This window comes from Halorhabdus amylolytica (assembly GCF_004944975.1).
GTDB lineage: Archaea > Halobacteriota > Halobacteria > Halobacteriales > Haloarculaceae > Halorhabdus > Halorhabdus amylolytica.
On sequence record NZ_SPQG01000001.1, the window covers coordinates 89763 to 144933 of the forward strand.

Here is a 55171-nt window from a genome sequence, read left to right on the forward strand (position 1 = left end):
TCCTCGGGAGACTGGACCGCACCCGTCGGATTCGCGGGGCTGTTGACGACGAACGCTGCCGTCTCGTCGGTGATCGCCTCCTCGACGGCCACGGGATCGAGTGTCAGGTCTTCCCGGAGGCCCACCGGCTTGGGCGTCCCGCCGGCGAGGTGGGTCAGCGCCTCGTAGGAGACGAATCCCGGATCGGGATAGATGACTTCCTCGCCCGCATCGACGTGTGCTTCCAGAGCGAGATGTAACGCTTCGCTGCCGCCCGACGTGGCGATAACGTTCGCCGGGTCAACGTCGAGATCGTTGTCGCGGGCGTGCTTTGTGGCGATGGCCTCGCGCAACCCGCGGGTGCCCTTGTTCGAGGTGTAGGCATCGGCATTGCCCGCCCTGATAGCCTCGACGGCAGCTTCACGCGCGTGTTCGGGCGCGGGAAAGTCCGGCTGGCCGAGTCCGAGGTTGATCGCGTCCTCGCTGGCAGCCTCGAAGACCTCGCGGATGCCAGAGATCGAAACCTGCTCGACACGGCTGGAGAATCTGGCCATACTGTGTGCCCGGGCCAGCGTCCCGATAACTCTTGAGGTTCATCCTAACCGGCAGCTCGATCAACCGGGGACACCCACGGAGCTCGAAAGCGCACGGTCCGACGACTTTGTCCGAGAAATCCCCGCGATTTCCGCCAATTACCTGGATTATTTATAAATATAATCAGTTCTCTCTTGATCGGGTAGGAGATATTTTTCTCAATTTCAATTAGAAACAAACATATACGCCAGAGAAAAGTAGAACGGAAGCAAAGACCATCACGGTCGGTAATGCTCCCAGAAGAACGCCGGCGACACATCGTAGAACTGGTCGAAGGAGGGGGTGGCTGTTCAGTCCGGGAACTCGCCGAGGAACTCGACGTCTCGAAGGCGACGATACGCCGTGATCTGGACCAGCTGGAATCGCTAGGTCACGTCAATAGATCCCACGGTGGAGCTGTCCCCGTTCCGTCGGTCGGTGCCGAAGAATCGTATACGAATCGGGAGATCCAGCACTTCGAGGCCAAGCGGGCTATCGGCGAGCGCGCGGTCGAGGAGATCCGCGACGAGGAGATCGTCTTCTTCGACGGCGGAACCACCACGCTACAGGCGGCGAAATGTGCCCCCGAGGATCGGGGGTTCGTCGCCGTCACAAACGCTCCGCCGTTGACTGAGGAGTTACTTTCGCGGGCGGAAGAAGTCAAGCTGACGGGTGGAACGCTTCGGCTCAAGACCCGAACGCTCGTCGGGCCAACCGCCGAGCACTTCATGGAGCAGAAGTACTTCGACCTGGCATTGCTGGGGACTAACGGGGTTCACAACTCCGTCGGATTGACCACGCCAAACGAGGTGACGGCGAAGATGAAGTCCCTCATGATCGAGCGCTCCCAGCGCGTCGTCATGCTCACCGATGCGTCGAAGTTCGGGGAGTGCAGTTTCTCCCAGTTCGCCCGGATCGACGAGATCGACACGCTGATCACCGACGAGTATCCGCCGGAGGCACTCGAACGGGTCTTCGACGATGCGGGTGTCTCGGTCGTCAAGGTCGATGTCGAATGATACTCACCGTCACGTACAACCCGGCCGTCGATCACACGATCAGCATCGAGACCGAACCCCGGCCGGGACGGGTCGAGCGCGCCACTGAACGTCGTTTCGACGCCGGTGGGAAGGGCATCAACGTTTCGCAATATCTCGCCGCCCTCGGCGTCGAAACAACCACGACGGGACTACTCGGCGGATTCACGGGCGAATACGTCAGGGATCTCCTTGCGGCGGAGCCGTTCGACGCCCCGTTCGTCGACGTTGAGGATGCCACGCGGCTGAACGGGACGGTCCACGCCGCCGACGGCGAGTACAAGTTCAACGAGCGCGGGCCGTCGGTGGATCCCGACGTCGTCGAGGATGTCCTGGCGGTCGTCACCCGCGAGTTGCCCGACCAGGTCGTCGTCGGCGGAAGTCTCCCGCCCGCACTCGGTCCTGACGCGATCGACCGGATCTCCCGAGCCGGCGACTGGGAGACAGCGGTCGACGTCGGCGGCGAATTACTGGCGCGACTCGAAGCGCACTACGCCTGCTGTAAACCCAACCGTGAGGAACTCGCGGCCGCAACCGGTCGGTCGGTCGATTCCGTCGCCGAGGCGATCGACGCCGCCGAGGAACTTCGCCGGATGGGATACGATCGCGTCGTCGTCTCCTTGGGCGCGGACGGAGCGGCGCTGGTCTCGGAAGACGAACGTCTGTACGCCCCTCCACTACAGACGACTGTCAGAGACACCGTGGGGGCTGGCGACGCGTTGTTGTCGGGCGTACTGGCGGGGTTCGAGCGGGGAGTGTCCCCAAAGCAAGCACTTGCACTGGGTGTCGCAGTCGCGTCCCGTGCCGTCGCCACGACCGGGTCCGGCGTCCCTGACCTCGATGACGTCGATACGTTACAGAACCGCGTGGACGTGTTGGATCGGTCCAGTGAGCCACCGTGACGTTTTCGACAAACAATTTATTTCGTACATAAACGTACAAAACAATCACGTTCGCGTATTTAATTGCAAAGTGCATCGTCTATTATCCCTGTACCATGTCAGCTGAAGATAGCACGGATTCGGAACTCAGGAAGAGCCTCGTGAGTCTAAAAGAGGACGTGATGACGGGCGTCTCGTACATGATCCCGTTCGTCACGATCGGCGGGATTTTCCTGGCGATCGGATTCATGTGGGCGGCGACGCCGTGGTCAGGGACGACCGTCGAGACCATGTTCAACGAGAGCGCCTACGGGACGGCCGCGTGGTTCCTCGGCCAGATGGGGACAAAGGGACTGTCGATCATGGTCCCGATACTCGGGGCGTACATCGCCTATTCGATCGCCGATCGACCCGGTCTCGCGCCCGGGTTCATGCTGTCGTATATCATCCAGGACGGGGTCGTGTTGGAACAGTCCGCGACCGTGATCGGGTTCCCGGCGGGCCAGGCAGCGGCGGGGTTCCTCGGCGCGCTCGTCGCCGGACTCCTCGCGGGGTACGTCGCCAACTGGTTCAAACAGCGAGACGTACCGAACGTGATCAAACCGATGATGCCGGTGTTGATCATTCCGGTGGCTACCGTCGCCGTGCTGTTACCGGTCATGCTGTTCCTCATCGGCGTACCTGTCGCGCTGGCCAACGCCGAGATGACTGGCTTCCTGAGCGGGTTGCGGGGTGGCGAGGCAGTCGTCATCGGGCTCGTCATCGGCGCGATGATGGCCTTCGACATGGGCGGCCCAGTCAACAAGGTCGCGTATCTCTTCGGCGTTGGCCTCATCTCCGAGCAGGTGTACGGGCCGATGGCGGCGGTGATGATCGCCGGCATGACGCCGCCGTTGGGCATGGCGCTGTCGAACTTCCTGGCGCCACACAAGTACCCCGACGAGATGTACGAGCAGGGCAAAAGCGCGGTCGTGCTCGGCCTCTCGTTCATTACGGAGGGCGCGATTCCGTACGCGGCGGCCGACCCGTTCAGGGTGATCCCGAGTCTGATGGCAGGCAGCGCTGCGGCAGCCGCGACAGCCATGACGATCGGCGTCGAGATGCCCGCACCACACGGCGGTATCTTTGTCCTGCCGCTGGCAGATCCCATCTGGGGCTTCATCGCAAGTCTGGTCGTCGGCACCGTCGTGACAGGCGTGGTCGTCACGCTGTTGAAGCCCGATCACGTTCCCGAATCAGAAACCACAGAGGCAGCCGATTGAGACCGACTTCCAATTCATGGACGAAGCTACTATCGACCAGGTCATCACTGAGGATCTCATCGTCCTCGAGGAACCGCCAGCGAACAAGGAAGACGCCATCGAGTACATGCTCGACATTGCCGTCGAGGCGGGCCGGGTCACCGACCGCGAGGCGGCCCTCGAAGCGGTGCTCGAACGCGAAAGACAATCGACGACGGGTGTCGGCAAGGGGATCGGTATCCCCCACGCTAAAACCGACGCCATGACCGAACCGACGGTCGTGTTTACCCGCTCGACGGAAGGAATCGACTTCGATTCGATGGACGATCGGCCCGCGAAGTTGCTGTTCCTGTTGCTCGTCCCCGCCGAGGGCGGCGAGGAACACCTCGGAATTTTGAGTTCGCTCTCGCGAGCGCTGATGCACGACGAGGTACGGGAGAACCTGCTGACCGCCGATTCGAGTGCGACCGTCAAGTCCATCATCGTCGACGCACTAACATGAACGAGGTACACGATAGCATACCACAGATGATCCAGCGTACAGTCACCGTCGTCCCGGAAGAAGGGTTGCACGCGCGGCCGGCGTCGGCGTTCGTCGAGGCCGCAAACGAGTACGAGGCCGATCTGCAGGTCGGGCCGCACGAGGAGGATCCGGTCGACGCCCGGAGCATGCTCGGCGTGACGAGCCTGGGCGCGAAGGGCGGCGATGAACTCGTCATCTACGCCGACGGCGAGGACGCAGAAGCGGCCCTGGACGCACTGGAGGACGTACTCTCGACTCCGGAGGACGAGTTCGACGATGAGTGAACGCAGGTTCGAGGGTACGGGTGTCACGCCGCTGTCGGGCGTCGGGACGGTCCGGTGGTACGACCAGTCAGTCGAGTTGCCCGATCCGCCGGCCCCCGAGTCAGTCGACACCGACGCCGAACGCGATCGCTTCGAGGACGCCCGCGCGGAGGCGCGCGATCAACTCCAGGCCGAGCGCGAGCGGGCCGCCGAGGCCGTCGGGGAGTCCGAGGCGGAGATTCTCGACGCGCACGTGCAGTTCCTCGAAGACCCCCAGATCGTCAGCGGCGTGGAGGACGCCATCGACGGCGGGTTGCCCGCCGAACACGCTGTCGAGGAGGGCTTTGCGGACGCGATCGAGACGCTCGCCGCGGCCGGCGGGAAGATGGCCGAGCGGACTGACGATCTGCGGGACATCCGTGACCGACTGTTCCGTATCCTCTCGGACACCGAAACCGTCGACCTCGCTGACGTCCCCGAGGGAACGGTCGTGCTCGCGGAGATGGTCACCCCGAGTGACACGGCGAAACTCGACCCCGAGCGAGTTGCGGGCTTCGCAACCGCGAAGGGCGGGCGGACCTCCCACGCTGCGATCTTCGCGCGCTCGATCGGCATCCCCGCGGTCGTCGGCGTCGGGGAGTCGCTGTTCGAGATCGAGGACGGGGCCGAGGTCGTCGTCGACGGGATCGAAGGGATAGTCATTCTCGATCCCGACGAGGAAACCCGCGAGCGCGCGAGCGGCGGTCGGGACGTCGAGATCCGGACCGAACCAGTGGCGACTGAGGACGGGACGGAGATCGAAGTCGCGGCCAACCTCGGGACGCTGGCGGAACTGGACGGCGCGGCCGCCCAGGGCGCGGACGGGATCGGGCTGTTCCGTTCCGAATTCCTCTTCCTCGACCGGGAGTCCCCGCCCGAGGAGGACGAGCAGTTCGAGACCTACGTCGAGGCCCTGGATGCGTTCCCCGATGGGCGGGTCGTCGTCCGGACGCTCGACGTCGGCGGCGACAAGCCGATCCCCTACCTCGAACAGCCCGAGGAAGACAATCCCTTCCTGGGAGTTCGTGGGATCCGCCGGTCGCTTTCCTTCGACGACGAACTCTTCCGGACGCAGTTACGTGCGCTACTGCGGGCCGCGGGCGTGGGCGAGGGGACGCTCAGCGTCATGTTCCCGCTGGTCTCGACCGTCGAGGAAGTCGAGTCGGCGCTGGCGACTGTCGAGGAGGTGAGTGACGTCCTCGATGACGAAGACGTCACCCACGGACGCCCAGAGCTAGGTGTGATGATCGAGACGCCCGCCGCCGTGCTGATGGGGCCGGAACTGGCCGAGTGCCTCGATTTCTTCTCGATCGGGACCAACGACCTCACGCAGTACGTGATGGCCGCCGACCGGGAGAACGACGACGTCGCCGACCTTCACGACCCGCGCCACCCGGCCGTCCTGCGGGCGATCGACCGGAGCGTCCAGGCCGCCCACGCGGGCGATGCCTGGATCGGGATGTGCGGCGAGATGGCCGGTAATCCCGAGGTGACGGAACTACTCGTTGGACTCGGACTCGACGAGTTGAGCATGAGTGCTGTCACGATCCCCGACGTGAAGGCCAACGTCGAAGCGACCGACGACGAGACGGCTCGCCGGGTAGCACAGCGGGCGCTCGCCGCGACCACGAAGTCAGAAGTGATCGAGACACTGAGTGATACACAATGAAACTCGTCGCAGTCACGTCATGTCCGACAGGTATCGCACACAGCCAGATGGCCGCCGAGGGACTCGAGCAGGCCGCCGAGAACCTCGGCCACGAGATCAAGGTCGAGATCCAGGGCGCGATGGGCGCTGAGAACGAACTCACCGGGGAAGACGTCGCCGAGGCCGACGCGGTCATCATCGCGGCCGACACCTCGGTCAGCCGGGACCGCTTCGAGGGAAAACCGCTCGTCAAAGCGCCCGTCAAGGATGGGATCAACGACGCGGAAGACCTGATTCGGACGGCCGTCGAGAAGGCCGGCGGTAACGTCGAATCCCCCGCCGGGGACGAGCAGCCAGACACCGAAGGGGCTGGCGGGGAACCGGACGCCGAGACCGGGCAGTCACCGGACGCAGGGACGGGTTCGACCTCGAAAAGCGAGGAGTCGGACCGCAAAGAGGACGACGGCGGGATCGTCGCCAAGATCAAGTCGCTGTTCAAGGGCGCGGCCGAACCCTGACTGTATCGCCCCGTCCGATTCGGGCCTGACGACGCCGAGTTGCCTACAGTTTTACCCTCCGGGCCAGTAGGCCCGTGCGATGACCGACGACGAGGTGCACGAGGGGCTGGCGGACGTGACAGTCACGGAGACAAGACTGAGCGATATCGACGGCGAGGCTGGACAGCTGTGGATCGCGGGCTATCCCGTCGCCGAACTGGCAGCGAACGCGACGTATCCCGAGACGGTCTTCCTGTTGTTGTACGACCGCTTGCCGGACGCCGCGGAACTCGAATCGTTCGAGGATCGACTGTGCTCGTATCGCACGCTCCCTGAACCCTGCCACGACGCCGTCGTCGCGGCCGCCCAGCGTGGGGCCGGGCCGATGGCCGCTCTCCGAATGGGTGCGGCGACGGCGACAGCCGTCGAGCCGAACGATCCCGAGGCCGACGCTCTTCGGTTGATCGCTCGGTTGCCGACGATCACGGCGACATATTGGCGGGTGCTATCCGGTGAAGAACCGATCGAACCGCGCCTCGATCTCGGCCACGCCGCGAACTACCTGTATATGCTGACCGGCGAGGAACCGACCGACGCTCAGGTCGCGGGCCTGGAGACGTATCTCACTGCTGTCGTCGATCACGGACTCAACGCCTCGACGTTCACCGCCCGGACGATCGTTTCGACGGAGTCGGAACTCGTCTCGGCGATCACGGGTGCGATCGGCGCGCTCCGTGGGGACCTCCACGGTGGCGCGCCGGATCTGGTCCTTCAGATGCTCGAAGACCTCGAAGCCACTGACGACGTCCGAGCGGAACTCGAGACACGTCTCGACCGTGGCGAGCGGCTGATGGGTTTCGGCCACCGGGTGTACGACGCACGCGATCCGCGGGCGACTGTTCTCGAAGACGCCACAGCTACGTTCTACGAGGGAGAGAACGATTTCTTCGCGATGGCAAAAGACGTCGAAGCCCAAGCGAGGGACCTCCTGGCCGAGCGCAAGCCTGAATGGGATCTGGAGACGAACGTCGAGTTCTATACCGCCGTGTTGTTACACGGCGTCGGGATCCCATCGGAACTGTTCACGCCGACGTTCGCAATCTCGCGGGTCGCCGGCTGGAGCGCCCACTGTCTCGAACAACTGGAAGACAACCGCTTGATACGTCCGCGCAGCACGTTCGTCGGAGAGCACGGCCAGGAGTGGGTCCCGGTCGAGGAGCGATAGGTTCTCGAGGGAGGGACCACTCCACAACCGGCCGAACCTGCTCCCTTCCGACTGGTTTTACTCGTCGTCCCCGAGGGAAAGATATGAGTGTCGACACCGACAGCGGGGAAACCGAGATCGAAACGGTCGACCGACTCGCCAGTGAACTCGGCGCGGCGATCGCCGACCTGCCCGAACACGAGGCGTTCGTCGAGGCCAAAGCCGCCGTCGAGGGCGATGAAGTGGCACAGGAACACATCGCGACCTTCGAGCGCAAACGCGAGGAGTTCCGCCGGGCACAGCAGCGCGGCGAGGCCAGCGAACTCGATCGGCGCGAGTTAGAAAAAGCCCACCGAGAACTGCAGTCGCTTCCGGTTATGGAAGAATACCTGCAGGCCCAGAGCGCCCTCGAACGACGCCTTGGAAGAGTAAACACCGCGATCTCGACGGAACTCGTGGTCGACTTCGGCGAGAAGGCCGGCGGCTGCTGTCAGGACTGATTCGGGATTTCCATCTCGACCCCGTAACGTTTAGCTTATAGCCGATCGCCAGTAGAAGCATGGTCAGTTCTGACTGGGGCGAATGGCTCCCGGAAGCGATAGCGAACACGACGCCCGAGGGGGTCGCGATCTGGTATCTCGGCTGTAACGGCTTCGTACTCAAAGACCGCGCGGGGACGACGCTGTTTATCGATCCGTATCTCGGGACGGGCAACCCGCCCCGGACAGTCCGGATGCTCCCGGTGCCGTTCGACCCCCGGGATGTCCGTGCGGCCGACGCAATCCTCGCGACACACGAACACGTCGATCACGTCCACGGACCGAGCCAAGCCCCGATCCTGGCGGAGACAGGCGCAGGGTTCCACGCGCCACCCGCGAGTATAGCCGTCACAGACGAGGAAGCCTGGACCGACGAGTGGAACGTCAGTGAAGACCAGCTCTCGACCGTCGACGTCGGTGATACCTTCGAAGTCGGTGGGTTCACAGTCAACGTCGAAGCGGCGAACGACCCGGATGCCGAGGATCCCGTTTCGTACGTCATCGAACACGAGGCAGGGGTGTTCTTTCACGGTGGCGACGCGAGGCCGGGCGCGTTCGAGTCCGTCGGCGAGGCCTACGACATCGACCTGGGTGTCCTCGCGTTCGGTAGCGTCGGCATGATCCCTGACGGGATCGGCGAGGAGCCGACGCGGACGCGGTGGTACAGCGACGAGAACGAGATCGTCGAGGCCGCCAACGAACTCCGGCTGGACGCCCTATTGCCGAGTCACTGGGACATGTGGAAGGGGATGAATGCGGACCCGACGGCGCTGTACGAACACGTCCGCTCGTTCCCCTATCCCAAGCGACTCGACATCGTCGAGATCGGCGATCGGGTCGACCTCTGAGTCAATTCTGTTGACTGCATATCAACTCCCGGCAGAAGTAACTTTAATACGATTGCTCGACCGACGTATGTTCATGAGCAACACGCAGACCTACGAGTCAGTGAAGGTTTCCTCGGACGGGGTGACGGTGGTCAAACGGTTCGAGGCCGACGAGTTCCCGGTGCCGGCGATCGCGTTCAACATCCAGTCGGCCCGGACCGAACCGGTGACGGTCACGCTGACTGACAGCGTCCCGACGGACGTGGCTGTCGAAGACCTGGGTTTTCATCCGGAATACGGAAGCGAGTACTGGACCATCGACGAAGACACGATCTCGTTCGAGCGCGAGATCGACGAAGACTCGGAGTACACCACGGTCTATGGGATTCGCGCCACCGGGACCGACGATGTCGAGAAGTTCCTGACCGAACCGACGATCGAGTCGGTCGACCCGCCTCTGGAAGACGAAGGGGATCTCGTCGAGGACGCCGGTAGCGATGTCGTTCGGGACGTAATCGCCGGTGAGAGCGACAGCGTCCCCGGTCTCGAGGAAACCGACGACGAGGAGATCGAGACGCTCGATCTCGCCGACCCCAACGAACCCGACGAGAGCCCGGCGTCGGGTGGCGGGGATGGCGACGAACCGACCGTCGGGGGGGTCCAGCCTGGTGCCGTGGCGAAGACCCTCGCCGCGGAGATCCGACAGGATCACGTCGACGAGGCGACCCTCGAGGTCCTGGAGGAGGAACTCGATCTCGGATCGAGTACGGATGAGGGTGCCGTCGACGCCAGGATCCAGCACCTCCAGAACGAAGTCGCCGATCTCTCCGCGTACACAACCGCCCTCGAGGAGTTCCTCGACGAGAACGGCCAGGGCGAAGAACTCATCGAGGAGTTCCGCGACAGACTGGAGGACTTCGACAGCGAGCTGGAGACCGTTCACAACGAACTCGAGAACGTACAGGGCGAGATAAGCTCCGTCCGATCGACCGTCGAGGACAACGAGGAGACTGTCGAGGACGTCGAGGCCACGGTCTCGGATCTGGAGAGCGAAGTCGAGGAGGTCAAAGAGCAGGTCGGCGACGCCAGCGAAATCGACGAGATCCGGGAGGACATCGAGGATCTGGAGGCGTGGCGCGAGCAACTCTCCTCGGTTATCGGCGGCGCCGAGTAGGGATCCGGTTACAACTCAGGGGAAAACCCCGTCTTTCACGGCGGAGAGGATGTCGATTCTGCGTGTTCCACTCGAAATCGGTCTCGTTTTACGCGCGCCCCCGAACTCACTTCTAATGACGACCGTGCGGATCGCCGTCCCGCGGAAGGGCAGACCCCTCGAAGCCGTGCTGGAACGGATCTCGTCGAGAACGGGGGAGACCGCCCTCGCCGACGACATCGTTTCGACCCTGCGCTATGAGAAAGCCATCGCCAAGGGAGAGCAGACCGCCGAGACGACAGTCTACGAACGACTGGCCGAGTACAGCGATCCGTCGGACCCGACCGCCCCGGAGTTCTCCCTGTTGCGCGACGATCGGGAGTCGATGCCGCGGCGGATCGTCTTCGACAGCGTAACCCTCCCCACTGACACCGTCGACCTCCAGTTGATCGGCCGAGAGGAACCGTTTCGCGCCCTGCGAAAACACGAGTTCGCCCTTGGCTTCGACAGCGCTGACCTCGTCCTCGAGGAGGTCGTTCGGCTGGATCCTGAACCGCTCGCGACAGTCACGGCACTCAACGAGCGGATCGATCCCCGCGACACCGACGTCCGAGTCTCCACGGGACTGGGTGATACTGTCTATCACACGCTACTGGCGACGCCGCCCGTCGCGCGCTCGCTGGCAGGGGAACTCGATCGGGATTCGGTCGCAGCCTACGAGGGCGGACTCTGTCTCTCGCCGCGGTACGAACGACTGGTCGAAGCCGTCCTGGGCACACGTGCTATCGATGGGATCGAGTTCCGTCATCCCGACCGCGAGCAGTCAGAGGAAGCTGCCATCGCTGAAACTGGGTTGGGAGTGTACCTGACAGTCAGTGGCTCGACCGCCCGCGATCACGGTCTGGTCGTCGGTGAGCGGCTGTTCCCGAGCGAGACCGTCCTGCTGGAGAACGGTGCCGAGTCGCGACCGGGCGTCGAACAGGTCACCGAGCTGCTCGAAGGATCAGTCGTCGACACTGCCCTGACTGTGCAGTGATCTAGCAATCGCTACCGCCGCCGGATTCGGCGGACCACTATCGCTGGACCGCGAATCCACCGATCCGCACCGTCCGTTCGACGGTCGGACTGTTTACACCGTCAGCCCGTACAACCACGTCGAGTGCCCGGGGCGTTTCACCCGATGGGAGTGACCACTGCGCGACGACGGAATCAGTGGTGTTCGGTGACAGCCGATCGCTCGTCACCGTCTCCTTCCGGGTCGTTCCCCCGCCGGTCGTCACTGGGCCAAACGTGACGACGCTCGTATCGGAGCCGTGATTGGTGACGGCGATCTGTAGCGTGAACAGCCAGCCGTCAGCTGTCGTCTGGATCGATCCGGACTCGATCGTCGCAGTCACGTTCGCTTCATCGACGCCTGCGAGGAGGTTGTCACCGACACTGAGTGCGTCCGGCGTCGGGGTTGTCGCGTCCTCAGCGCCGCCGAAGTGCTGGCCGAACAGGCCGAAGAACGTCACCCCTTCGATGACGACCGGAATGGCTATCGCGACGACGAGCAATACTTTCGCGAGTGTCGTTCGATCCATCGATAGTGAGCGAACACGCGGGTATCAGACCGGGAATCCCGGAGTGCCGGGCGCAAAGATGCCGTCGCCGAGCATGCCGGCCAGCGGCGGGCCATAGGCGATCAGGATGAGCACGATCGCGATCGCCGCCCACAGCTTGAGGTTGTCCAGGACGCGCGGCGAACTCTCGGGACCCGACAGCGCCGGCGGGAGATGACTGTTGACCGAGAGCGTTCCGCGGCCCCGTTCGGCGAGCCACGTCCCGATCATGACGGTCATGAACATGCTGAGAGCGACGAAGAGGATCGTGCCGCCGAGCACAATCTGGAGTTGCATCTCGCCCATCCCGCCGACTACGTTCGGGAACGTCGCATCGACGACGTTGTACTCGGGTTCAGCCGTCCGGCGGGGGACGCCTGCAAGCCCCGCCCGGTGCATGGCATTGGACATCAGCGTCATCCCGATGAACCAGACGTACGGCTGGACGGTCGCCAGGGTGCGATGCTGGAGACGTTTCCCCGTGATCTGTGGCACCAGCCAGTAGGAGACAGCCATGAACGTCAGCGCCGCAGCAGTGCCGACGGTGAGGTGGAAGTGCCCCGGTACCCACAGGGTATTGTGAATGAGATAGTTGATGTTCATCCCGGCGTTGATCATCCCGGAGAAGCCCCCGGCGGCGAACATGATCCCCGCCAGCGCACAGCCCGAGAAGGCGGGATTGTCCCACGGGAGCTTCCACAGCCAGCTGAGGTAGCCTTTTCCGCCGCGCTGGCGGGCACCGTGTTCCATGCTCGCCACGACGGTGAAGGCGGTCAAGAGGCTAGGCAACAGTAGGAACATCGTGTTCGTCATCGCGATGAACTTGAAGCCTTCGGGGATGCCGGGGTCGACGTACTGGTGATGGAACCCGACGGGTGTCGAGAGAATGACGAACAGCACGAAGACGACACGGGCCAGGGTGTCGCTGAGCAGGCGGCCGCCGGCGAGTTTCGGCAGGATGGTGTACCAGACGAAGTACGCGGGCATGAGCCAGAAGTACACCACGGGATGGCCGAAGTACCAGAACAACGTGCGGGTCAGCAGGGGATCGACCTCGCTGATCAGTCCCAGCGACCACGGAATCAGGAAGACAACGACCTCGACGGCGACGCCGACCGTCGAGACGTACCACATGATCATCGTCGTCAGGACCATGAACGTCTGGAGCGGGATGCGCTCGCCGTCGTTATCCTTTCGCCAGCCCCAGTAGGCCAAAAACCAGTCGAGACCGGCGATCCAGGAGCCGACGATGAGCAGTGCGGCACCGACGTAGAAGACCGGGCTGGCCTGCAACGGCGGGTAGAACGTGAACAGGACGTCCGCACTGAGTGGCAGTTCGGGCACGAACCCGCCCAGGATCGAGACGGTTGCCAGGATAGTCCCGACGAGCATGACGAGAAACCACGACCACGTCAGCCGGGGATTTGGGAGGGACCGTTCCAGACTGTTTGTGACGCCCCAGGTGAACAGTCCGGCGATGAAGAACGTCGTAAACACCAGCGCCAGCAGGACACCATGGCCGGTGAGGACGGTGTAGTAGTCGGTAGAGTTGATCAGTCCACGGAAGAAGCCCGTCCGGTGGACGGCCTGTATCAGGCCGAAGATCCCGCCGATCGACAGCGCCGCGAACGCGACGCCGAAGTTCGCGCGCACTACCTTCGCCGCGTCTGGGTAGTCGTCGACGTATGCCATGTCAGGATCCTCCCGGGCCGTCGTATTCTGCCTGTGGGACGACTTCGATGGTGCCCTCCATCGTGTGATGGCCGCCACCGCAGTACTCGTGACAAACAATACCATACGACGCAGTTTCGTCGAAGTCGACAGTTAACTCCGCGACCTGACCGGGGATGACCATCGTATTGACGTTCGTCCCGGCGATGTTGAACCCGTGAGTCACGTCCGGACTCGTGATGTGGAACGTCACTGTGCTTCCGGCCGGCACCTCGATCGGCTGGCTCGTCCCCGGGGCAAACTGGAACTGTCGGGCGACGACGTAGACGTCGTACTCGTTAGGCCCGGTCTGTCGAACCCCGGGGTCGTCGAAGGCGGTCCCCGATTCGCCCGCGGCGACAGCCTCGGGATCGATCGTCCCGCCCGAAGCGTCGACCATCTTCACGCCCGGTCCCAGCGCGCCGTAGGCGATCGTCGCGATGAATCCGACGATCAACAGCAGTGCGATCGCGATCCAGACTTTCTCGAAGCGATGTATCTCCATATCTGATCCCTCCTAGCCGATCACCGTCGGGCCGCGCCCGAGGAACTCCACGAAGTACATGAACACCCACAGCAACACGACCAACACGAGGTACCCGAGGACGAGCGAGAGTGTCCCGGACGGGTCGTACTCGTCGTGTTCGATCGTCGTCTCGGGTTTCTCGACGGGCGCCTCTTCGGCCCGGGGCGGCCCCTGATCGACTTCGTCGACTCGTTGCAACTGTTCGCGGGTCTCCTCGCTCGGACCTGACGGGCCGCCGCCACGCCGGTATCGCAGGAACGCGGCGAACAAAAGCGGCGACGCGACGGCCAGCCCCAAACTCCCGACCAGGAGCCAGGCCCCTTCGGAGAGACTGATCCCCCCCGGGGAGCCGCCGCCTGCGTCGGCCCCGGCACCCATGTCTCCGACGACGATCGCACCCTTCATGCCGACTGCGAGGTGTGGATCGCAGTAGTATTTCGAGATCCCGGTCTCCTCGAAGGTGTGCTCGAACGTCGTGCCTGCCTCACGGACCGGATCGCCCGAGGAGTAGCCGTCGTTCTCAGCAACGACGTTGTGGGCGCTACCCTCGCCGGTCCACTCGAAGACGACTGTCGTTCCAGGGTCGACGCGGACGGCGGCCGGCCCGAACGCCCAGTAGTCGCCGTTGCCCTCGACGCCGACCTCGACGGTGACTTCCCCCTGGCCGCGGCGATCGACAACCCCGTCGAAATTCGAGACGTCCGAGAACCAGCCGTCGAAGTCCACGCCGCTCTGTCCGGCGGCCGTGCCGACGGCAGCCACGCCGCCCGCAGCGATTGCCGTGCCGGCGGCCCCGCGAAGCAATCCGCGCCGGCTGACTGTCGGTCCGGCGTCCTCGCTCACGGGACCGTCACCTCCCGATACGTGTGATTCGATCGGCACCCGCCAGCTGTCCTGGATCGTCCGTCTCTCGCCGAGACGGGCGCCGTCGGCGGTCCCACCTTCGATGGGTGGTCCTGCACCATGCCCGATAGCTTTCCCCTCTCCCGTATAAAACCAGCCTTCTCTTGTAATCCCATGAAATGAGGGGTTGGGTTTTAAGCACTCGAACCCGAAGCGCCGGTTATGGAACTCGACGTGCGCATCTATCCCCTGCTCGCATTGCTGGCACTCCTGCCGGTCGCGGCGTTCGTTCAGGGTCGTTCGATGCTGGCGGTGTTGTCGCTGGTGAGCGTGCTGGTGATCGCCGGATCCTTGTCGCTGATGTTCGGAATCGTCGAGCCCAACGGGGGCGAACCATCGGCGTGACGGATCGATCCGCAATCAGTGGATCGGCTCGATCGAGCGCGCGCTCGCCCGGGCGGGAGTGACCCGCCAGAGATGGCTGGATCGCTCACCGACCCGACGCTGGCCGTCCTGTTCGCCGTCGGCTTCTTCGGCGGCGCTCATTGCCTGGGGATGTGTGGGCCCCTTGTGACGCTGTACGGCGAGCGGATGACCGGTCGAACGGATCGCGGGCCGAGCTTCCACGAACTCCGCCAGCACGGACTGTTCAACCTCGGACGCGCCGGTAGTTACGCAATCATTGGGGCGCTGCTCGGAGCCGTCGGCTCGGTCGCCGCGACCGCCGCCGGGTTCGGTCCGCTGGCTACCCAGGTCCGTGCGGGGGCGGGTGTCCTCGTCGGGGCGGCGATCGTCCTCGTCGGCCTGGGATACGTCCGATCGGGGACGAGTCCCACCGGCGGTTCGCTTCCCATCGTCGGGTCGGCGTTCGAGCGCGTGACCGGCGCGCTGACGACGCGCGTCGATCGACTCGCGGACGGTCCCGGGATCGCCGCGCTCGGGGCCGTTCACGGGCTTCTTCCCTGTCCGTTGCTGTACCCAGCGTACCTCTACGCGCTTTCGACCGGGTCGGCCCTTTCGGGTGCGCTCGCACTCGGCGCGCTGGGACTCGGAACGATCCCGGCCCTGTTCGCCTACGGGACCGCCTTCCAGTCGCTCCCGGTCGGGACGCGTCGGCACCTCCATCGCGCGCTCGGCGTGGCTTTCGTCGTTCTCGGGACGATCCCGCTCGCCCGCGGACTCACGCTGTTCGGCGTCGCTGTCCCCCATCTCCCGCTACCGATGCCACCCACTCTCTCGTAAGTATGTCCGATAGCTGCACCCTCTGTGACTTGCCGACGCCCGACCCGCCGGTGACCGGCGATGGCGTCGACGGGACGTTCTGTTGTCGGGGCTGTCTCGAAGTCGCGAGCACGCTGGAGGACGTCGAAGATACGGACGCCGAGACTGCGAACGAAGTCATCGAGACCGGTGACGCCGCGTCCGCGGAGGGGGAGACAGCCTACCTCTCAGTCGATGGGATGCACTGTGGGACCTGTGAGGTCTTCGTCGAGTCCCAGGCGGTAGAGTGTGCGGGCGTTGGCGCTGCGGAGGCGAGTTACCCTTCGAACACCGTCAAAATCGTGTACGACGAGGAACGGACAGACGCGGGTTCGATCGCGGAGGCAATCTCGGGACTGGGCTACGCCGCGAGCGAACGCGAACAGGGCGATCACGACACGGAAACGATCCAGCAGGGACGGCTATTGGTCGGTGGCTTTTTCGGCATGATGACGATGGTCTGGTACGTCCTCTTCCTCTATCCCGCGTACCTCGGGCTCGAAGATTTCGTGCTGTTCGATCTCGCGGGACCGGCCGGTACGTACCTGCTGGCGAACGTCTGGATCATGGCCACGATCGTCCTTGGGTACACCGGCTTTCCGATCCTCCGCGGGGCGTACGTCAGCCTCCGGGCCGGGCATCCGAATATGGACCTGCTCGTCGCCCTGGCGGCGACGACGGCTTACGCATACAGCGTCGTCGCGTTCGTCCTCGGCCAGACGGAGCTGTACTTCGATATCACCGTCGTCGTGATCGTGGTCGTGACGCTGGGAAACTACTACGAGAGCCGCATCAAACGCCGGGCCGCTGGCGGCCTGGGCGAACTGACGGCCCAGCAAGTCAAACGGGCGCGCCGCCGGACGGCCGACGGCACGGAAACGGTTGGCGTCGAGCGACTCGCACCCGGCGAGGAAGTGGTCGTCGAGAGCGGCGAGCGCGTCCCGGTCGACGGGACCGTCTGCGAAGGGAGTGCTGCCGTCGACGAGTCACTGGTAACCGGTGAGTCATTGCCCGAACGCAAACAGTCCGGCGACGCGGTGATCGGCGGGTCGCTAGTAACCGACGGCGGGCTCGTCGTCACGGTCGCCGAAGGCGCCACGAACACGCTCGATCGGCTGATCGATCACCTCTGGTCGATCCAGAGTTCCCGGCCGGGCGTCCAGCGGTTGGCCGACCGGATCGCTGCGGTGTTCGTCCCGGGGGTGCTCGCGATCGCCGTCCTGGCTTTCGTCGTCCACCTGGTGATCGGGTCTGAACCGACAGCCGCACTGTTGACGGGGCTGGCCGTCCTCATCGTCTCCTGTCCCTGTGCGCTCGGACTAGCGACGCCCCTCGCCGTCGCCTCCGGGATCCGTGCGGCGCTCGACCGCGGGATCGTCGTCACCAGCGGCGCGGCCTTCGAACGGGCCGAGACTGCGGACGTCGTCGCATTCGACAAGACGGGGACGCTCACGACAGGGCGACTGACGCTGCTGGAGGTTCCCGAGGAAGACATACTCCGGCGGGCCGCAGCTCTCGAGCAGTTCGCCGCCCACCCGATCTCCCGGACCCTGGTTGAGGCCGCTGACGGACCGTTCCCCGAGGTAGAAGACGTCGGGACCCATCCCGGTCGTGGGGTGGGCGGCACAGTCGACAGCAGTGCTGTGTTGGTCGGCTCGCTCGCACTGTTCGAGGAACGGGGCTGGGAGGTTCCGGAATCCCTCCAAAAGCGTGCCCGAACGGCCAGCGATCGCGGGCTGATCCCGGCGGTGATCGGCAAGGACGGGGAGGCAGAGGCCGTCGCTGTCGCGGGCGACGAGCCGCGTCCGGAATGGGAAGAAACCGTCGAGACCCTGGCCGCGGATCACGAGGTCGTCGTCATCACAGGTGACAGTGAGCGTGCAACCGCCAGGTTCCGCGAGCATTCCGACGTCGATCGGGTCTTCGCAGGTGTCCCCCCGGAAGCGAAAGCCGAGACGGTCCGCCGACTCGGGACGGAAGGGACCGTCGCGATGGTCGGCGACGGAAGCAACGACGCGCCGGCGCTGGCCGCGGCCGACCTCGGGATCGCGATGGCGAACGGGACCGAACTCGCGGCCGAGGCCGCCGACGCCATCATCACGGACGGTGAACTGTCCCCAGTCCCGTCGGTGTTCTCGTTGCTGACGGGTACACGCCGGCGTATCAGACAAAACCTCGCGTGGGCGTTCCTGTACAATGCCATCGCGTTGCCGATCGCCGTCGCCGGGCTGTTGAACCCGCTGCTCGCTGCGGTCGCGATGGCGACCAGTAGCCTCCTCGTGGTCGGGAACTCCGCCCGATCGCTGTCCTAATCGGATGTGACTGTCTTCAAGCGATCAGATGTGACTGTCTTCAAGTGATCGGGTGTGACTGTCTTCAGGCGATTGGATGTGACTATCGAACGATCGGGTGTGACTATCGAACGATCGTGACCGGGACCGTCGAGCGTCGGAGGACTTGCTCGGCGACGCTCCCGAGGACGAACCGCGAGAGCCCCTCCCGGCCGTGACTGCCCATGACGACGTGGTCGACGGACTCCTCGGTCGCGTACGTGACGATGCTCGAGGACGGGCGGCCGACGGCGAGTTCCTCGGCGACGACAGTGAGATTGGCGTTCTCGGCTGTCTCACGGGCGTCTGCGAGAACGTCCTTTCCCCTGTTCGTTGCCTCCCCCGGGGAGTCGTCCCAGTAGCCCGGCAACGATGTCCAGTCGAAGTCGTAGCTCGCCTTGACGTGATCGACGACGTAGAGGAGATGCACCGACGCGTCCGGGAACTCGCGCGAGACGAACGACAACGCACGCGCCGAGAGCGGCGAGCCGTCAACCGGGACGAGCACGGACTCTACCATATTTCCTGTGGAACGGACACACACATCAAGGTTCGCCCTTCCGACGGTCGCCCTCGTTCGAACAGTCCGTCTGATCGCCGTCGGACCGACGACGGACCTGGGACGGGAGACGTGACATCAGTTCGACCGGCCGGTCAATCGATCTCGCGTCACCATGTACGTGGTCGTGATGACCGCTCCCACGGTCAGGAAAACCCCGCTCAGGAGACTGAGGGCGGTACCGATCCCGAGATATCCGGCGAGGATCCCGATGACGGCCGGGAACAGCGAAACGCCGACGTAGTTTGCGCTGGTCGCGACGGCGTTGACTGGGCCGCTGTATTCGGGGTGTTCGTCGACACCGAACGCGGACAGCGTCGGGAAGAACCCCGATATCGTCACCCCCAGGCCGAGTATCGCGACGACGAACAGCGGGACGGAACTCACGGTGAAGGCCAGGTAGACCAAGGGTGCAGAGACGATCGCGAGCGCGAGCGTCAGCGGAAGGTACGGAACCCGTTCGACGACGACGCTGTAACCAGCCCGGGCAGGGATGTAGGTGAACAGGTACCCTGAGAGGATCAGATTCGCCTGCGCGTCGGTGACGAACTGGCTGGCGAAGTACGGCAACCAGGTGAAGATACTCCCCTCGATCCCGCCACTGAAGACGAGTGCCCCCGACATCCCGAGGACTGCCGGGTCCCGCATCACATCCTGGAGTCGAGCGAGCGTCAGACCCCGTTCGTTCGACTGTGAGACGGGCTCTCCGGCCCGGAACAGGAAGGCGAGCGGGACGACGAAGAAGGCGGCGACGACCGGGAAGACGAACCGCCAGTCGGCGACGGCGATGATCACGTTCGCCAGTAGCGGGGCCATAGCGCCGCCGACCGCCCACGCCATCGCATAGAGGTTGAACACCCGCCCACGCTGGGTGGGATAGAGGTGACTCAACGCCGGCCGATCCAGCGCCCGGACGACCCCATCCGCGGTTCCCTGAATCAGCAACATCCCCAGAAAGAGCACGTAGATCGGCGCCCCAGCCATCGACACCAACGCGACGATCGCTACTCCAAGCCCGCCCAGGATCGTCCGCCGGATCGGCAGATGTCCGGCGAGTAACCCGACCACCAGGACGGCCAGCAGGAATCCAGTGGTCCCCGCCGGCGCGACCAGTCCGAGGACGGCCTCGGAAACGTCGAACGCGTCGGCGACACGGGGCAACACTGACCCTCGCATCTGGAAGGCAAGGGCGTCCCCGACGACGAACGCAAAGATGGCAGCGGTCCAGCGCTGTCGATCGTTCACACGTCGGCATACGTTCCTGCGGTGAAAACGTTCATCATTCGTCGCAGTCCGGAGGATCGACGCCGCGCGATCGCTCACCGGCGCCGATGACCAGTGGAAGGCTGTCAGACGGGGAGCGAAAGAGAGGGCGATGGCTGACGATCGGCAGACGTCTAGAGCGCGTCGGGAGTCTGTCCCTGACGTGTGAGTGCGTTTGTCCGGGAGCCGGTCGGTGGCGACGTGGATCGCCGACAGAGTGTGTCGATCGTGGTAGCGAAGGGGCAATCAGCGGACGACCGTTACCGGCGCAGGTGCGCGACGGAACACCGTTTCGGCGACGTTACCGACGAGGAGTCGATCGACGAGTGACCCGCCGTGACTGCCGATGACGACGTGGTCGAACCCCTCCGCCCGGCTGACGATCGCCTTCGCCGGACTCCCCATCCCGACGTCAGTGTCGATCTCGTGGTCGTACTCGTTGGCGATCGTATGTGCCTTCTCGAGGACGGCCTCGGCGTGGGATCGTTTCGCTGCCTCGAGGTCGTCCTCGATAGCGATACTCATCGCCTTCCCCATCCACGGCGACGGCTCACCGACGACGTGAAAGACAGTTATATCGGCGTCAGGATAGGTATCCAGCGCGTATTCCAGCGCTCGCTCGGCCATCTCGGAGTCGTCCATCGCAACGAGAACTTGATCGGTCATACTCCTGCTACGGGGACAACAATGATAAATACTGACATGGAAGCCGTCCCAGTCCGAGACCACGGACAGAATCAGTACATATACAGCGGGTGATCGGGAAATCAAGGATATGATCAGTCTGTTTCTGTCACTCGGCGTTCTCGTCGCGACGTTCGTCGGGTTCAACATCGGCGGGTCCTCGACGGGCGTCGCCTGGGGACCGGCCGTCGGGGCGAATCTCGTCAACAAGACGGCCGCCGCCGGACTGATGACGGTCTTCGTCTTCGTGGGTGGGTGGACGCTCGGTCGAAACGTCATCGACACGCTCGGCGGTGATCTGGTACCACGATTCTCACCCACGGCGATCATCGTCGTTCTCGGGTTCATCGGGCTGGGGATGCTGGTCGCCAACGTTTACGGCGTCCCAGTGTCCACGTCGATGACTGCCGTCGGGGCCATCTCCGGGTACGGCTTCGCGACGAACACGCTCGATCGGGCAGCCCTCGGTGGCATCGTCGTCTGGTGGCTCGTTGCGCCGATCGTCGGCTTCTGGTGTGGGAGCCTCATCGGTCGGTACATCTATCCGTATCTCGATTCGCGGGTGTCGATCCCCCAGTCTGACGGGCCGTTGGTGACCTATCGATGGCTGGCGGTCGTTCCCGTCCCTCAACTCGGTCCGGGAACGACGACCCGGGAACTATACAGCACGGCGCTCGTGTTGCTCATTGCCTGTTACATGTCCTTCAGCGCGGGGGCGAGCAACGTCGCCAACGCCGTCGCGCCGCTTGTCGGGGGCGGGAGTCTCGACGTCAACGTCGCTATCGCGCTCGGAACGGTCGCCATCGGCATCGGGGCGTTCACTATCGCCCGACGGACGATGGAATCAGTGGGTAACGACATCACGGACCTGCCGATGCTAGCGGCAATCGTCGTCATGGTCGTCGCGTCGACGATCACGACCTTCCTCTCGTGGATCGGCATTCCGATGAGTCTAGCCATGGCAACGATCATGACTATCATTGGCTTGGGATGGGGTCGGGCGACGCGAACGGCAACTGTACCGGAACTGGTTACGGGGAAAGCCCAAACGCAGATCTCGGTAGACTCCCTCGCGGCCGAGACGTCCGACGGGCCACAGTCGATCGGCGAGGAAGAGCCTGAAAAGATCGAAACGGCCACCCAGTTGTTCGATCCGGGAACTGTCGTCCGGTTCGTCTCCTTTTGGATTATCGGTCCCAGCATGGCGACGTTGCTTTCGTTCGCTTTTTTCACCGTCTTCTGAAGACCGCCTGTAACATGCCATCCAGAGTCGACAGTTACCACTCGATCGAGTCCCACCACCTAAGCCACTGTAGGCCGTAGGTCGTTCCCCCGAGAGATGACAGTGGGCCAACCTGAAGAGACGACTGCAGAAGAATCGGTCGCGATCGCCCGCGAGGCCGCCGATGTCGGGGCCGAAGTCGCCTGTCGGTACTTCCGGGAGGGCATCGGCAACGACTTCAAGCGCGATCGAATGGATCCAGTCTCGAAGGCCGATCAGGAGACCCAGGACCGGATCGTCGAGATCTTAGAGGAGCGTGATCCGGCCGCCGAGATCGTCGGCGAGGAGAACGATGCCGCGAAGACCGTCCCCGAATCCGGCCCGGCCTGGCTCGTCGATCCGATCGACGGCACGAACAACTTCGTCCGGGACAACCGTCTCTGGGGAGTCAGCCTCGCCCGGACTGTCGACGGCGAACCGATGGCCGCCGCGACGACACTCCCGGCGATCGGTGACACCTACGCGGCTGGCGCGGGCAGGGTCGAACGCAACGGTATCGAGTGTTCGGCTAGCGATCGGACGGATCCGTCGTCGCTGATCGCCGCGCCGATCTTCGGCCTCAAACAGCGTGATCGGGACGACTACGACGAGGTGACCGGGTACATCCATCACGAACTGGGCGACCTCCGTCGATTGGGCAGTGGCCAGACCTCGCTGGCGATGGTCGCCTGTGGTGAACTCGACGCGGCGATTTCGACTGTCCACATGACTGCCTGGGACACCGTCGCCGGCGCGCACATGGTCCGGGCCGGGGGCGGTCGCGTGACCGAACTGGACGGCGATCGCTGGCGTCACGACAGCGACTCGTTGATCGCCACGAACGGCGAGGTTCACGACGAACTCTTGGCTGGGCTCCGTGACCGTCTCGAACGGCGTTGATGCGAGGGCGAGTCAGTGTGCGCCGCCACCGTACACGATCGTGCGAACGAGCACGAACAGCCCGACGGCGGCGTAGACAACGATCAACAGGACCATCACCGTCGATTCCGGCAGGCGGTTGTTGAGGTAGGCGCCGGCCTGTCCACCGACGACACAGCCCGCGGCGACGAACGACCCCGTGACGAACGGGACCGACAGCCCACTGGTCAGTGACGGCGCGAAGGTCAACAGGCCAACGTTCGTGACGAGCGCGGCGACGATCGTTGCATGGAGAACCAGCGCGGCCGTGCCGGTCGACAGCGCCAGCGGGACACGCCGACGGATCGCCAGCATAGTTTGTGTCAACTCACCGATAGCTATCCCGACCAGGCCGGCGAGGGTCCCGCCCCCGAGTGTGATCAGGACATCGGGAGGTTCCATGTGGAATGCGGTCGTGTCATCGCCGTCGCCCATCAGTGCCCGGCTGTTCGATCGCTCGGCGGGCGTCTCGGCGGCTCCGCCCATCGTTTCGCTGGGCGGGGTCTCGCTGGCGTCGTGGCGATCCGAGAGCACGCGCGTTCGCGGCTCGTAGTCAGTGTGTAACACGCTCAACAGCGACAGTTCGGGCTTCTCGGCGACCGCATCGACGATCGAGGGGCCGTGCTCGTGGGCCTCGTAGAGAACCAGCGACAGGGCGACCAGGAGGACACCGAACCCAATCATCAGCAGCGTCGAGGGCACGGCATACGAGACCGTCCGGGCGAGGACCGCCGCCGGAATCGTGAGTACGAGTAGCTTGCCCGCGACGTTGAAGTCGATCTGATGACGATACCAGTAGGCGGCGACCGACGAGGAGTACCCGAACAGTTCGACGTACAGCGCCAGCCCGATCGCGCCGTTGGTCGCCAGGTCGGGAAAACCCGGCACGAGGACGGGAAACAGGAACAGGAAGGCGGGGACGAACAGCACTGCCGCCTCCATGGCGAAGGTGTTGACGATCGTCGCGATGGTGAACCCCAGGAGCACGAGCGTCAGCAGGCCGACCAGGGGGATGGCGGTGCCGAACATCTCAGCCCACAACCCGTGATGGAGGTCGCGGGCGGTATCCGAGCGACGCATCGTCGCCGACGACTGACTGGCACATACTGGGCTTGCCGTGGATCGATCCGGAAAAACGGCGTGTTCTCGACTATCCCTGTGAGGGGATCACGCGCCGGGTTCAGAGTCCTCTGCGGGCGCTGGCGGTCGGCTCGTCCTCGAAAAAGCCCTTGATGATCTTCTCCTCTGCCCGGTGGAGCGTCTCGCTGCAGGTCGATTTGGCCATGTCCATCGCGTCGGCGAGTTCCGTCAGCGTACACTCCCGGGGCGTGTCGTAGTACCCGCGGTCGATGGCCTCCGTGACGAGCGCAGTCTGGCGATCGGTCAGGACCTGCTCGGCCTCGACGTGCTGGCGCAACTGCTCGACGGTGAAGGAAATACCCAGCGTCTCGAGTTGATCGCCCAGTTCCGAGAGCCGGTCCTGGGAAGCGGTCAACTCCCAGCGGGCCTGGCCGTCGCAAATGTCGAAAGGCAGTTCCAGAGGAATGCCGGAACCGACAATGGGGAACAGGAGAAGAGGGTCGGTCGTCTCGAACTGGACCAGCGCCGTCTCGTCGTGCCGGCCGAGCACGGCCAGGTCGGTAACGGTCTCCTCGTCGTCGATGGCCGTCACGACACCCGCCACGTCCGGCCCGTCGACCTCGACCAATCCCACCCCCGACTCCTCGCCCTTCGGGAACGCCGAAAGGACGCGGATCCGCGAGTCGGGGTGATCCATCGAGAGCGCGCCGATCCAGATCCGTCGCGGGATCGATAACGTCAGCGTGGCGTGTACCATGTAGGGAACCTGTTCGGGCCCCCGTAGGGTAGTTGTTCCGAATATGTTCGGTCAACCGGCACTCGAGCGAGGAAGGTGTTCGACGATAGATTGACGCGGCCCGGGAGTGGAATTGTGGGTATGCAAGAGGTCACCGTCACCAGGGACGTCTCGGCCGATCCCGAATCGATTAGGGCAGGATTCGACGACATGGGGGCGTTCATGGCGGCCGCGGGGTTCGACGAGGTCACAATCACGGGCGACAGCGTGACCGTGGCCCGGAACATCGGTCTCGCCGAACTGGAACTTACCCTCGAGATCGTCGAGAGCGATGCGGACCTGGCGTACGAACAGGTCGAAGGGATGTTCGACGAGATGTGGACGACCTATCGCGTCGAGGGAGAGAGAAAAGGATCGACGATCACGGCGACGACGCAGTTCGAACTCGGCGGGATGATCGGCTCGGCGCTAGATGCGACGTTCATCAAGCGCCAGCGGACGAACGAACTCGAGGATCAACTCGCCTATCTCGATCGGGCAGCCACCGCCGAGTGATCGCCCGGCCGGTTACGAACCCGGCAGAATATCACCCAGCGCGCCGCCGACCGACATCGGTAGGATTGCCGTTGCGAGTTCACCGACGGCGACCAGCGGTTCCGAGAACGTGAGCCGGCCCCACATCGTCATCAACACGAGGGCTGTCGCTGACGCGATGAACAACACGCCGGCGAACCGTCGCGGGATGAATCCGAGGTACGGATCCGTCACGCGTACGTCCTGGATCTCGGCGACGTAGAGGATCCCGAAGACGAGTGCGAACGTGACTCCCGTTGTCCCGAGCAGGAAGGGCGGATACGTCGCGAGATACGCCCCGACCTCGCTGGTTCCGCCCTCGACGAACATCGGGATGCCAAAGAGGACACTTCCAAGCAGTGCTTCTGAAGCGTCCGCCCGGTCGAATCCCGAGATAACGCGCCCGAACGAGCCCTGCTGGCTCACCGACAGGGCGGTCTCCCTGACGGACTCGACACGCTCGCGTTCCTCGGGAGAATCGACGGTCGCCTCGAGTTCATCGAGTTCCTCCACCAGATCGGCGACGTTCGGTTTTGTAGGCGGTTCCGTGGACTCGGACGGATCGACGGCCATGTGATCGGCTACCACCCGCCCGTACAAGAACGTGACCCGGCGGTACGTCACTGGAACACCCGCACGTCGAACCGGCAGAGCAAGACATACGCCGACAGGTAGGCCACGGTCAGGAGGAGCGCTGCCGGAAGCGGCTCTCCGCCAGCGAAGGAACCGCCTACCGTCGCCAGGGCGAGCAACAACACGGACCCCCAGACGAGGGCACTCCCGACGGCGAGAAACAGAAATTCCCCCAGATTGCCGAGAGACACGGTTCCGATCATGACGGGATACGTAGCGCCGACCGCCAGCACGACGAGGACGATCCCGAGCGTCGAATCGGTCAGTGGCGACCCCAGTAGCCGGTTACCGATCGAGAGAACCGGAGCGAGCAGGATCGTCCACCCGAGGATCGCGAACGAGACGTCCATCGTCGCCGAGAGCCACGAATCCAACACGCCCGAGGTACCCCGGCTACGTTCGTCGTTCATACAAACTAACACGTCGACGATCGTGAAAACTGCTGTGACTACTCCCGTCGAACGTCCGCGCCGATCGACTCCAGCACGTCGAAGAAGTCCGGGAACGACACGTCGACGTGTTCGGCCCCGCCGACGGTCGTCTCGCCGTCAGCAACCAGGCCAGCGATCACCAGGGACATCACGATCCGGTGGTCCGCACGGCCATCGACGATCGCCCCCGAGAGGTCCGTGTCGCTCCCGTGGATGGTTAGGGTGTCCTGCTGTTCAGTGAGGTTCGCACCCATCGCGCCCAACTCCTCGGCCATCGCACTGACGCGGTCGGTCTCCTTGTACCGGACGTGCTCACAGTCGACGATGCGGGTGTCGCCCTCGGCTATTGCCCCGAGGACCGCGATCGTCGGCAAGAGGTCGGGCGTGTCCGCGACGCTGACCTCGACGCCCGTCAGATCGGACTGCCGGACCGTGATCTCGCCCGCGTCGCGATCCCATTCGATATCCGCGCCCATCCGTTCGAGCACTTCGACGATGGCCGAGTCACCCTGTGCGCTCGGGTGGGCGCTCGTGACCGTCAGCCCGCCCGGTGCGGCGAGCGCGCCCGCTGCCAGCAGATAAGACATCGAGGAGAAGTCACCGGGGACGGCATACTCACCTCCCTCGGGCTCGTAGGTCTGCCGTCCCGGAACTTCGAATCCGTCAGCCGTCGACACGGCCTCGACGCCGAACGCTTCGAGGACTTCGATCGTGATGTCGACGTACGGAGCGGACTTGAGTTCGGTCTCGAGATCGATTTCGACCCCCTCGTCGGTGATCGCGCCGGCCATGAGCAGGGCGGTGATATACTGCGAGGAGACGTCTCCCGGGATCGAAACCGGGCCCCCATCGACTGGACCTTTCACTACCAGCGGGGCCTGACCGTTTCCGCGGGTACTTTCGGCGCGCCCATCGAGCTGTTCGATCCCGTCGAGCAGCGGCCCCTGGGGGCGCGAGCGGAGGGAGCTGTCGCCCGTGAGCACCGTGATCCCGTCGGCGAGCGCGGCAGTAGCGGTTACCAGCCGCATCGTCGTCCCGCTGTTCGCACAGTCGACGATGTCCGCTGGCACGTCAGGACGACCGTCGAATCCGGCGACTTCGAGTCGATTCTCGCCGCGCTCGACGCTGCCGCCGTAGGCTTCGACGGCGGCCATCGTCGCCTGGGTATCAGCACTGACCAGTGGATCGCGGACCGTCGCGCCGTCGGCGTACCCCGCGGCGAGGATGGCTCGGTGCGTGTAGCTCTTCGATGGCGGTGCCTGTGCCATCCCCTCGACCGTCGACCGGGTGACGTGGACGTCCATGCGCGAGTGGTCGGGAGGGGCCGACATGAGGGTTTCGTAACTGTTAGTGAATTCGAACGGTACCGGTGGCGATTCCGATTCGACAGTGACGAGTGACGAACTGCATCCGCTGTCATGTCGTTCGTTCGGCAGTCCCGTGCCGTCCGTCTTGTGACATGATGCCATACATTTTTCTTTCGAAGCGTTGGATGTCCGGACATGCGCGAGTCGATTCGGGTGCTTTACGTCGACGACGACGAGGACGTTCTCGATCTCGTCGCGACGATGCTCGAACGCGAGGACGATCGGCTCAGGGTGGAAACGGCGAGGGGTGCAAGCGAGGCGATGGACCGGCTGGAGGGGGACGGTTTGGACTGTGTCGTCAGCGACTACGAGATGCCCAGCCGGGACGGACTCGAATTGCTCGATGCCGTCCGGAGTGAGTATCCGGAGCTGCCGTTCATCCTGTTCACGGGGAAGGGGTCCGAGGAGATCGCCAGCGAGGCCATCTCGGCGGGCGTCACCGACTACCTGGAGAAATCAAGGGGATCGGAACAGTATACCGTCCTCCACAATCGGATCGAGAACGCGGTCGAACGGTATCGGGCCAGCGAGCGCGCAGCGACCCTCGACCGGATCCGGGGCACCGTCAGGGACGTCAATCAGGTGTTGGTCCGCTCGCGGTCGCGAGCGGATCTCGAACGGCGAGTCTGTGACGTCGTCGCTGACGGGGAACCGTACGAGTTCGCCTGGATCGGTGAGCGAGATACGGACGAAGGGGTCGTCCGGCCACGAGCGAGCGCCGGACGCGGCGAGGACTATCTCACGGAGATCACGATCACGCTCGAGGACAGCCCGACTACGGACGGTCCGACCGCACGCGCCTTCCGGGAGAACGACCTCGCCGTGACGGAGTCGATCGCCGAAGACGAGGCCTTTGCCCCCTGGCGGAAGGCAGCCCTGGAGCGTGGGTTTCGATCGAGTGCGGCCGTTCCGCTGTCCTTCGAGGACGAACAGTATGGCGTGTTGAACGTCTACTGCACCGAACCGGAGCCGTTCGACGAGACGGAGATGGACTTGCTCCGGGAACTCGGTGGGGATGTCGGGCACGCGCTCCATCGCATCGAACAGGAGCGTCAGTATCGACGGCTCTTCGAGGAGTCCATCAACGCGATCGCCGTTCACGAAATCGTGACCGACGAGGACGGCAAACCGGTCGATTACGTCTTTCTCGACGTGAACAATGCCTTCGAGAACATGACCGGCCTCGAACGCGACGGCGTTCTCGGCGAGCGTGTCACGGACGTCTTGCCGGACGTCGATCCGACGTTCATCGAACGATACGGGCGGGTCGTTCTGGAAGACGAACCGGTCCAGTTCGATCACTACGCGGAGTCCCTGGATGCCCACTACGGCATTGCGGCGTTCCCGCTCGGCAGGGACCGGTTCGTCACGACGTTCAACGACATCACGACGCTGGTCGAACGCGATCGGGAGTTGGCCGAGACCAACACTCTCCTCTCGGCGCTGCTCGAGAATCTGCCCTTCGGCGTCCTCGTCGAGAACCCCGATAGAGAGATTATGGCCACGAACCCGGCGTTCTGTGAGATATTCGACTTGTCCATCGACTGTGAGGAACTGGTTGGCGAGGACTGTGCGGCCGCCGCGGCGGAGGTCAGCGACGATCTCGAGGATCCGGAGCGATTCCTCGAACGTATCGAAGAGGTGCTCGACCGTGGAGAACCCACGTTGAACGAACAGATCCGGATGACCGACGGTCGGACGTTCTTCCGGAGTTACGTTCCGTTCTCGCTGCCCGAGGGCGACGGGAACCTCTGGCTGTATCGGGACGTGACCGATCGCATCGAACGCGAACGGGAACTCGAACAGACGAACGAGCAGCTCAAGACGCTCCGCGACCAGCTCGAACTCGCGCTGGAGACGACCAACGCCTACACGTTCGACTGGTATCCCGAGGACGAGGAGATCCGTCGGTACCCGACCTTCGAGGACGTTTTCGGGATTGACTCGGCAGCAGTCAAACCCGTCTTCGACGCATTCATCGAGATCGTCCCGCCGGACCACCGTGACCGCGTCAAAACCGTCATCGAGGGGGCGATCGAGGACGGGACGTCCTACGATCTCACCTATCCGGTCGAACCGGGTGACGAACGGATCTGGGTCCGCGAGCAGGCCGAGGTCATGCCCGGCGAGGACGCGACCCGTGTCGTCGGGACAGTCACCGACGTGACCGCGTTGAAGCAGTACGAACGCGAACTCGAACGTCACAACGAACGGCTCGACGAGTTCGCAGAAGTCGTCTCACACGACCTCCGGAACCCGTTGAACGTCGCGACCGGACGGGCGACGCTGCTCGACGAGGAGTGCGAGAGCGAACACACCGGGGCGCTACTGGACGCGCTCGACCGGATGGGGGACATCGTCGATAACACGCTGACGCTCGCTCGGCAGGGCGACGCCGTCGGGGAGACCGAACCCGTTCCGGTGCCGGCTGTCGTCGAGCAGTGCACGGAGATGATCGACGCCGAGGCCGCGTCGATCGAAACCGCCGACGAGTTCCGGATCCAGGGCGATCCCGACCGGGTGCGCCATATTTTCGAAAATCTCCTCGCGAACGCTGTCGATCACGCGTCGGCGGACGCTGTCGACGGTGAAACAGCAGGGACCGACGAGGAGGTCACCGTTCGAGTCGGGCGGATCGACGATCGCGGGTTTTACGTCGCCGACGATGGACCAGGAATCCCCGAAGACGAGCGCTCCGACATCTTCGAGCCAGGATACACCACGACGACGGACGGGACCGGGTTCGGACTGACGATCGTCGAACGGATCGCCGAGGCCCACGACTGGGACGTCTCCGTGACCGAGAGCCGCGAGGGAGGCGCGCACTTCGCGTTCACCGATGTCGATGTCGTCACCTGAGAGTCGGACAGTAGGGGGACTCAGCGTCGATCACTGGACGCTGGCACTCGAGGCGCGATTGATCATGTAGACCGCGATCGCACCGAGGATGACGTCGAGAACGATCAGGACTGCGAGCGAGGGAACCAGCGTGTTCCAGATCCCGCCGAAGGCAGTGACATCGAGTACTTCCATCACGTCGGCGTCGAGCATGACCGCCCGCGCGGCGTCGACGCCGTAGGTGATCGGATTGTAGATTGCGACCGTCTGGATCCAGTTCGGCATCGCACTCACCGGCAGGAAGGCACTCGAGACGAACAGCAAGGGGAGCTGGAGCATGTTGGCGGCGATAATCGTCGACTCCTGGTCGCGGGTGATGAGCGCGACGGTGTTCGAAAAGGCCAGGAACCAAAGCGAGAAGAGGATCGCAATGGCGATGATCGCCAGCGCTCCGAGGACGCCCGTCGCGACGTTCGCCCCGAGGACGACCCCGAGGGCGAGGATAATGACGACCTGGATGACAATGCGGATCAACTCCGAGAGGGTCTTCCCGAGGAAGACGGCTGCGCGGTTCATCGGCGTGACCAGCGTCTTCTGGAAGACGCCGCTCTCGATGTCGTCGACCAGTCCGATCCCCGAGGAAGAGGCGACGACAAGCGAGATCTGGACGGCGATCGCGGGCAGGAGATACGACTCGTAGCTGACGTTCGTCTGGAGGGCCCCGCCGGCGACGTTGCCAAACACCTGCGTGAAGAGCACGAGGAAGATGATCGGCTGGACGAGCGAGGAGATCACCACGAAGGGATTGCGGATCGCGTTGATGTTCCAGCGCATGAAGTTCGTCCAGACGTCCCCCAGGAAGGAGTTCGACGTGCGCTCGACCCCGGCGGCGGTTGTCTCTGTATTCATAGGTCACCTCCGTCCGCGGCGGTTGTCTCTGTATTCATAGGTCACCTCCGTCCGCGGCGGTTGTCTGGTCCGGGGCGGTCGCTTGGTCCGCGGCGCTATCTTCAGTCCCGGCAGCCGCGGACGCGAAGCCGTCGTTCTCGTCGTCGATGTGTTCGCCCGTGATCGCGAGGAAGACGTCGTCCAGCGTCGGCGACCGGACGTTGAACCCGGTGACCGTGATCCCGGCGTCACGGAGCGCGACCAGCAGGTCGGGGCCCCGATTTCGGGCCTCCCGCGACGTCACGGAAATTCCGACGTCGGTGACGTCAACGACCGGATCGTCCCCGAAGAGGTCGCCGTCCAGGGCGATATCGGCGGCACGCTCGCGGGCGTCGGTGCCGTCCTCGAGTTCGACGTCGAGAATCTCGCCGCCGACCTCGCGTTTGAGCGTATCAGGTGACCCTTCGGCGACGATCTCGCCGTCGAGAATGACCGAGAGGCGCTCACAGAGTTGATCGGCCTCCTCTAAGTACTGGGTCGTCAGGAAGATCGTCGTCCCGCGGTCGTTGATCTCCTCGAAGTAGTCCCACAGCCGGTTGCGGGCCTTCGGATCGAGCCCGGTCGTCGGCTCGTCGAGGAAGACCAGCGGCGGCCGGTGGACCAGGGCCATCGCCGCGTCGAGGCGTTTCTTCATCCCGCCGGAGAACCCCTCGGCCCGCTTGTCGGCCACGTCGGCCAGGTCGACGAGATCCAGCAATTCGTCGATCCGGCCGGCCCGATCGCCCCTGGGGACGCCGTAGGCGTCACAGGCAAATCGGAGGTTCTCGCGGGCGGTCATCTCGGTGATGACGCTGGTCTCCTGAGCCATGTACCCGATGGACTGGCGGATCTTCCGGGGTTCGTCCTCGACGTCGAACCCGTTGACCCGGACCGTTCCGGCAGTCGGCGAAAGCAGCGTCGCCAGCACTTTGATCGTGGTCGTCTTGCCCGCGCCGTTGGGTCCGAGAAACCCGAAGAACTCCCCCTTGGGGATTGACAGGGAGACTCCCGAAACCGCCTCCGTCCCGTCGGCGTATGTGAGTTCGAGACGGTCGGCCTCGATCGCGTAACACCGATCCGACTCGGCTGTCTGCCGTCGTTCGTCTTCGCTGTTCGTACTCATCGCCTGAACCGTCGGATTTACGGGCGTAAAAATGAATTGATTGAATATTTATTCAATATATTTTAGTCGGCGCCATTCCTCCGTGAAGCCATGGAGAGCGCTAACACGGCGAATGTATTGGGCCGTCCGCCGACTGACTTTTCGTCTTGGGCGAAACGGAACCGTGCGGCGTTTGAGCGTCCAGCCACAGGTGGTGACCAACAGTATGTCGTCTGATCCGCTCTTCCCCGACGAACCAACCGAGACGCGCATCGAGATCCTCAAAGCAACCTACGAGGCGCTGCGCGAGCACGGCTACGCCGATCTGACCATCCAGCACATCGGCGATCACTTCCCGAAGAGCACGTCGCTGATCTACCACCACTACGACGGGAAAGACGAACTCCTCCTGGACTTCCTGACGTATCTCCTCGAAGACTTCGCGGCCGACCAGGAACTCGATGACGGCGAGGGCGAGGACGCCTACGAACGGCTGTCGGAATTGTTCGATCACGCGCTGACTACGCCGCCGGACGACGACGCGGCGGCCTTCCGGGACGCGATCATCGACCTCCGCGCGCAGGCGGCCAACGACGACGCCTACCGTCGGCACTTTGACGAGCACGACGAGTTCTTCAAGGCGGGGATTGAGCGGATCGTCGTCGACGGGGTCGAGGACGGGGCCTTCCGGGACGTTGATCCGGCGGCCGTCGCCGAGACGATCCACACGCTCGTCGTCGGATCGATGGTTCAGGAGGCCACGACTACCTCCTATGACCCGTCGTCAGTCCGGGACGAGGTGGAAGCGTACGTCGAACACCGGTTGCTCGCTACGGGTCGGTAGGCCTTTGGCCCGGGCGACCCGAACCGGTCGCATGGCACGCGATCTCACCGCTCTTGAGGAGCGCCTCGCGGAACTGGACGCCGACGGCTACCTTCTGGACGCCGACGGAAGCGATCCCAATCAGTACTACCTCTCGGGGTTCGACGCGCCCGATCCCTTCCTGACAGTGTATGCGGGCGACGTCCACCTCCTCTTCCCCCGGAGCCTGGAGTACGGCCGGGCGAAACGCGAGTCGGCGGCCGCGACCGTATCTCGGTACGTCGATTACGACTACGATAGCCTGCTCGAAGAGTACGACCGTCGGGAGGCCGCCGTTCGCGCCCGCACGGCGTTTCTCGCCGAGCACGACGTCGAACGCGTCGCGGTCCCGCCGCGGTTCCCGACCGGAGCGGCCGACGGGCTACGCGAGCAAGGAATCGAGGTCACAGTCGACCACGAAGACGCGATCGAATCGGTCCGGGCGACAAAGACTGACACCGAGATCGACCAGATCCGCACCGCACAGCGGGCCAACGAGCGTGCCATGGCCGCCGCAGAGAACCTCATTCGAGGATCGTCGGTCGACGACGAGGGTCGGCTCGTCCACGACGATGACGTGCTGACCAGCGAGCGCGTCAGAGAGGAAATCGAGGTGACGCTGCTCCGGAACGGCTGTGCGCTCGACGAGACGATCGTCGCCTGCGGGGCGGACGCGGCCGATCCACACGAGCGCGGCAGCGGACCGCTGTTGGCCGATGAGCCGATCATCGTCGACATCTTCCCGCGGGACAAGTCGACGAAGTACCACGCCGACATGACCCGGACGTTCCTGGTCGGCGAACCGACCGAGACGATCCGCGAGTGGTTCGATCTGACCGACGAAGCCCGACGGGCGGCGATCGAGGCGATCGAACCCGGCGTTACTGGCAACGAAATCCACGATGTCGTCTGTGACGTCTACGAGGATGCGGGACTGCCGACACTCCGTAGCGACGGGAGCACCGAGACCGGTTTCATCCACTCGACTGGTCACGGCGTCGGACTGGCGGTTCACGAACAGCCAAGCGTCAGTCCGCAAGGCGGCGAACTCGAACCCGGCCACGTGATCACGATCGAACCGGGCCTCTACGACCCGGACGTCGGAGGCGTCCGCATCGAGGACTTCCTGGTCGTCACCGAGAACGGGACGGAGAATCTGACCGAGTATCCGGTCTCGCTCGTCGAGTGAAGACTGTCATTTACAATCGTTATATTTATTGCTCCTGCTGCCATCGGGAGTGATACGATGTGCACCCTTCGGGTACGTGGGCCAGCAATCCGCTGATTCCGGTCAGTACCGTCCGCCGACCACTTGCGATCCACGTACCGATGAGTTCCAATCCGAACCGCCGACCGACCCAGATCACGTATCGACCGCCGACCACCGACCAGCCCGAGATCCCGGAGCGCGACCGCGAGCCACGTGGCGAGGGAGACGCCGCGCCGAGCGTGTTCTCCCCGACCGATCGTGTGAGCTTGCCCGAGATGTTCGAGACGGAAGCCGACTACCAGGACCGGTAGACGGCGATAGTGGGCGCCCGGTCGCGCGCGGACACAACGCCTTTCTCACCTCCTCACCACGGGTAGCGTATGACCGAGTACACGACGGTGTCGATCCCGAAGGACCTCGCCGAGCGCGTCGAAGAGACCATCGAGGGGACGAGTTTCTCCTCGACGAGCGATCTCGTGCGGTTTCTGCTGCGCAGCATCGTCATCCAACACCAGCAGTCCGAGGAACTCACCGAGGCCGAGTTCGACGAAATAACCTCACAGTTGCAGGATCTGGGCTATCTGGAGTGAAGCGGTACGGATCCAGTCAGGCGATCAGGGTTCGATGAGTTCTTCCGGCGGTTCGATGTCCAGTAGCTGGAGATCCCGTCGAGTGCTGTCCCGGTCGAAGACGGCGATCGAGTTCCGGTCCCACGGCGGGACCGCAACGAAAAGCGAGGCGTGGAAGTCGTCGGTCTGGGCCGGTTCGAGTCGCCCGTCGGGATGGGAGACGAACCGACCCGCCGTCTGGCCGGGCGGCGTACCGAGGTCGACGCCGAAGACGGCGCTGACCGACCCGCCGGCACTCGGCAGATAGAAGTGCGTGAACACCGGCGCCTCCGGCGCCAGATCCAGGTCCGGCAACTCGCCAGCGGGTGTGACCGACAGCGAAACGGTTTCGGTGTCGGGCGCGCGCTCGGCCGCTCGTTCGAGCAACACCTCGACCAGCCCCTCGGTCGCGTAGATCGGCTCGGTGGCCCCCGTCGTCATCCGAAAATCAACTCCCTGGCTGCCTTGGCGTACAGCGCCGGCGTCCGCCGTCGTGCCCCGGAGAGCGCGTCGGCGAGTGTCGCCGCCGCGTCCGTCCTGACGGGTTTCCCGTGGCCGACCAGCACTCGCTCGGGATCGAACTCGGCCAGCCGACGTGGCGGTCGCAGACGCTTCATCGGGTGGACGCCCAAACGTTCCTCGCCGGCCAGGAAGTACGACGCCGTTCCGACCGACTCGGGGACGACGAGCGTCCCCGTTTCCTCGTCGTACAGCGCCGCTTCCTGCCAGAACCTCGACCGCGAGATCGGGTAGACCGTGTACGTCTCCGCCAGGCTCGTCCCGAAAGTCTCGACCGGCGCATCGATCTCCCCGGCGACCCCGTCCATCCACTCCGGGATGTGGACGGCAACGTCGTGTCGACGGGCGATCGGACCGGCGTCGCGTTTGTGCCGATCGAGCACAACGACCACGCCAGCGACGGGTCCGATCTCCGCGAGATGCTCGTCCAGCCCCTCGCCGTCGACTGGATCGACGAGCCAGACCTCACCGTCGACGACGAGTGCATGACTCGCTCGTTGCATCGACTCCTCGGGATGGGCGATCCAGGTCGTTCCGCCCTCCCATCGATCCGCGGGATCGAATGTCGCCCGGCCCGTGGCTTTCAGTGGCATACGACACGATAAGGGCTCCGGGTGTATAAACAGTCAGTCCGTGGACAAGCACGCCGTTCGTTCCCCTCAGTCGAGGAGTTCGATCAGTGGTGGCGACGGTTCGATCAGTGGTGGCAACGGTTCGATCAGTGGTGGCGACGGTCCGATCAGTCGAGTCGACTGGTGTCGATCTCGATCCCGGCCGGCGTGATCACGAGAAACCCACGGAAGTGTATCAGGTTTCCGCCGTTGTCACGCACGTCCCGGGCAAACCCCGCGGCCCGTTCGTTGACGTCACCTTCGACCTTCAGGACCAGCACCGCCCCACCCTCGAGGAGTTCCACCCACTCCCCGTCCGGAGTCGTCCCATCCAAGACGCCCAGCACTACACGCGCATCGGGCGCTTGTCCGTCCTCTCCCTCCAGGTGTGATTCGACGGTCTGTAGGTCCAGATCGAACTCGCTCATACGCCTTGCTGGTGTGGCGAGGGTAAAAATCCACACGCCGTCCCGTCACCGGTCGCCGGACGGGGCCCGTGATCCCCTTCGAGAGGTCCGAGAAGCACGTCTCCCAAGCAGCAACTCAGACCGTCGTCCACTCGCCCGTCCGGTCGCTCCGCTGGATGGCCTCGAGGACGCGCTGGACTGCCAGTCCGTCCCCGAAGTCCGGCGCGTAATCGGTCCCGCCGTCGATCGCCGAGAGGAACGCATAGTTCTCGTGGACGAACGTGTGTTCCCAGCCGATGACGTGACCCGGCGGCCACCAGTGTTCGAGGTAGGGATCGTCGGGATCCGTCACGAGAACGGTCTCGAATCCCCGGCTGTCCGCCCGGAGAACTTCGAGTTCGTTCAACCGTTCGAGGTCGAATCGGAGCGATCCCTTCGATCCGTTGAGTTCGATCGTATTGGCGTTGTCGTGGCCGGTGGCGAACCGCGAGGCCTCGAACAGTCCCATCGTCCCGCCCGCGAACTCCGCCTGGGCGGTGTAGGCGTCGTCGACGGTCACTTCCCGCGTCTCGACCGCCGACCCGTCTCCGGCGTCGATGCCGCCAGTGCCACCTTCGGCGACCGGTCGTTCGTCGACAAACGTCCGCAAGTGACCCGAGACGCGTTCCACGTCGTCTCCAAGCAGAAATCGCGCGAGGTCGATCGAGTGTGCCCCCAGGTCGCCCAGCGCCCCGGAGCCGGCCCGTTCGGCGGAATTGCGCCAGCTCCATGGCGCGTCGGGATCGACCAACCAATCCTGGAGGTACGTCGCCCGGACGTGGTTGATCTCGCCGAGTTCACCCGAGGCGACGAGGTCGCGCGCGAGCTGGATCGCCGGGACGAAGCGGTAATTGAAGGCGATACCCGCCGTCGCGTCGCTTTCGCGGGCCGCCTCGGCCATCCGCTCGGCTGCCTCGAGCGTGTGTGCCAGCGGTTTCTCCGAGAGGACGTGTACGTCGTTCTCCAGGGCCGTTATCGAGGGGTCCGGATGGAGGTCGTTCGGCCCAAGGTTATAGAGGACGTCCACCTCGTCGATCGCGTCCCGCCAGTCCGTGACGTAGCGGTCGAACCCCAGTTCATCGACGGCCGTCCCGAGGGCGTCTTCGTCGCGCCCGATCAACACCTCCCGATTCACCGCCGGGGCGTCCGGGAAGAACATCGGCAGCCGCGAAAGCGCGTTCGCGTGAGCCCGTCCCATGAACCGGTAGCCGAGAAATCCAGTTTTCAGTGTCATGGTATCACGCCCAGTAGGCCTCCCCGGGTGTGGTTTCGAGGACGGCGCGTTCCAGTACGTCGATGGCCTTCTCCAGGCCCTCGCGACCGCTCGTCAGCGAGTCCTCGTGTTCGATCGAGAGGGCGCCGTCGTATCCGATCATCCGGAGCGTGCTGACAACGTCCTTCCAGTGGGCTTCGTCGTGACCATACCCGATCGAACGGAAGAGCCACGATCGCTCGGCCTCCGCTGTGTAGGGCGTGGTATCCAGGTATCCCTTCAACCGCGCGTTGGCCTCGTACAGTCGCGTGTCTTTGGCGTGAACGTGGTGGATCGCATCCCGCTCGCCCAGGAACCGGATGGCCTCGATGACGTCGATCCCCTGCCAGTAGAGGTGTGAGGGATCGAAGTTCGCCCCGACGTACTCGTTGGTCGCCTCACGCAACCGGATCAGGCTCGTCGGCTCGTAGACGAGCATATTGGGATGCATCTCGATCCCGATAGTTACGTCGTGGGCCTTCGCGTGTGCCGCGAGATCACGCCACTGCGGAATTGCGACAGACTCCCACTGGTACTCCAGGGCGTCGGCGTGCTCGGGCGGCCAGGGCGCCGTGATCCAGTTCGGCACCGACCCGTCCGGGCTCCCCGCCGGCAGTCCCGAGAACGTGGTGACGGTGTCGACCCCGAGTTGATCGGCCAGCCGGATCGCTTCCCGGAGTTCGGTCACTGCCCCCTCGGCCCGCTGTTCATCCGGATGCAAGGGGTTGTTGTGCGTCGCGAGCGCGCTGATGTACAGATCGCGTTCGGCCAGCCCCTCGAGCAGCTGTCGTTGAGCGTCCTCGTCGTCGAGGAAAGTCTCGCGCGGGAGGTGATCGTCGCCACCGAACCCCCCACAGCCGAACTCGACCGCGTCCACACCGATATCGGCGAGGCGGTCAAGTGCAGTCTCGCGGGACTCATCCCCGAAAACGACTGTCAGTACGCCGATGTCCATGATCGATCGCACGGATCCGGCCGGGATAATTGTTGGCGTATCCCGAGTCCAAACGCGCCGACATCCTCGAGGAACTGGTCGTCCGGCCGGGATGCTCGTTGGCGTGCCCGGTTCGGCGGCCCGAGTGCGGCGTTCCCGGATAGGACGAACACATGCGGGACGAGCTGATGGCATGGTTTCATACGCCGAACGGGCGTAGGATGAACGACGTACTATGTCGAGACACCCACTGGAGGGACGATGAGCGTGGGGGGATCGGCACATCCCTGGCACAGTCGCTCCGTCGAGGACGTTTTCGAGACGGTAGATTCCGATCCGACGGGACTCAGCGACGAGGAGGTGGCTCGCCGACGCGAGGCGTACGGACCGAACGAGATCAGGGAGGGCGAGAAGATCTCGCCGTTCGCGATCTTCCTCGACCAGTTCAGGGACTTCCTGATCTACCTGCTGCTGTTCGCAGCGTTCATCTCGATCGCGATCGGGGTCCTCCCCGGCCACGAACCGGAGTACGTCGACGCGGCGCTGATCTCCCTCATCCTGCTCGCCAACGGAATCTTCGGGTTCGTTCAGGACTACCAGGCCGAGAAGTCCATCGAGGCACTGAAAGACCTCTCGACCCCTGACGCGACGGTCATTAGAGACGGAGAGCGCCACGTTGTCGATTCGGCCGAGGTCGTCCCGGGCGACGTGATCGTTCTGGAAGGTGGCGACGCGATCCCCGCCGACGCGCGACTGATCGAAACTGCGAGTCTCGAAACGGACGAGTCGGCGCTGACGGGCGAGAGCACGCAGGTCGGGAAAGGGATCGATCCTGTGCCGGAGGACTCCCCGACTGCCGAGCACACGTCCATGGTTTACATGAACACGTCGGTCGTTCGTGGGCGGGGCAAAGCTGTCGTGACAGAGACCGGGATGGACACGGAAGTGGGCGCCATCGCCGAACAGCTCGGCGAGACCGAGGACAGCCAGACGCCGTTCCAGAAAGAGGTCGACGAACTCGGCCGGACGATCGGCCACGGGATCGTGGCGATCATCGTCTTCGTGGGGATCGTCCAACTGCTGTTCACCGATGCGGGTCCGGTTTCGACGCTGCTGGTGGCGATCACGCTCGCAGTCGCGGCCGTCCCCGAGGGGCTGCCCGCGGTCGTGACGCTGACGCTCGCGCTCGGCTCGCGGCGGTTGCTCGGAAAGAACGCGCTCGTGCGTCGCCTCCCTGTCGTCGAGAGTCTCGGCTCGGTGGACGTCATCCTGACGGACAAGACCGGAACGCTGACCGAAGACGAGATGACTGTCCGCCGGATCTACGCCGACAGAGTCTACGACGTGACCGGAACGGGCACAAACCCGACCGGCGAGTTCGAACGCGATGGTCAGACGGTCGACCCGGACCCGCTCGAAGCGATCCTGCGCTGTGGGACAGTGTCTAACAACGCCGAACGAGCGTCGCCCGAAGAGGACGAGGCGTTCTTCGGCGATCCGACCGAGATCGCGCTCAAAGTCTCGGCCGAGAAAGCCGGCGTCGAACCCGACGTCGAGCGCGTCCATGAGATCCCGTTCTCCTCGGCACGCAAGCGGATGACCGTCGTCACGGCCGACGGGATGGCTTACATGAAAGGTGCGCCGGAGGTCGTTCTCGAACGGTGCGACCGTATCCGTGAGGGGGATGAGGCGGTTCCGTTGACCGACGAACGCCGACGGGAAATAATCACCCGGAACGAGGCGTTCGCGAGCGATGCGTTGCGCGTACTCGGGTTCGCCGAGAAGTCGGGTGTCGATCCGGACGCGGGTGAGGACACGATCGAGGACAGCATGGTGTTCCTCGGACTCCAGGGGATGATCGATCCGCCGCGCGAGGAAGTCCCGGAGGCCGTCGCCGACTGTCGGGCGGCCGGGATCGACGTGATCATGGTGACGGGCGACAATCGCGAGACGGCAACTGCTATCGGTGAACAGGTCGGGTTCGATCCCGACGGAGCGATGACGGGCGCGGAAGTCGAGGGACTGTCCGACGACGAGTTACGTGACGCCGTCGAGCAGACCGAGATCTTCGCCCGGATGTCCCCGACCCAGAAGGTCCGCGTCCTCGAAGCCGTCCTCGCGAACGGCCACAACGTCGCGATGACCGGCGACGGCGTCAACGACGCGCCCGCGCTCAAACGGGCCGACGTCGGCGTCTCGATGGGCGAACGCGGGACTGACGTCGCCCAGCAGGCCAGCGACATGGTGTTGCTCGACGACAACTTCGCGTCGATACGAAACGCCGTCGCGGAGGGTCGCGGCGTCTTCGACAACATCCGGAAGTTCGTCAACTTCCTGCTGTCGGCCAACGCCGGCGAGGTGCTGGCGGTGTTCTTCGGAGTGTTGATCGGTAGCACGCTGTTCCCGTCGCTGTTCGCCGGGCAGTCCCAGGCGCTGATCCTCACGCCCGTAATGCTCCTGTGGATCAATCTGGTAACGGACGGCCTCCCGGCGCTGGCACTGGGCGTCGATCCCAAGACCGACGGGATCATGCGTCGGCCGCCCCGGGGCAGTGACGAACCGGTGATCGACCGCCAGAGCCTGGCGCTGATCCTGACCTTCGGCCTTATCTACGCCGGACTCGGGTTGCCGCTTTTCTTCTACGGGCTGGCGATCACCGAGAGCCTGATCGTGGCCCAGACTCTCCTGTTTACGTTCATCGTCCTCGGCGAAATCGTCCAGACCCAGATCATCCGGTCGCGTTACGGACTGGGACCGTTTTCGAACCGCTGGCTCGTCGCCGCGCTCGCGAGTTCGATCGTCCTCCATCTCGGGGTGCTTTATACACCTGTCAGCGAGTACTTCGACGTGGTCGCTCCGGGCCCGACCGAGTGGCTCTGGATGGGGGCGACGGTCGTCGCCTTCACCGTTCTCGGAACCGTCGCGGTGACGCTTCTGGACCGCCTCTTCGAGTAGTGGCTCGGATCTCGGATCACACTCGCGACACACGATACCTGGTCTCTGACCTGTTCACGACCCAAGACTCACTTCGTTCGCCCTCGCTTCGCTCGGCTGCGCGGGTTGCGACTGCCAGGGTGCAAATCCACAGCGATACGCGGTGCTGTCGGTCACGGATTTGTTCGCGACAGCAAGCGGGCGCTGAGGGCGCTCGTTCGATCGACGAACGGATCCCCTTTCAGGCGTGAGACGGGCGAAATCGAGAGATCTAAAACCAAGATATGTCAGAGAATTGTCCGTTCTGTTGTCACGCTGTGAGAGAGGGCGCGTATCTCGCACTGACAACCTCAGTTAGCTACATTGAGAACGCCGAAAAGACGGCGAGGCGTGTGCCTTACTCGCCTGCAAGTCCCGTCATTGGTGACGCCCCGGCGACGATCGCACCCGTCGAGATGATCGCGGCTGATAGCGTCACGAAGTCCCCGCTTGGCGAGAAGCCTGCCAAGTTCGCCCCGACATCCACGATGAACACCGTGACGAAGAAGCTCAGTATCGCGAACACTAACAGTACCAGCGCCGCGATGAGACTCGCGATCAATCCACCGAACGAATCGAGTATTGCCATCATCTTTCCTCCACAATTCACAGCAGAGTACAGATAAATAAATCATTTTGTTACTCTCGCCGGAATGTTTTTCATTTCTACGTTTGTTATTTGATGGCATATCCTTATGTCCATCATCGATCCGATACGGCGAACTGGTGAATGGTTCTCCGAGTGGTCATTACGATACATTCCGGACCCATACACTATCGCGATCGTCCTCACGTTTTTGACATTCATGGGGGCGATCGCCGCCGGCACGGGGCCCCAGGCGACCATGGAAGGGTGGACCGACGGCGTCTGGACGCTGTTGCCGTTCATGGCGACGCTATCGGTCATGTTGATGGCCGGGGACGCCATCGCGAAATCGCCGGCACTGACCCGCGTGCTCGAGCGGATCGCCGCGATTCCCTCCTCGCGGTTCACCGCAGTCTGGTTCACCTCGTTCGTTGCGATGGCGACGGCACTGGTCTCGTGGGCAATCGGCCTCATCGTCGGCGCGATCATGGCCAAACGGGTCGCCTACGAGATGCGCGAGAAAGGGATCGCGGTTCACTACCCCCTCCTTGCGGCCGCGGGCTACACCAGCCTGATGATCTTCCACTCGGGACTCTCTTCGTCGGCGGCGCTGATGATGACCGACATCTCGTTGATTCCGGCGTCCTGGCCCGCAGAGTTTCGACAGGTCATCCCGCTCGCCGAGACGATCAGCAGCCCTGTCAACCTCTTGACTGCGGGGCTCCTCCTCGCGATCATCCCGCTCGTGATGGCCGCGATGCACCCGAAGGATGAGATCCGGGAACTGCCACGGGAGATCCGCACCGAGATCACCGAGACGCTCGATTCAGAATTGCCGAGCGATCCACAACCGGAAGACAGCGCCATGCCTGCCCCGTCGAAGCCGACGGTCGCCGACCGCCTCAACAATTCGGCAATACTCGGGCTCGCCATCGCGGTCTTCCCACTTTACTTCTTGATCGACGCCTGGATTCTCATGCCTGGCGGGATAGCCAACCTCACCCTGAATAGCATCAACGCACTGTTCGTCTTGGGTGCGGTCGTCCTCTGGAAGCGCCCGATCAACATCGTCAACCAGATGAAAGACAGCGTAAAGAATATCTCGGGAATTATCTTCATGTTCCCGTTCTACGCCGGGATCGCCGGCCTGCTGACAAATACGGGGCTGGCCCGGGAGTTCACCAACTTCTTCGCGTCGGTCGCAACGCCGGAGACCTGGCCGGCGATCGGCGTGCTCGTCTCGGCGCTGGTCAATGTCTTCATCCCCTCTGGTGGCGGCCAGTGGGTTGCACAGGGGCCGATCCTGATCGAGACCAGCCAGTCCTTCGGGCTTGATCCCTCGGCGGCGGTCATCATGGAAATCCTCGGCGACCCCCTCTCGAACATGATCCAGCCGTTCTGGGCGATCCCATTGTTGGCGATCGCTGATCTCCGGGCGCGGGACATCATCGGCTACACCGCCGTCGCGATGGTCGTCGGCCTCGTGATCGTCTGTACGACCGTGACGATCTTTCTGGGGTTGTAACCGATGTCCGAGAACCCACCCGAACGAGATCAGAAACAGGTCGCGATCGCTTGCCAGGGCGGCGGGAGCCATACGGCTTTCACCGCGGGCGTCCTCGACGAACTGCTTGGAGCCGATCTCGATATCGATATCGTCGGCTTCAGTGGTACCTCGGGCGGGGCGATCTGTGCCGCCCTCGCGTGGTACGGCCGGGAACATCCCGAGCACAATCCCGGCGACCTCCTGCTCGATTTCTGGGCCGCGATGGCCGCAAAGCAGCCGACCCAATACGCCACGAATGCCTGGGTACAAGGAATTTTACAGCTCCAGCGGCTCGGGTATCCGGTTCCGGAGGTCAGTCCCGATCAACTCCCGAAGACGGTGCGTGAACAGGACGACCTCCGTCGAATCCTTGAACGGCTCGTAGATTTCGATACAGTCCCGGACCTCGTTGAGGGGGACGCGCCCGTGTTATTGATTAGTGCGATCGACGTCCTCAGCGGCGATTTCCGACTGTTCCGGGAGGACAAACTCAGCCCGGAGACGATTCTGGCCTCGACGGCCGAGCCGAGTCTGTTTCAGGCCGTCGAGGTCGGCGGCAACTACTATTGGGACGGGCTGTTCGCCAAGAATCCGCCGATACAAGCGTTCAGCACGACTGAAGGCGTCTGTGACCCGGACGAAGTGTGGGTCATCAAAATCAACCCACAGCATCGCGACCGGGTTCCCAAACGCCTCGACGGGATCAACGACCGACGCAACGAACTCTCCGGCAATCTCTCATTAAACACCGAAGCCGGGTTCGTCGAGCAGGTCAACGAGTGGATCGAAAAGGGATACCTCCCGGATCGCTACACGACGACAGACATCCGTCGGATCCGACTCACGAAGAACCTCGACTGGCACACCAAGCTCGATCGCGATCCGCAATTCATCGAGACGTTGATCGAGGACGGGCGGAAAAATGCGCGAACGTTCCTGTCCGGTCTCGAAACACGCTGACTACCGCAGCCAAATCTAATACGTCCTCCTCCTGATAGTCGTGTATGAGTGTCGTTTCGACGCTTGTCCCGTCGGTCGTCGCTATCGCCATTCTGTTGGGAGTCAGCGCGTTCTTTTCGAGCAGTGAGTCGGCGCTGTTCTCGTTGTCCGAGGAATGGGTTCAAGCCACTAAAGCCGACGAGTCAGCAGAGAGCCGCACATTGCGGGAGTTGCGCGGGAACCCACACCGGCTACTCGTCACGCTCCTGGTCGGGAACAACCTCGTCAACATTGCGATCACGAGCATCGTCACGTTGCTCGTCGCGACCTACGTCCCGCCAGGGATTGCGGTCGTCCTTGCGACGCTGGCCGCGACCGTGCTGATCCTGGTCTTCGGTGAGATCGTCCCAAAATCCTATGGACTTGGGCATGCTGAGTCCTGGAGTTTGCGTGTTTCACGCCCGATTTCGTACGTCGAGTGGACACTCGGACCGCTCGTCACGCTGTTCGATGCTGGCACGCGATCACTGACACGGTTGCTTGGCGGCGACCAGAAGATCGAGGACACGTACATGGGCGACTGATCCGTCACTTTGCAGTGTCGTGAGACAGCGAGCGGAGCGAAAGCACGAGTACCGCACCGGCGAGGACAAGCCCGCCGGCGACCGTAAATGCCGCAAGGTACCCGAACGTCGCTATCCATCCACCGAGTAGCCCACCGATACTGCCGGCCACCGCCCCGAGAGCGGCGTGGATTCCCAAAATCTCACCGCGGATCTGTGGCGGCGCGAGTCGCGTGACGATCGTCGCCCCCAAGACAGCCATGAACCCCCAGGTCCCGCCGATGACAGCCATGCCGATCCCGACGAGCCCGATTCCGAACAGGAACGAACCAATCCCGGTCGCGAGGACGATCGCCGGCAAGAAGACCGCCCGGGCCGTGAGTGCCCCAGCCTGGAGGCGCCGGATGTCGTACCGTGAGGCCAACCGCCCGGCCGGTTCGTACAGCACCGCGGAGCCGAGACTTGCCACCAGGTACAGCGCGAAGATCTCGGCCGACCCGAAAGCAGACTCGGAAAGTAACAAGGGAAGTGGCGCCCAAAACGCGGCCGACCCGGTCAGAAAGAGTGCTGTAGCGACCAGGTACATCACCAACGCCGGATCGACGCTGCCGCGCAGACGATCAAGACGGAACGTTCGCGTTGACCAGTAGAGTCGGTTCGGCGAGAAGGCGGTCGTCGCCCCCCTGATTCCGCGTCGTGACGCGGTAGCGATTCGAGCGATCCGTCTGATCTGGGGTCGTCTCGTGACATGTCTGTCGGGGGTTGGCAACGTCCGGAGCGTACCGGCCGCACTGACGGCCGCGGTAACGGAAAACAGCCAGAACAGGGCTCGTAACGCCGTACCGGTAGAGAGGAATTGGCCGGTGACGATCGGCCAGACGGTTCCAAGGACAAGCCCACCGGCCCATCCGTACCCCTGGAACGCGTTCAGCCGACCGATCCGCTCGGTCCAGACCGACTCCGGCGTCGCGTCGACGACGATCATCGTCACGACGGGGGCGACCGAGGCGACGACCAGCCACAGCGCCGCGTTCGCCACGATGATCGTCGTGATGTCCGAAGAAAATGGAATTGCAACGAGGCTGATGGCGACGATCGCCAGCGTGAGGCCGACGAGCGGCCGACGGTTGTCGACCCGGTCGGCGAGTCGCCCAAACAGAATCGACCCCGGAGCCCCGACGATTGCGGCCGTCGAGGCCAGCAAACCGAGTTGGACCGGCGATGCGCCGAGCTGGACGATGTACAGCGGCACGAGAAGCGATGCACCCCCGAAAGCCACGGACCCGAGCGCCCAGGGATACAGCCAGCGATCAGTCATCTGGTGATGGGTTCGCGTTCGACGGTCACGGGTATAGTTCCGGGGGATCGACCCACATCCGGAATCTGTGCTATCGATCAAACGCTATCGTCGGCCGGACAGAATAGTCCTGCTTCCGAGAGCCGTATCTCGCCGATGTGAGCATTGCCAATGCGTTCTGAACAGTCGCGTTTCGCGTAACGAACGAGGGTCTACAAACGGCCCACCCAGCGGTAATTACGATTCCGTCGTGGCGTCAGTCGTTTCTACAGTGGTCCCGATTGGCTCCGTATCTTTTCTCCGTGAGTTAACGGCCTTTAGCGCAGCGAGGCCAGCGTGTTTTACTGCACCACCGGCATGTTTCACTGCTGTGACTGTCTCTTGTTTGGCGTCTTCGACGTCCGCTGCTGCCTCTTCGACGTCCCCTTTCGCTTCATCAATACCCTCTTTCGCTTCGTTGATGCCCTCTTTTGCATCCGTCACTTGCTCGGGCTCTTCGTCTTCTAACGAACCGTCTGACTTCTGGCTCCGAAGTTTTCGAAGTGTGAGCACGCCGATGGCACCGGCGGTTAGGACTACCAATCCCGTTTTTACTTTCCCCATACGCCACGTAGGATCTGTTAGTATTTATAATATCTCCTCCTAACAACTACACACTGATATATTCGGATACTGTTGGCTGTTCGATACGAGTCCAGTATCTACAACGACTCAGTACGTCAGACTCATCCCACCCTCGTGGGTCATGTCGCCACCGTTGAGGTGTTTGCTGTGTTCCGAACAACCCATCACGAAGAGATTCGCGACCTCATAGGGCTCCATCATCTCCTTGACGCGGGTCCGTTCGAGCATGACGTTCTCGACGACCTCGTCGACTGTCATCCCGCGACGATCGGCGGTGTCGGGGAGTTGCTTCGCGACGAGGGCGGTCTTGACGTAGGCTGTACTGACAGAGAACGCCCGGACTCTCCCTTCACCTTCGGCGGCGATCGACTGAGTCAGGCCCCGGAGGCCGAACTTGATGGTATTGTACGCTACTTTATCTCGCGTGACGATGTGGCCGTGCACCGAACACATGTTCCCGACGACACCGCGGCCGTCGTCGTTCGCCCGGAGGTGCGGAAGACAGTGTTTCGTCAGCACGAGCGGTGCGCGTTGCATCACGTCGTGCATCAGGTCGTACTTCTCGATCGGGAACGACTCGATGGGTGCGACAGTCTGGATCCCCGCGTTATTGATCAGATACCGGAGCGTTCCTCCTTCCGTCGCTCGCTCGACGATCCGTTCGAGCGCGTCGTCGTCAGTCAGGTCCCCGGCGACGGTGAGTACCTCTCCTGGAAGGTCCATCTCGGTAGCCTCCGAGTGCGTCTCTTCGAGTCCATCCTCGTCTCGATCGGTTGCGACGACCGTCAGACCGTTAGCCGCGAACGCGTGAGCGGTCGCGCGTCCGATCCCTGCACCCCCACCCGTGACGATCGCTACGTTCTCGGCGGTGTAGTTCCGGTCGTCGATCTCCAGGAAGTCCTCGCGAGTCGGCTCGCTGGGCCCGTACTTCGCCATCGCCTCCTCGACAGTCATGTCGGCCATGCGCTCGGGGACGAGCGCCAGGCGGAAATAGTTCGGCCCGCCCCATCTACGGCCCCCGGACCGTGACGGTTGTCATCCGAACCCTTCAGCTTCGATCCGGCTGGCCGGTACCCCGAGTGACTCGACCACCCGAACGAGTCCGTACACCATCGCGTTGATCCCGCACGCGTACACCTCCATGGTGGCTGGGTCGAGCCGTGCGTCGATGCCCGAGCGCGGTTGCTTCTGAAGCCAGCCTTCCCAGGGTGTGTTGAGTCCGGCGGTCACGACCGACGGATCGACGTGTTTGAGCAGGCTGTGCTGGACGAACTCCGTCTCCCCATCCCATTCGGAGAGGACAGATTCCAGCACGAGACACGGGACGAAATGAAAATTCTCGTGCGTTCGATCGAGTTCACGGAATTCCGTTCGGTACGGGAGATCGTCGTCCCAGTCGGCCCCGAGGAACAGCCAGATGTCACGCTTCTTACCCCTGTATACGTCGCGACCAGTTTCGAACACGTAGTCGATCATGCTCTTGAGTGGCGCGACACCTGTTCCAGTCGCGACAAACACCTTGTCTCGTGGAGAGTGGTCTCCAAGGACGAGTTCGCCGTACGGACCGCGGATCGTAACTGTCTCCCCGGGAGAGAGGTCGTCACAAATTCGCGGCGATAGCCGGCCGCCCGGCACGCGCCGGACACAGATCTCAAGATCGTCCTGCGTCGGTGACCCCGACAATGAGTACGCCCGCGGGATGGCGCTGTATTGAAAGCCGACGTACTGTCCCGCGACGAAATCTACGTCCTCGTCGGTTTCAAACCGGACACGAGTGAGCATCGGCTTCGGCCGATGATAGCGTTTTGATAACGTCGTCACGTTTCGAGCCACGTCTGCATACCCGTCGGCGGCGAGCTCTGACGCCAGATCGTCCCATGTTTGAGGATCGTTGAATGGGTCATATGTGCTTTCGAGCCCCGCTGGTTTGAGCTGGCGAGTGACCGCGCTCTCCACTTCCGAACGGCGATCGACGTCCATTGCGTCGACATCCGTGATCCTGGCTGATTCGGTTACCAGCGGAAGGTCGGCGATCGAATCATGTTGGGAAGCATGTTCGCGAACATGTACCATGTTGACGTGAATTCACCGCCACGTCGAAAGGTCTTCTGCTTAAATGGGTGACTTTCGATCAGAAAGCAGCTGATGATGACTCGGCTACGGATGGAGCCTCATTGTCCGGATCGCAGGATTATGATTTCGAGGGAAACCCAATTCAACGACGAGTGAAACGTTTACGTCTTGAAACCTCGAAGGATCGGTAATCCCCGAGATCGTCTGAGGTGTGTTGTTCGCGACAGAGAGACGGGCGCTGAGGGATTTAAGCCGAATGCAGACGGTCCTACTCGCCTCGCTTCGCTCGGCTGCGTGGGCTGCGACTGCCAGGGTTCAAATCCTCAGCCGACGCTCCTCAGCGCTCACTGTCGTTCGCGCAGAACGCACGGGCGCTGAGGGATTTGAACCGAATGGAGACGGTCGCTCACTGCGTTCGCGCTGCGACTCCCCGGGTTCAAATCCCTCAGATGGCCCATTTGCTGCTCGCGCATTGCTCGCAGCAAAATGTTACGGGCGCTGAGGGATTTGAACCACGCCCTCTCGGTCGCGACGCTCCCTCGCGGTCTCCCTCACATCCCTCAGATGGCGCATTTGCTGCTCACGGTTTGTTCGCAGCAAAATGCTACGGGCGCTGAGGGATTTGAACCCCCGACAGCTTGGTCCGAAGCCAAGTACTCTGTCCAGGCTGAGCTAAGCGCCCATTCGGATGCATTCGAACCCTATGGACCCACTGTAAAAAATGTCTCCATCCGCCGACGGTGATCCGAAGGGCGGTATGCTTATCCATGGCGCACCCAGAACGTGACACATGCCAATCACTGACGACGACGCCCTCCGAGAGGTTCTCGAAACCACGAACACGATCGCCGTCGTTGGATGTTCCTCGACGGCCGGAAAGGACGCCCACGAGATTCCGAAGTACCTGCTTGATGCGGGCTACGACGTGATCCCGATCAACCCGTTCGCCGACGAGATATTCGGCCAGGAGACGTACGATTCACTCCAAGCGGTCCCTGACAAGATCGACATTGTGGACGTGTTCCGACCCAGTGAAGAAGTCCCGGAAATCGTCGACGCGGCACTCGATCGTGCGGATGATCCACTGGTCTGGCTTCAGTTGGGAATTACCCACGACGACGCGGTCGAACAGGCGGAGGACGCGGGCTATCGCGTCGTCGAAGATCGCTGTATGAAGGTCGAACACCAGCGGTTGCTGGGGTAAGGACTACCCGAGACCCGATCACTGACCGGCGTCCGATCCGGCACCGGCCTCCGCCGTGGGTTCGGCGGTTTCCTCGACGTTCGTCCCCGATTCGGCCGATTCTGCAGTGGCGTCCGCATCCTCGATGTGGACGTCTGCGACGATCGACTCGACGTCGAGTCCTTTCTCCTCTGCGAGTGCCTCAAGGAGCGCGCGTTGTTCGGCGAGATCGTGCTCGATCTCGTCGACCTGCTCGCTGGTGGTCTCGACCTCCTCACGGAGCGACTGAACCTGGCCGCGCAGTTGGTTCATCTTCTCGTAGAGATCCTCCGCGGCGCTAGTCACCTTCTGGAGTTTCTTCGCGGTGTCTCCGAATCCCATGATATCCGGTTGTGACTCGCTGCTTGTGCGCCTTTCGGTACGTAGCGTCGCCGTTAAGGCGTGGCCGATCGGACTCTCGTTCATGGATCGGACGCGTCTTGCCCCCACAGTCGGAATCCTCGCCTGCCTCGCGTTCCTCGGCGTGCTCGCAGTGCCGCTGGGTTCTCCGAGTGCCGGTCTGTACTACGCATCCGGGGCACTGAACCCCTTGATCGGCGGCTTGCTTGCCCTCGTGACGGTGATCGTCTTCGCAGCCGGACGTCAGCGGCGCACCGATCCGTCCCTCGCCGCCGGCGTCGCGCTGGCTTTCGGACTCGTGATCACCGTGACGGTGATCGCCTGGGCGAGCACTGCCAGGACCGACGTGCTGTCGAACACCCAGTACCATCGCTACGCGCTCGCCGGGACGGCGGCAGCTGTGCCCATCGTCGCCGCCTGGTACGCCCGAGAACTCGACGTGTGGTGAGTCGTGGTCGGTCGGACCGACGAGCCGAAAGGCCCTTATGGACAACCGGAGTAGGATCGAACCGGACTAGGCCGGGCGGTTAGGCCCCGCTCTCCACCCGCGCTATGGTCTTCAGCGGGAGCCGAATCCCGGGGGCGTCCGGACAGACGGACGCGGGCCCCGTTAGCCAACGTCGAAGCCTCGTCCTCCGGGGGTAGCGGTCGACGCCGAATCGCCTGCAGGGGCGTGCCGGTGTCGTTAACCGGGGGCACTCCGCCAGGCGCGGAAGCGAGCAGCGGACCCCCGGACACCTGCCGCTCGCAGGGTCGCGGGGTGGAGGAGGCACGCGGGACTCCCCGCGTCCGAACGCCGGGCTATCCCGGGCGTCCATCTCATTCATATCCAACCACCTTTTTCGCGGAGGCATCGCCGCGAGCAACTGCTCGTGGTGCAACCTCCAGCAAAAACGTGGGCGAAAAAGGCCGCCTCTGCCGTCTTCGACGGCTCCGGCGGTGAAACGTCTCGCGACGCGTTACGTATGCTTCCAAAACCGGCCGACCGCACTGTGTCGAGTTAGTCCTCGACCGACTCGGCCAGTGCACCGCCCTCGACGGCGAGTTCCCCTCCGATCGTGCGATTCGGATAGGGAATATTGATGCCCTCGGCGTCGAAGCGTTCCTTGACAGCCTTGACGTACTCCCCACGAGTCTTCACGAAGTCCGAGCGGCTCGGGTTCGCAATCCAGATCCGGGATTGCAGCCCCACGGAGGAATCCCCAAGCTCGACGAGCCGGACCGAAGGCCCGGGATCGTCGAGAATGTCGTCGTGCGCTTCGGCCTCTGCGAGGATGATCTCCGTCGCTTTGTCGACATCGTCGTCGTAGCCGATTCCGAACGTGAACTTCATGCGTAGCTGATCCTTCGCGACGGGGTTTTTGATGACGCCAGTGGTCAGATCCGAGTTGGGAACCGTCAATAGTTCGTTGTCGAAAGTACGCACGCGGGTCACGCGGAGGCTGATGTCTTCGACGATCCCGCTGTGGTTGTCCCACTCGATCCAGTCACCGATGCGGAACGGCCGGTCGGTGAAGATGAACACGCCGGCAACGAAGTTCGCAATGACGTCCTGCATGGCGAAACCGATTGCCAGCGTCGCCGCAGCACCGATCGTCGCGAGAGCGGTGAGGATGCTGCCGAACCCGGCGAATGCAAAGGCGACCGCGACGGAGACGAATCCGAGTACCCCACCAGTGAGCTTCCGAAGTGGTTTGCGGGCGTGGGTGTCCAGACTCCGGGCCTTCATCAGTCGATTGACGAGGGGGACGATAGTCGCCCGTCCAAGGACGTACACGCCGACTGCGACCAGTACGAACGTGATCGCAGCACCCACCGTGTCGGCATACGGGACGTTAGCGTTTTCTAAGAGTCTCGCGATGAACCCGGAGTCAGCCTGTAACACCAACCCGGCGACGGACGCGCTCATCGCTGTATCACCGCCGTGTGGCCCCGTGTGTCGAGGACGCTTCCGTTCGCCTTTTCGGCCAGTTCGGCAGCCAGTTCTTCGGTGTCACCCTCGGCTCTGGCCGCTCGCAGGAATTTGACCTTGACTGCGTCACGATCGGCCAGTTGCTCTGAGAGTTCGTCGGAAACGGCGTCGATACCGTTTTTCCCGACCCAGACAGTCACGTCCAGATCGTGCATCGGATCGCTCATGTGGCCGGGATTCGAGTGCGACCGGTTTCAAGCTTCGCCACTCGCTTCGCAATTTTTGTTCGTCGTACTTACGGAAACCGAGGAGTGTGCTCCGACCAGGGCGGGGGACGTCACTCGTATGGATACCGAGCCTGGGTGCCACATTCGCAAGTCACGACGACGTGACCGTCCTGAGTCCGCACGCGGGCGTTTCGCCCTGGCAGTAGATACGCGTCACAGTCGTCACAGACGAACCGCTCGAAGGATTGTGGAAGCGATAGCCGGTGTCGCTGGGCGATCCGACGAGACCGACGGACGAGTTCTCTCGCACGCTCGTGTTCGTCCGCTCGGGCCGCCGAACGGGCCTGCTCCGCAAGGATTTCGATCCGTTCGGCCGCGATCGCCGCGTCGTCGCTCATCACCCGGGCCAGAACCGTCTCGCGGAAAGCGATGTCGATTCCGATCGAAGCACAACGCATTAATCGACGCTCGTCGAACCGTCGAGTCATGACACTGCCGTCGGTCGCCGCCTTCACTGACACCTACTTCCCGACGGTCAACGGTGTCACGTACACGATCCAGTCCTGGCGGGACTGCTGGCACCAGCGGGGCGGGGACATGCCGATCGTCTATCCAGGGTCGGACGAATACGATCCCGATGAACGGGAGTATCCGGTCAAGAGCGTTCCGTTCCCGTTTTACGAGGGGTTCCGCGTCGGCGTCCCACGGGTTCCCGACGGCGTCGGCGACCCGAACCTCGTTCACGCCCATACGCCCTTTGGACTCGGGATGAGCGCGATGCGGCTCGCCCGATCACGCGATCTGCCGCTGGTCGCCTCGTATCATACACCGACCAGTGAGTACGCCGCATACGTCTCGCTTGGCGACCACGTCGAACGGACGATCCGACGGACTGCCAGGCGGTACGAGCGATGGTTCTTCGGCCGTGCGGACATGGTCGTCGTCCCGAGTGAGCGGACCCGCGAACACGTCCGCGATCGTATCGGGATCGAGGCGACGGTCGAAGTCGTCCCCAACGGAATCGACACCGACCGGTTCCGGCCTGTCGATCCCGAGGAGTTCCTGCAACGTTACGACCTGCCGACGGACCGACCGATCGTCGGCTACACCGGTCGGCACGGCTACGAGAAGTGTCTTCCCGATATCGTCGCCGCGACCGACGACATGGACGTGACAGTCGTCTTCGGCGGCGACGGGCCGGCACGGCCGGATGTCGAGGCGCGGGCTGAAGCGGCCGACCTCGACGTCCGCTTTCTCGGTTTTCTCCCTCGCGAGGAACTCCCCGCCTTCTACTCGGCGCTTGATGTCTTTCTGTTCTCCAGCCCCGTCGAGACCCAGGGATTGGTCGCCCTGGAAGCCAA

59 protein-coding genes, 1 tRNA gene and 1 other RNA gene (2 of these 61 only partly in view) are annotated in these 55171 nt (G+C 63.5%); 31 read left to right on the forward strand and 30 right to left on the reverse strand.

The features are described 5' to 3' along the window. A protein-coding gene (locus tag E3374_RS00430) for a pyridoxal phosphate-dependent aminotransferase (RefSeq protein WP_136686602.1) crosses the window boundary here: on the reverse strand, positions 1 to 533 show its 5' portion. Its footprint begins 589 nt before the window's first position; 533 of the gene's 1122 nt are visible here — the first part of the coding sequence; the start codon lies at positions 531 to 533; the stop codon falls past the left edge of the window. A 270-nt stretch (positions 534 to 803) separates the two neighbouring features. On the opposite strand from E3374_RS00430, the gene glpR reads away from it, so the two are divergent. The 12 genes from glpR (at position 804) to E3374_RS00490 (ending at position 11440) form a co-directional block, all read left to right on the forward strand. Beyond that, positions 804 to 1571, forward strand: a complete 768-nt coding sequence (glpR, locus tag E3374_RS00435) for an HTH-type transcriptional regulator GlpR (RefSeq protein WP_136686603.1) — start codon at positions 804 to 806, stop codon at positions 1569 to 1571. Continuing rightward, the gene (gene pfkB / locus E3374_RS00440; RefSeq protein WP_136686604.1) at positions 1568 to 2491 is read left to right on the forward strand and encodes a 1-phosphofructokinase; all 924 of its coding nucleotides are present in this window, start codon (positions 1568 to 1570) and stop codon (positions 2489 to 2491) included. Before glpR ends, pfkB begins: the two co-directional genes overlap by 4 nt. Before the next feature lie 95 nt (positions 2492 to 2586). Next, positions 2587 to 3732, forward strand: a complete 1146-nt coding sequence (locus tag E3374_RS00445) for a PTS fructose transporter subunit IIC (RefSeq protein WP_136686605.1) — start codon at positions 2587 to 2589, stop codon at positions 3730 to 3732. Between the two features lie 16 nt (positions 3733 to 3748). Further along, positions 3749 to 4213 carry a PTS sugar transporter subunit IIA gene (locus E3374_RS00450; RefSeq protein ID WP_136686606.1) on the forward strand — a complete coding sequence of 155 codons (465 nt, stop codon included), beginning with the start codon at positions 3749 to 3751 and terminating at the stop codon, positions 4211 to 4213. Positions 4214 to 4242: 29 nt separating this feature from the next. Next, entirely contained in the window at positions 4243 to 4518 is a 276-nt protein-coding gene (locus E3374_RS00455) for an HPr family phosphocarrier protein (protein WP_248299372.1), read from the forward strand. Continuing rightward, complete coding sequence (gene ptsP / locus E3374_RS00460; protein ID WP_136686607.1) at positions 4511 to 6205, forward strand: phosphoenolpyruvate--protein phosphotransferase; 1695 nt, start codon at positions 4511 to 4513, stop codon at positions 6203 to 6205. Before E3374_RS00455 ends, ptsP begins: the two co-directional genes overlap by 8 nt. Further along, a complete protein-coding gene (locus E3374_RS00465) occupies positions 6202 to 6702 on the forward strand; it encodes a PTS fructose transporter subunit IIB (protein WP_136686608.1) in 501 nt (166 codons plus the stop codon). Before ptsP ends, E3374_RS00465 begins: the two co-directional genes overlap by 4 nt. 79 nt (positions 6703 to 6781) lie before the next feature. Continuing rightward, positions 6782 to 7906 carry a citrate/2-methylcitrate synthase gene (locus E3374_RS00470; RefSeq protein WP_136686609.1) on the forward strand — a complete coding sequence of 375 codons (1125 nt, stop codon included), beginning with the start codon at positions 6782 to 6784 and terminating at the stop codon, positions 7904 to 7906. An 83-nt stretch (positions 7907 to 7989) separates the two neighbouring features. After that, positions 7990 to 8385: a YlbF family regulator gene (locus E3374_RS00475; protein ID WP_136686610.1), complete on the forward strand. Its 396-nt coding sequence runs from the start codon at positions 7990 to 7992 to the stop codon at positions 8383 to 8385. 59 nt (positions 8386 to 8444) lie between these two features. Then, positions 8445 to 9272: an MBL fold metallo-hydrolase gene (locus tag E3374_RS00480; protein ID WP_136686611.1), complete on the forward strand. Its 828-nt coding sequence runs from the start codon at positions 8445 to 8447 to the stop codon at positions 9270 to 9272. A gap of 73 nt (positions 9273 to 9345) precedes the next feature. Continuing rightward, the gene (locus tag E3374_RS00485) at positions 9346 to 10425 is read left to right on the forward strand and encodes a coiled-coil domain-containing protein (protein WP_136686612.1); all 1080 of its coding nucleotides are present in this window, start codon (positions 9346 to 9348) and stop codon (positions 10423 to 10425) included. Between the two features lie 115 nt (positions 10426 to 10540). Then, positions 10541 to 11440 (forward strand): hypothetical protein, encoded by a 900-nt coding sequence (locus E3374_RS00490; protein WP_136686613.1) that lies wholly within the window; start codon positions 10541 to 10543, stop codon positions 11438 to 11440. A 37-nt stretch (positions 11441 to 11477) separates the two neighbouring features. Here the strand turns inward: E3374_RS00490 and E3374_RS00495 are convergent, their stop codons facing one another. Genes E3374_RS00495 through E3374_RS16975 form a run of 4 tightly spaced genes read right to left on the reverse strand, consistent with a single transcriptional unit; the run spans position 11478 to position 15084 of the window. Continuing rightward, the gene (locus tag E3374_RS00495) at positions 11478 to 11987 is read right to left on the reverse strand and encodes a hypothetical protein (protein WP_136686615.1); all 510 of its coding nucleotides are present in this window, start codon (positions 11985 to 11987) and stop codon (positions 11478 to 11480) included. Between the two features lie 24 nt (positions 11988 to 12011). Beyond that, positions 12012 to 13697, reverse strand: coding sequence for a b(o/a)3-type cytochrome-c oxidase subunit 1 (locus E3374_RS00500; protein ID WP_136686617.1), 1686 nt, complete (start codon positions 13695 to 13697; stop codon positions 12012 to 12014). A gap of 1 nt (position 13698) precedes the next feature. After that, entirely contained in the window at positions 13699 to 14220 is a 522-nt protein-coding gene (locus E3374_RS00505) for a cytochrome c oxidase subunit II (protein ID WP_136686619.1), read from the reverse strand. A 12-nt stretch (positions 14221 to 14232) separates the two neighbouring features. After that, positions 14233 to 15084 (reverse strand): halocyanin domain-containing protein, encoded by an 852-nt coding sequence (locus E3374_RS16975; RefSeq protein WP_248299353.1) that lies wholly within the window; start codon positions 15082 to 15084, stop codon positions 14233 to 14235. A 222-nt stretch (positions 15085 to 15306) separates the two neighbouring features. On the opposite strand from E3374_RS16975, the gene E3374_RS00515 reads away from it, so the two are divergent. The 3 genes from E3374_RS00515 (at position 15307) to E3374_RS00525 (ending at position 18656) form a co-directional block, all read left to right on the forward strand. Then, complete coding sequence (locus E3374_RS00515; protein ID WP_136687406.1) at positions 15307 to 15489, forward strand: hypothetical protein; 183 nt, start codon at positions 15307 to 15309, stop codon at positions 15487 to 15489. A 72-nt stretch (positions 15490 to 15561) separates the two neighbouring features. Further along, positions 15562 to 16326, forward strand: coding sequence for a sulfite exporter TauE/SafE family protein (locus tag E3374_RS00520; protein WP_136686621.1), 765 nt, complete (start codon positions 15562 to 15564; stop codon positions 16324 to 16326). Between the two features lie 2 nt (positions 16327 to 16328). After that, positions 16329 to 18656 (forward strand): heavy metal translocating P-type ATPase, encoded by a 2328-nt coding sequence (locus tag E3374_RS00525; RefSeq protein WP_136686623.1) that lies wholly within the window; start codon positions 16329 to 16331, stop codon positions 18654 to 18656. 103 nt (positions 18657 to 18759) lie between these two features. Here the strand turns inward: E3374_RS00525 and E3374_RS00530 are convergent, their stop codons facing one another. From E3374_RS00530 to E3374_RS00540, 3 genes are all read right to left on the reverse strand, one after another. After that, complete coding sequence (locus tag E3374_RS00530) at positions 18760 to 19194, reverse strand: universal stress protein (RefSeq protein WP_136686626.1); 435 nt, start codon at positions 19192 to 19194, stop codon at positions 18760 to 18762. 117 nt (positions 19195 to 19311) lie between these two features. Then, positions 19312 to 20478 (reverse strand): MFS transporter, encoded by a 1167-nt coding sequence (locus E3374_RS00535; RefSeq protein ID WP_136686628.1) that lies wholly within the window; start codon positions 20476 to 20478, stop codon positions 19312 to 19314. Between the two features lie 264 nt (positions 20479 to 20742). Next, positions 20743 to 21162 (reverse strand): universal stress protein, encoded by a 420-nt coding sequence (locus tag E3374_RS00540; protein WP_136686630.1) that lies wholly within the window; start codon positions 21160 to 21162, stop codon positions 20743 to 20745. 109 nt (positions 21163 to 21271) lie between these two features. Between E3374_RS00540 and E3374_RS00545 the strand changes: the two genes are divergently transcribed. Together E3374_RS00545 and E3374_RS00550 are read left to right on the forward strand one after the other, a co-directional pair. Then, a complete protein-coding gene (locus E3374_RS00545) occupies positions 21272 to 22423 on the forward strand; it encodes an inorganic phosphate transporter (protein ID WP_136686632.1) in 1152 nt (383 codons plus the stop codon). Between the two features lie 102 nt (positions 22424 to 22525). Continuing rightward, positions 22526 to 23341, forward strand: a complete 816-nt coding sequence (locus tag E3374_RS00550; protein WP_248299354.1) for an inositol monophosphatase family protein — start codon at positions 22526 to 22528, stop codon at positions 23339 to 23341. 12 nt (positions 23342 to 23353) lie between these two features. Here the strand turns inward: E3374_RS00550 and E3374_RS00555 are convergent, their stop codons facing one another. Beyond that, positions 23354 to 24439 carry a sulfite exporter TauE/SafE family protein gene (locus E3374_RS00555; RefSeq protein WP_136686636.1) on the reverse strand — a complete coding sequence of 362 codons (1086 nt, stop codon included), beginning with the start codon at positions 24437 to 24439 and terminating at the stop codon, positions 23354 to 23356. A 100-nt stretch (positions 24440 to 24539) separates the two neighbouring features. After that, positions 24540 to 25196 (reverse strand): helix-turn-helix domain-containing protein, encoded by a 657-nt coding sequence (locus E3374_RS00560; RefSeq protein ID WP_136686638.1) that lies wholly within the window; start codon positions 25194 to 25196, stop codon positions 24540 to 24542. Positions 25197 to 25316: 120 nt separating this feature from the next. On the opposite strand from E3374_RS00560, the gene E3374_RS00565 reads away from it, so the two are divergent. Continuing rightward, positions 25317 to 25730: a hypothetical protein gene (locus E3374_RS00565; protein ID WP_248299355.1), complete on the forward strand. Its 414-nt coding sequence runs from the start codon at positions 25317 to 25319 to the stop codon at positions 25728 to 25730. Positions 25731 to 25742: 12 nt separating this feature from the next. On the opposite strand, the gene E3374_RS00570 is transcribed toward E3374_RS00565, so the two are convergent. The 3 genes from E3374_RS00570 to aroA are packed head-to-tail and all read right to left on the reverse strand — an operon-like array spanning position 25743 to position 28116. Continuing rightward, a complete protein-coding gene (locus E3374_RS00570; protein WP_136686642.1) occupies positions 25743 to 26321 on the reverse strand; it encodes a DUF2391 domain-containing protein in 579 nt (192 codons plus the stop codon). A gap of 47 nt (positions 26322 to 26368) precedes the next feature. Beyond that, positions 26369 to 26791 (reverse strand): hypothetical protein, encoded by a 423-nt coding sequence (locus E3374_RS00575; RefSeq protein ID WP_136686644.1) that lies wholly within the window; start codon positions 26789 to 26791, stop codon positions 26369 to 26371. Positions 26792 to 26829: 38 nt separating this feature from the next. Further along, on the reverse strand, positions 26830 to 28116 hold the full coding sequence (gene aroA / locus E3374_RS00580; RefSeq protein WP_136686646.1) for a 3-phosphoshikimate 1-carboxyvinyltransferase: 1287 nt from the start codon (positions 28114 to 28116) through the stop codon (positions 26830 to 26832). Between the two features lie 198 nt (positions 28117 to 28314). Between aroA and E3374_RS00585 the strand changes: the two genes are divergently transcribed. Beyond that, complete coding sequence (locus tag E3374_RS00585) at positions 28315 to 31038, forward strand: PAS domain S-box protein (RefSeq protein ID WP_136686648.1); 2724 nt, start codon at positions 28315 to 28317, stop codon at positions 31036 to 31038. Positions 31039 to 31068: 30 nt separating this feature from the next. On the opposite strand, the gene E3374_RS00590 is transcribed toward E3374_RS00585, so the two are convergent. Then, entirely contained in the window at positions 31069 to 31926 is an 858-nt protein-coding gene (locus tag E3374_RS00590) for an ABC transporter permease (protein ID WP_136686650.1), read from the reverse strand. A gap of 34 nt (positions 31927 to 31960) precedes the next feature. Continuing rightward, the gene (locus tag E3374_RS00595) at positions 31961 to 33067 is read right to left on the reverse strand and encodes an ABC transporter ATP-binding protein (protein ID WP_136686652.1); all 1107 of its coding nucleotides are present in this window, start codon (positions 33065 to 33067) and stop codon (positions 31961 to 31963) included. Between the two features lie 205 nt (positions 33068 to 33272). Here E3374_RS00595 and E3374_RS00600 point away from each other — a divergent pair, with 205 nt between their 5' ends. From E3374_RS00600 to E3374_RS00615, 4 genes are all read left to right on the forward strand, one after another. Continuing rightward, on the forward strand, positions 33273 to 33890 hold the full coding sequence (locus tag E3374_RS00600; protein WP_136686654.1) for a TetR/AcrR family transcriptional regulator: 618 nt from the start codon (positions 33273 to 33275) through the stop codon (positions 33888 to 33890). Positions 33891 to 33921: 31 nt separating this feature from the next. Beyond that, on the forward strand, positions 33922 to 35097 hold the full coding sequence (locus E3374_RS00605; RefSeq protein ID WP_136686656.1) for a M24 family metallopeptidase: 1176 nt from the start codon (positions 33922 to 33924) through the stop codon (positions 35095 to 35097). A 140-nt stretch (positions 35098 to 35237) separates the two neighbouring features. Further along, positions 35238 to 35429, forward strand: a complete 192-nt coding sequence (locus E3374_RS00610) for a hypothetical protein (RefSeq protein ID WP_136686657.1) — start codon at positions 35238 to 35240, stop codon at positions 35427 to 35429. A 69-nt stretch (positions 35430 to 35498) separates the two neighbouring features. Beyond that, the gene (locus tag E3374_RS00615; protein WP_136686659.1) at positions 35499 to 35708 is read left to right on the forward strand and encodes a ribbon-helix-helix domain-containing protein; all 210 of its coding nucleotides are present in this window, start codon (positions 35499 to 35501) and stop codon (positions 35706 to 35708) included. A 24-nt stretch (positions 35709 to 35732) separates the two neighbouring features. On the opposite strand, the gene E3374_RS00620 is transcribed toward E3374_RS00615, so the two are convergent. From E3374_RS00620 to E3374_RS00640, 5 genes are all read right to left on the reverse strand, one after another. Further along, complete coding sequence (locus E3374_RS00620; RefSeq protein WP_136686661.1) at positions 35733 to 36167, reverse strand: hypothetical protein; 435 nt, start codon at positions 36165 to 36167, stop codon at positions 35733 to 35735. Then, on the reverse strand, positions 36164 to 36838 hold the full coding sequence (locus E3374_RS00625) for a hypothetical protein (RefSeq protein ID WP_136686663.1): 675 nt from the start codon (positions 36836 to 36838) through the stop codon (positions 36164 to 36166). Before E3374_RS00625 ends, E3374_RS00620 begins: the two co-directional genes overlap by 4 nt. A 146-nt stretch (positions 36839 to 36984) precedes the next feature. Then, entirely contained in the window at positions 36985 to 37284 is a 300-nt protein-coding gene (locus E3374_RS00630) for a DUF5779 family protein (protein ID WP_136686665.1), read from the reverse strand. A gap of 115 nt (positions 37285 to 37399) precedes the next feature. Further along, positions 37400 to 38536, reverse strand: a complete 1137-nt coding sequence (locus tag E3374_RS00635) for a Gfo/Idh/MocA family protein (RefSeq protein WP_136686667.1) — start codon at positions 38534 to 38536, stop codon at positions 37400 to 37402. A 4-nt stretch (positions 38537 to 38540) separates the two neighbouring features. Continuing rightward, positions 38541 to 39509, reverse strand: a complete 969-nt coding sequence (locus tag E3374_RS00640) for a sugar phosphate isomerase/epimerase family protein (RefSeq protein WP_136686669.1) — start codon at positions 39507 to 39509, stop codon at positions 38541 to 38543. A 240-nt stretch (positions 39510 to 39749) separates the two neighbouring features. Here E3374_RS00640 and E3374_RS00645 point away from each other — a divergent pair, with 240 nt between their 5' ends. Next, positions 39750 to 42443 (forward strand): cation-translocating P-type ATPase, encoded by a 2694-nt coding sequence (locus E3374_RS00645; RefSeq protein ID WP_136686671.1) that lies wholly within the window; start codon positions 39750 to 39752, stop codon positions 42441 to 42443. A 376-nt stretch (positions 42444 to 42819) separates the two neighbouring features. Here the strand turns inward: E3374_RS00645 and E3374_RS00650 are convergent, their stop codons facing one another. After that, positions 42820 to 43050 (reverse strand): hypothetical protein, encoded by a 231-nt coding sequence (locus E3374_RS00650; RefSeq protein ID WP_136686673.1) that lies wholly within the window; start codon positions 43048 to 43050, stop codon positions 42820 to 42822. A 106-nt stretch (positions 43051 to 43156) separates the two neighbouring features. On the opposite strand from E3374_RS00650, the gene E3374_RS00655 reads away from it, so the two are divergent. Genes E3374_RS00655 through E3374_RS00665 form a run of 3 tightly spaced genes read left to right on the forward strand, consistent with a single transcriptional unit; the run spans position 43157 to position 46116 of the window. Beyond that, positions 43157 to 44572 (forward strand): TIGR00366 family protein, encoded by a 1416-nt coding sequence (locus E3374_RS00655; protein WP_136686675.1) that lies wholly within the window; start codon positions 43157 to 43159, stop codon positions 44570 to 44572. Positions 44573 to 44575: 3 nt separating this feature from the next. Continuing rightward, a complete protein-coding gene (locus tag E3374_RS00660) occupies positions 44576 to 45553 on the forward strand; it encodes a patatin-like phospholipase family protein (protein ID WP_136686677.1) in 978 nt (325 codons plus the stop codon). 44 nt (positions 45554 to 45597) lie between these two features. Beyond that, a complete protein-coding gene (locus E3374_RS00665; protein WP_136686679.1) occupies positions 45598 to 46116 on the forward strand; it encodes a CNNM domain-containing protein in 519 nt (172 codons plus the stop codon). A gap of 4 nt (positions 46117 to 46120) precedes the next feature. Here the strand turns inward: E3374_RS00665 and E3374_RS00670 are convergent, their stop codons facing one another. The 5 genes from E3374_RS00670 to E3374_RS00690 form a co-directional block, all read right to left on the reverse strand. Continuing rightward, complete coding sequence (locus E3374_RS00670) at positions 46121 to 47413, reverse strand: MFS transporter (RefSeq protein WP_136686681.1); 1293 nt, start codon at positions 47411 to 47413, stop codon at positions 46121 to 46123. A gap of 216 nt (positions 47414 to 47629) precedes the next feature. Next, positions 47630 to 47995 carry a hypothetical protein gene (locus E3374_RS00675; RefSeq protein WP_136686683.1) on the reverse strand — a complete coding sequence of 122 codons (366 nt, stop codon included), beginning with the start codon at positions 47993 to 47995 and terminating at the stop codon, positions 47630 to 47632. A gap of 108 nt (positions 47996 to 48103) precedes the next feature. Further along, positions 48104 to 48970: an SDR family NAD(P)-dependent oxidoreductase gene (locus tag E3374_RS00680; protein ID WP_136687408.1), complete on the reverse strand. Its 867-nt coding sequence runs from the start codon at positions 48968 to 48970 to the stop codon at positions 48104 to 48106. Positions 48971 to 49051: 81 nt separating this feature from the next. Then, a complete protein-coding gene (locus tag E3374_RS00685) occupies positions 49052 to 50089 on the reverse strand; it encodes a ferredoxin--NADP reductase (RefSeq protein ID WP_136686685.1) in 1038 nt (345 codons plus the stop codon). Positions 50090 to 50696: 607 nt separating this feature from the next. Beyond that, positions 50697 to 50771, reverse strand: a tRNA-Arg gene (locus E3374_RS00690). Between the two features lie 108 nt (positions 50772 to 50879). Between E3374_RS00690 and E3374_RS00695 the strand changes: the two genes are divergently transcribed. Then, positions 50880 to 51293 (forward strand): CoA-binding protein, encoded by a 414-nt coding sequence (locus E3374_RS00695; RefSeq protein ID WP_136686687.1) that lies wholly within the window; start codon positions 50880 to 50882, stop codon positions 51291 to 51293. 18 nt (positions 51294 to 51311) lie between these two features. On the opposite strand, the gene E3374_RS00700 is transcribed toward E3374_RS00695, so the two are convergent. Then, on the reverse strand, positions 51312 to 51653 hold the full coding sequence (locus tag E3374_RS00700; RefSeq protein WP_136686689.1) for a DUF5798 family protein: 342 nt from the start codon (positions 51651 to 51653) through the stop codon (positions 51312 to 51314). Between the two features lie 82 nt (positions 51654 to 51735). On the opposite strand from E3374_RS00700, the gene E3374_RS00705 reads away from it, so the two are divergent. Next, positions 51736 to 52119 (forward strand): DUF7548 family protein, encoded by a 384-nt coding sequence (locus E3374_RS00705; protein ID WP_136686691.1) that lies wholly within the window; start codon positions 51736 to 51738, stop codon positions 52117 to 52119. A 59-nt stretch (positions 52120 to 52178) separates the two neighbouring features. After that, positions 52179 to 52491, forward strand: an RNA gene (ffs, locus tag E3374_RS00710) — signal recognition particle sRNA. 180 nt (positions 52492 to 52671) lie between these two features. Here the strand turns inward: ffs and E3374_RS00715 are convergent. From E3374_RS00715 to E3374_RS00725, 3 genes are all read right to left on the reverse strand, one after another. Next, entirely contained in the window at positions 52672 to 53580 is a 909-nt protein-coding gene (locus E3374_RS00715) for a mechanosensitive ion channel family protein (protein ID WP_136686693.1), read from the reverse strand. After that, a complete protein-coding gene (locus E3374_RS00720; RefSeq protein ID WP_136686695.1) occupies positions 53577 to 53810 on the reverse strand; it encodes a YhbY family RNA-binding protein in 234 nt (77 codons plus the stop codon). Before E3374_RS00720 ends, E3374_RS00715 begins: the two co-directional genes overlap by 4 nt. A gap of 110 nt (positions 53811 to 53920) precedes the next feature. Further along, positions 53921 to 54208 (reverse strand): ribonuclease P protein component 4, encoded by a 288-nt coding sequence (locus E3374_RS00725; protein WP_136686697.1) that lies wholly within the window; start codon positions 54206 to 54208, stop codon positions 53921 to 53923. An 88-nt stretch (positions 54209 to 54296) separates the two neighbouring features. On the opposite strand from E3374_RS00725, the gene E3374_RS00730 reads away from it, so the two are divergent. Then, a protein-coding gene (locus tag E3374_RS00730) for a glycosyltransferase (RefSeq protein ID WP_136686699.1) crosses the window boundary here: on the forward strand, positions 54297 to 55171 show its 5' portion. The gene runs 271 nt beyond the window's last position; the window shows 875 of its 1146 coding nt (coding positions 1–875); its start codon is at positions 54297 to 54299; its stop codon lies beyond the right edge, outside the window.

Excerpts from the sequence above, each read along its gene's own strand:
- E3374_RS00525 (WP_136686623.1), top strand. The coding sequence starts at position 16,329 with ATGTCCGATAGCTGCACCCTCTGTGACTTGCCGACGCCCGACCCGCCG.
- E3374_RS00465 (WP_136686608.1), top strand. The coding sequence starts at position 6,202 with ATGAAACTCGTCGCAGTCACGTCATGTCCGACAGGTATCGCACACAGC.
- E3374_RS00665 (WP_136686679.1), top strand. The coding sequence starts at position 45,598 with ATGAGTGTCGTTTCGACGCTTGTCCCGTCGGTCGTCGCTATCGCCATT.
- E3374_RS00555 (WP_136686636.1), bottom strand. The coding sequence starts at position 24,439 with ATGCGTCGCTCGGATACCGCCCGCGACCTCCATCACGGGTTGTGGGCT.
- E3374_RS00615 (WP_136686659.1), top strand. The coding sequence starts at position 35,499 with ATGACCGAGTACACGACGGTGTCGATCCCGAAGGACCTCGCCGAGCGC.
- pfkB (WP_136686604.1), top strand. The coding sequence starts at position 1,568 with ATGATACTCACCGTCACGTACAACCCGGCCGTCGATCACACGATCAGC.
- E3374_RS00540 (WP_136686630.1), bottom strand. The coding sequence starts at position 21,162 with ATGACCGATCAAGTTCTCGTTGCGATGGACGACTCCGAGATGGCCGAG.
- E3374_RS00705 (WP_136686691.1), top strand. The coding sequence starts at position 51,736 with ATGGATCGGACGCGTCTTGCCCCCACAGTCGGAATCCTCGCCTGCCTC.
- E3374_RS00645 (WP_136686671.1), top strand. The coding sequence starts at position 39,750 with ATGAGCGTGGGGGGATCGGCACATCCCTGGCACAGTCGCTCCGTCGAG.
- E3374_RS00660 (WP_136686677.1), top strand. The coding sequence starts at position 44,576 with ATGTCCGAGAACCCACCCGAACGAGATCAGAAACAGGTCGCGATCGCT.
- E3374_RS00715 (WP_136686693.1), bottom strand. The coding sequence starts at position 53,580 with ATGAGCGCGTCCGTCGCCGGGTTGGTGTTACAGGCTGACTCCGGGTTC.
- E3374_RS00600 (WP_136686654.1), top strand. The coding sequence starts at position 33,273 with ATGTCGTCTGATCCGCTCTTCCCCGACGAACCAACCGAGACGCGCATC.
- E3374_RS00635 (WP_136686667.1), bottom strand. The coding sequence starts at position 38,536 with ATGACACTGAAAACTGGATTTCTCGGCTACCGGTTCATGGGACGGGCT.
- E3374_RS00630 (WP_136686665.1), bottom strand. The coding sequence starts at position 37,284 with ATGAGCGAGTTCGATCTGGACCTACAGACCGTCGAATCACACCTGGAG.
- E3374_RS00700 (WP_136686689.1), bottom strand. The coding sequence starts at position 51,653 with ATGGGATTCGGAGACACCGCGAAGAAACTCCAGAAGGTGACTAGCGCC.
- E3374_RS00515 (WP_136687406.1), top strand. The coding sequence starts at position 15,307 with ATGGAACTCGACGTGCGCATCTATCCCCTGCTCGCATTGCTGGCACTC.
- E3374_RS00570 (WP_136686642.1), bottom strand. The coding sequence starts at position 26,321 with ATGGCCGTCGATCCGTCCGAGTCCACGGAACCGCCTACAAAACCGAAC.
- E3374_RS00620 (WP_136686661.1), bottom strand. The coding sequence starts at position 36,167 with ATGACGACGGGGGCCACCGAGCCGATCTACGCGACCGAGGGGCTGGTC.
- E3374_RS00575 (WP_136686644.1), bottom strand. The coding sequence starts at position 26,791 with ATGAACGACGAACGTAGCCGGGGTACCTCGGGCGTGTTGGATTCGTGG.
- E3374_RS00485 (WP_136686612.1), top strand. The coding sequence starts at position 9,346 with ATGAGCAACACGCAGACCTACGAGTCAGTGAAGGTTTCCTCGGACGGG.
- glpR (WP_136686603.1), top strand. The coding sequence starts at position 804 with ATGCTCCCAGAAGAACGCCGGCGACACATCGTAGAACTGGTCGAAGGA.
- E3374_RS00655 (WP_136686675.1), top strand. The coding sequence starts at position 43,157 with ATGTCCATCATCGATCCGATACGGCGAACTGGTGAATGGTTCTCCGAG.
- E3374_RS00680 (WP_136687408.1), bottom strand. The coding sequence starts at position 48,970 with ATGACTGTCGAGGAGGCGATGGCGAAGTACGGGCCCAGCGAGCCGACT.
- E3374_RS00610 (WP_136686657.1), top strand. The coding sequence starts at position 35,238 with ATGAGTTCCAATCCGAACCGCCGACCGACCCAGATCACGTATCGACCG.
- ptsP (WP_136686607.1), top strand. The coding sequence starts at position 4,511 with ATGAGTGAACGCAGGTTCGAGGGTACGGGTGTCACGCCGCTGTCGGGC.
- E3374_RS00595 (WP_136686652.1), bottom strand. The coding sequence starts at position 33,067 with ATGAGTACGAACAGCGAAGACGAACGACGGCAGACAGCCGAGTCGGAT.
- E3374_RS00675 (WP_136686683.1), bottom strand. The coding sequence starts at position 47,995 with ATGGGGAAAGTAAAAACGGGATTGGTAGTCCTAACCGCCGGTGCCATC.
- E3374_RS00500 (WP_136686617.1), bottom strand. The coding sequence starts at position 13,697 with ATGGCATACGTCGACGACTACCCAGACGCGGCGAAGGTAGTGCGCGCG.
- E3374_RS00670 (WP_136686681.1), bottom strand. The coding sequence starts at position 47,413 with ATGACTGATCGCTGGCTGTATCCCTGGGCGCTCGGGTCCGTGGCTTTC.
- E3374_RS00450 (WP_136686606.1), top strand. The coding sequence starts at position 3,749 with ATGGACGAAGCTACTATCGACCAGGTCATCACTGAGGATCTCATCGTC.
- E3374_RS00445 (WP_136686605.1), top strand. The coding sequence starts at position 2,587 with ATGTCAGCTGAAGATAGCACGGATTCGGAACTCAGGAAGAGCCTCGTG.
- E3374_RS00585 (WP_136686648.1), top strand. The coding sequence starts at position 28,315 with ATGCGCGAGTCGATTCGGGTGCTTTACGTCGACGACGACGAGGACGTT.
- E3374_RS00480 (WP_136686611.1), top strand. The coding sequence starts at position 8,445 with ATGGTCAGTTCTGACTGGGGCGAATGGCTCCCGGAAGCGATAGCGAAC.
- E3374_RS00695 (WP_136686687.1), top strand. The coding sequence starts at position 50,880 with ATGCCAATCACTGACGACGACGCCCTCCGAGAGGTTCTCGAAACCACG.
- E3374_RS00560 (WP_136686638.1), bottom strand. The coding sequence starts at position 25,196 with ATGGTACACGCCACGCTGACGTTATCGATCCCGCGACGGATCTGGATC.
- E3374_RS00625 (WP_136686663.1), bottom strand. The coding sequence starts at position 36,838 with ATGCCACTGAAAGCCACGGGCCGGGCGACATTCGATCCCGCGGATCGA.
- E3374_RS00720 (WP_136686695.1), bottom strand. The coding sequence starts at position 53,810 with ATGAGCGATCCGATGCACGATCTGGACGTGACTGTCTGGGTCGGGAAA.
- E3374_RS00650 (WP_136686673.1), bottom strand. The coding sequence starts at position 43,050 with ATGGCAATACTCGATTCGTTCGGTGGATTGATCGCGAGTCTCATCGCG.
- E3374_RS00685 (WP_136686685.1), bottom strand. The coding sequence starts at position 50,089 with ATGGTACATGTTCGCGAACATGCTTCCCAACATGATTCGATCGCCGAC.
- aroA (WP_136686646.1), bottom strand. The coding sequence starts at position 28,116 with ATGGACGTCCACGTCACCCGGTCGACGGTCGAGGGGATGGCACAGGCA.
- E3374_RS00605 (WP_136686656.1), top strand. The coding sequence starts at position 33,922 with ATGGCACGCGATCTCACCGCTCTTGAGGAGCGCCTCGCGGAACTGGAC.
- E3374_RS00505 (WP_136686619.1), bottom strand. The coding sequence starts at position 14,220 with ATGGAGATACATCGCTTCGAGAAAGTCTGGATCGCGATCGCACTGCTG.
- E3374_RS00545 (WP_136686632.1), top strand. The coding sequence starts at position 21,272 with ATGATCAGTCTGTTTCTGTCACTCGGCGTTCTCGTCGCGACGTTCGTC.
- E3374_RS00475 (WP_136686610.1), top strand. The coding sequence starts at position 7,990 with ATGAGTGTCGACACCGACAGCGGGGAAACCGAGATCGAAACGGTCGAC.
- E3374_RS00490 (WP_136686613.1), top strand. The coding sequence starts at position 10,541 with ATGACGACCGTGCGGATCGCCGTCCCGCGGAAGGGCAGACCCCTCGAA.
- E3374_RS00470 (WP_136686609.1), top strand. The coding sequence starts at position 6,782 with ATGACCGACGACGAGGTGCACGAGGGGCTGGCGGACGTGACAGTCACG.
- E3374_RS00565 (WP_248299355.1), top strand. The coding sequence starts at position 25,317 with ATGCAAGAGGTCACCGTCACCAGGGACGTCTCGGCCGATCCCGAATCG.
- E3374_RS00590 (WP_136686650.1), bottom strand. The coding sequence starts at position 31,926 with ATGAATACAGAGACAACCGCCGCCGGGGTCGAGCGCACGTCGAACTCC.
- E3374_RS00520 (WP_136686621.1), top strand. The coding sequence starts at position 15,562 with ATGGCTGGATCGCTCACCGACCCGACGCTGGCCGTCCTGTTCGCCGTC.
- E3374_RS00495 (WP_136686615.1), bottom strand. The coding sequence starts at position 11,987 with ATGGATCGAACGACACTCGCGAAAGTATTGCTCGTCGTCGCGATAGCC.
- E3374_RS00640 (WP_136686669.1), bottom strand. The coding sequence starts at position 39,509 with ATGGACATCGGCGTACTGACAGTCGTTTTCGGGGATGAGTCCCGCGAG.
- E3374_RS00725 (WP_136686697.1), bottom strand. The coding sequence starts at position 54,208 with ATGAGCGACGACGCGGCGATCGCGGCCGAACGGATCGAAATCCTTGCG.
- E3374_RS00530 (WP_136686626.1), bottom strand. The coding sequence starts at position 19,194 with ATGGTAGAGTCCGTGCTCGTCCCGGTTGACGGCTCGCCGCTCTCGGCG.